The sequence below is a fragment of the Janthinobacterium sp. 1L-D-8-B-C4 genome, from assembly GCF_057291295.1.
The window spans coordinates 170070-227740 of record NZ_JBXAVX010000006.1 but is presented as its reverse complement, the minus strand read 5'-3'; the positions used below and the strand labels follow the sequence as shown (position 1 = coordinate 227740).

The 57671-nt window shown below is 60.4% G+C and carries 44 protein-coding genes (2 of these 44 cut by a window edge); 20 read left to right on the top strand and 24 right to left on the bottom strand.

All coding sequences use genetic code 11. From position 1 onward, the window contains the following. From AC0Z42_RS13130 to tssF, 7 genes are all read right to left on the bottom strand, one after another. Positions 1 to 687, bottom strand: the 5' portion of a protein-coding gene (locus tag AC0Z42_RS13130) for a hypothetical protein (RefSeq protein ID WP_485468656.1). It extends 588 nt beyond the left edge of the window; the window shows 687 of its 1275 coding nt (coding positions 1–687); its start codon is at positions 685 to 687; the stop codon falls past the left edge of the window. 20 nt (positions 688 to 707) lie between these two features. Next, positions 708 to 2006, bottom strand: coding sequence for a hypothetical protein (locus tag AC0Z42_RS13125; protein ID WP_485468655.1), 1299 nt, complete (start codon positions 2004 to 2006; stop codon positions 708 to 710). Further along, positions 2003 to 3346 (bottom strand): hypothetical protein, encoded by a 1344-nt coding sequence (locus tag AC0Z42_RS13120; RefSeq protein ID WP_485468654.1) that lies wholly within the window; start codon positions 3344 to 3346, stop codon positions 2003 to 2005. The genes AC0Z42_RS13125 and AC0Z42_RS13120 overlap by 4 nt, the downstream gene beginning before the upstream one ends. A 69-nt stretch (positions 3347 to 3415) precedes the next feature. After that, positions 3416 to 5635 carry a T6SS effector phospholipase Tle3 domain-containing protein gene (locus AC0Z42_RS13115; protein ID WP_485468653.1) on the bottom strand — a complete coding sequence of 740 codons (2220 nt, stop codon included), beginning with the start codon at positions 5633 to 5635 and terminating at the stop codon, positions 3416 to 3418. Between the two features lie 24 nt (positions 5636 to 5659). After that, entirely contained in the window at positions 5660 to 8413 is a 2754-nt protein-coding gene (locus AC0Z42_RS13110) for a type VI secretion system Vgr family protein (protein ID WP_485468652.1), read from the bottom strand. 35 nt (positions 8414 to 8448) lie between these two features. Next, positions 8449 to 9483 carry a type VI secretion system baseplate subunit TssG gene (tssG, locus tag AC0Z42_RS13105; protein ID WP_485468651.1) on the bottom strand — a complete coding sequence of 345 codons (1035 nt, stop codon included), beginning with the start codon at positions 9481 to 9483 and terminating at the stop codon, positions 8449 to 8451. Further along, positions 9444 to 11291, bottom strand: a complete 1848-nt coding sequence (gene tssF, locus AC0Z42_RS13100; protein WP_485468650.1) for a type VI secretion system baseplate subunit TssF — start codon at positions 11289 to 11291, stop codon at positions 9444 to 9446. Before tssF ends, tssG begins: the two co-directional genes overlap by 40 nt. 206 nt (positions 11292 to 11497) lie before the next feature. Here tssF and AC0Z42_RS13095 point away from each other — a divergent pair, with 206 nt between their 5' ends. From AC0Z42_RS13095 to AC0Z42_RS13075, 5 genes are all read left to right on the top strand, one after another. Continuing rightward, complete coding sequence (locus tag AC0Z42_RS13095) at positions 11498 to 13735, top strand: protein kinase domain-containing protein (protein WP_485468649.1); 2238 nt, start codon at positions 11498 to 11500, stop codon at positions 13733 to 13735. Continuing rightward, the gene (locus tag AC0Z42_RS13090) at positions 13732 to 14289 is read left to right on the top strand and encodes a hypothetical protein (protein ID WP_485468648.1); all 558 of its coding nucleotides are present in this window, start codon (positions 13732 to 13734) and stop codon (positions 14287 to 14289) included. The genes AC0Z42_RS13095 and AC0Z42_RS13090 overlap by 4 nt, the downstream gene beginning before the upstream one ends. 1258 nt (positions 14290 to 15547) lie before the next feature. Beyond that, positions 15548 to 16855 (top strand): HlyD family secretion protein, encoded by a 1308-nt coding sequence (locus AC0Z42_RS13085; protein ID WP_485468647.1) that lies wholly within the window; start codon positions 15548 to 15550, stop codon positions 16853 to 16855. 30 nt (positions 16856 to 16885) lie between these two features. Then, on the top strand, positions 16886 to 19021 hold the full coding sequence (locus AC0Z42_RS13080; RefSeq protein WP_485468646.1) for a peptidase domain-containing ABC transporter: 2136 nt from the start codon (positions 16886 to 16888) through the stop codon (positions 19019 to 19021). A gap of 398 nt (positions 19022 to 19419) precedes the next feature. Next, positions 19420 to 20190, top strand: coding sequence for a transporter (locus AC0Z42_RS13075; RefSeq protein ID WP_485468645.1), 771 nt, complete (start codon positions 19420 to 19422; stop codon positions 20188 to 20190). Between the two features lie 15 nt (positions 20191 to 20205). Here the strand turns inward: AC0Z42_RS13075 and AC0Z42_RS13070 are convergent, their stop codons facing one another. Then, complete coding sequence (locus AC0Z42_RS13070) at positions 20206 to 22038, bottom strand: sensor domain-containing phosphodiesterase (RefSeq protein ID WP_485468644.1); 1833 nt, start codon at positions 22036 to 22038, stop codon at positions 20206 to 20208. A 271-nt stretch (positions 22039 to 22309) separates the two neighbouring features. Here AC0Z42_RS13070 and AC0Z42_RS13065 point away from each other — a divergent pair, with 271 nt between their 5' ends. From AC0Z42_RS13065 to AC0Z42_RS13055, 3 genes are all read left to right on the top strand, one after another. Next, positions 22310 to 22837, top strand: coding sequence for a hypothetical protein (locus AC0Z42_RS13065; protein ID WP_485468643.1), 528 nt, complete (start codon positions 22310 to 22312; stop codon positions 22835 to 22837). Positions 22838 to 23002: 165 nt separating this feature from the next. Continuing rightward, the gene (gene mutS, locus AC0Z42_RS13060; RefSeq protein WP_485468642.1) at positions 23003 to 25669 is read left to right on the top strand and encodes a DNA mismatch repair protein MutS; all 2667 of its coding nucleotides are present in this window, start codon (positions 23003 to 23005) and stop codon (positions 25667 to 25669) included. After that, positions 25666 to 26658: a hypothetical protein gene (locus AC0Z42_RS13055; RefSeq protein ID WP_485468641.1), complete on the top strand. Its 993-nt coding sequence runs from the start codon at positions 25666 to 25668 to the stop codon at positions 26656 to 26658. The genes mutS and AC0Z42_RS13055 overlap by 4 nt, the downstream gene beginning before the upstream one ends. Before the next feature lie 149 nt (positions 26659 to 26807). Here AC0Z42_RS13055 and AC0Z42_RS13050 read toward each other — a convergent pair whose 3' ends face one another. Beyond that, positions 26808 to 27359, bottom strand: coding sequence for an FKBP-type peptidyl-prolyl cis-trans isomerase (locus AC0Z42_RS13050; protein WP_485468640.1), 552 nt, complete (start codon positions 27357 to 27359; stop codon positions 26808 to 26810). Between the two features lie 93 nt (positions 27360 to 27452). Here AC0Z42_RS13050 and AC0Z42_RS13045 point away from each other — a divergent pair, with 93 nt between their 5' ends. Both AC0Z42_RS13045 and AC0Z42_RS13040 read left to right on the top strand, forming a co-directional pair. Beyond that, positions 27453 to 28574, top strand: a complete 1122-nt coding sequence (locus AC0Z42_RS13045) for a JmjC domain-containing protein (RefSeq protein ID WP_485468639.1) — start codon at positions 27453 to 27455, stop codon at positions 28572 to 28574. Positions 28575 to 28928: 354 nt separating this feature from the next. Continuing rightward, positions 28929 to 29183 carry a hypothetical protein gene (locus tag AC0Z42_RS13040; RefSeq protein WP_308925056.1) on the top strand — a complete coding sequence of 85 codons (255 nt, stop codon included), beginning with the start codon at positions 28929 to 28931 and terminating at the stop codon, positions 29181 to 29183. A gap of 153 nt (positions 29184 to 29336) precedes the next feature. Here AC0Z42_RS13040 and bamC read toward each other — a convergent pair whose 3' ends face one another. From bamC to AC0Z42_RS13000, 8 genes are all read right to left on the bottom strand, one after another. Then, positions 29337 to 30539 (bottom strand): outer membrane protein assembly factor BamC, encoded by a 1203-nt coding sequence (gene bamC, locus AC0Z42_RS13035; RefSeq protein ID WP_485468638.1) that lies wholly within the window; start codon positions 30537 to 30539, stop codon positions 29337 to 29339. Between the two features lie 68 nt (positions 30540 to 30607). Continuing rightward, positions 30608 to 31486 carry a 4-hydroxy-tetrahydrodipicolinate synthase gene (gene dapA / locus AC0Z42_RS13030; protein WP_485468637.1) on the bottom strand — a complete coding sequence of 293 codons (879 nt, stop codon included), beginning with the start codon at positions 31484 to 31486 and terminating at the stop codon, positions 30608 to 30610. 84 nt (positions 31487 to 31570) lie between these two features. Then, entirely contained in the window at positions 31571 to 32143 is a 573-nt protein-coding gene (locus AC0Z42_RS13025) for a class I SAM-dependent methyltransferase (RefSeq protein WP_485468636.1), read from the bottom strand. A 35-nt stretch (positions 32144 to 32178) separates the two neighbouring features. Next, positions 32179 to 32856, bottom strand: a complete 678-nt coding sequence (locus AC0Z42_RS13020) for a site-2 protease family protein (RefSeq protein ID WP_485468635.1) — start codon at positions 32854 to 32856, stop codon at positions 32179 to 32181. Between the two features lie 70 nt (positions 32857 to 32926). Next, complete coding sequence (locus tag AC0Z42_RS13015; RefSeq protein WP_485468634.1) at positions 32927 to 33550, bottom strand: L-threonylcarbamoyladenylate synthase; 624 nt, start codon at positions 33548 to 33550, stop codon at positions 32927 to 32929. Between the two features lie 37 nt (positions 33551 to 33587). Continuing rightward, on the bottom strand, positions 33588 to 34472 hold the full coding sequence (gene htpX, locus AC0Z42_RS13010) for a protease HtpX (protein ID WP_485468633.1): 885 nt from the start codon (positions 34470 to 34472) through the stop codon (positions 33588 to 33590). Positions 34473 to 34558: 86 nt separating this feature from the next. Beyond that, on the bottom strand, positions 34559 to 35392 hold the full coding sequence (locus AC0Z42_RS13005) for a 3',5'-nucleoside bisphosphate phosphatase (RefSeq protein ID WP_485468632.1): 834 nt from the start codon (positions 35390 to 35392) through the stop codon (positions 34559 to 34561). Positions 35393 to 35471: 79 nt separating this feature from the next. After that, complete coding sequence (locus AC0Z42_RS13000) at positions 35472 to 36365, bottom strand: alpha/beta fold hydrolase (RefSeq protein WP_485468631.1); 894 nt, start codon at positions 36363 to 36365, stop codon at positions 35472 to 35474. Between the two features lie 178 nt (positions 36366 to 36543). Between AC0Z42_RS13000 and AC0Z42_RS12995 the strand changes: the two genes are divergently transcribed. The 5 genes from AC0Z42_RS12995 to AC0Z42_RS12975 all read left to right on the top strand — a co-directional run bounded on the left by AC0Z42_RS12995 (position 36544) and on the right by AC0Z42_RS12975 (position 42138). Continuing rightward, positions 36544 to 37068 (top strand): gamma carbonic anhydrase family protein, encoded by a 525-nt coding sequence (locus AC0Z42_RS12995; RefSeq protein WP_485468630.1) that lies wholly within the window; start codon positions 36544 to 36546, stop codon positions 37066 to 37068. Positions 37069 to 37073: 5 nt separating this feature from the next. Continuing rightward, a complete protein-coding gene (hslO, locus tag AC0Z42_RS12990) occupies positions 37074 to 38054 on the top strand; it encodes an Hsp33 family molecular chaperone HslO (protein WP_485468629.1) in 981 nt (326 codons plus the stop codon). A gap of 150 nt (positions 38055 to 38204) precedes the next feature. Beyond that, positions 38205 to 40595: a TonB-dependent receptor gene (locus AC0Z42_RS12985; protein WP_485468628.1), complete on the top strand. Its 2391-nt coding sequence runs from the start codon at positions 38205 to 38207 to the stop codon at positions 40593 to 40595. Next, on the top strand, positions 40595 to 41728 hold the full coding sequence (locus AC0Z42_RS12980; RefSeq protein ID WP_485468627.1) for a glycerophosphodiester phosphodiesterase family protein: 1134 nt from the start codon (positions 40595 to 40597) through the stop codon (positions 41726 to 41728). Before AC0Z42_RS12985 ends, AC0Z42_RS12980 begins: the two co-directional genes overlap by 1 nt. A 152-nt stretch (positions 41729 to 41880) precedes the next feature. Further along, positions 41881 to 42138, top strand: a complete 258-nt coding sequence (locus tag AC0Z42_RS12975) for a hypothetical protein (protein ID WP_485468626.1) — start codon at positions 41881 to 41883, stop codon at positions 42136 to 42138. A 249-nt stretch (positions 42139 to 42387) separates the two neighbouring features. Here the strand turns inward: AC0Z42_RS12975 and AC0Z42_RS12970 are convergent, their stop codons facing one another. From AC0Z42_RS12970 to pyrG, 4 genes are all read right to left on the bottom strand, one after another. After that, positions 42388 to 43746 (bottom strand): glycerophosphodiester phosphodiesterase family protein, encoded by a 1359-nt coding sequence (locus AC0Z42_RS12970; RefSeq protein WP_485468625.1) that lies wholly within the window; start codon positions 43744 to 43746, stop codon positions 42388 to 42390. A 183-nt stretch (positions 43747 to 43929) separates the two neighbouring features. Further along, entirely contained in the window at positions 43930 to 44253 is a 324-nt protein-coding gene (gene ftsB, locus AC0Z42_RS12965) for a cell division protein FtsB (RefSeq protein WP_485468624.1), read from the bottom strand. 61 nt (positions 44254 to 44314) lie between these two features. Then, the gene (gene eno, locus AC0Z42_RS12960) at positions 44315 to 45598 is read right to left on the bottom strand and encodes a phosphopyruvate hydratase (RefSeq protein WP_485468623.1); all 1284 of its coding nucleotides are present in this window, start codon (positions 45596 to 45598) and stop codon (positions 44315 to 44317) included. A 136-nt stretch (positions 45599 to 45734) separates the two neighbouring features. Further along, positions 45735 to 47387: a CTP synthase gene (gene pyrG / locus AC0Z42_RS12955; RefSeq protein ID WP_485468622.1), complete on the bottom strand. Its 1653-nt coding sequence runs from the start codon at positions 47385 to 47387 to the stop codon at positions 45735 to 45737. 245 nt (positions 47388 to 47632) lie between these two features. Between pyrG and AC0Z42_RS12950 the strand changes: the two genes are divergently transcribed. Both AC0Z42_RS12950 and AC0Z42_RS12945 read left to right on the top strand, forming a co-directional pair. Continuing rightward, positions 47633 to 48040 carry a PRC-barrel domain-containing protein gene (locus AC0Z42_RS12950; RefSeq protein ID WP_308925040.1) on the top strand — a complete coding sequence of 136 codons (408 nt, stop codon included), beginning with the start codon at positions 47633 to 47635 and terminating at the stop codon, positions 48038 to 48040. Between the two features lie 101 nt (positions 48041 to 48141). After that, positions 48142 to 49551 carry an FAD-binding oxidoreductase gene (locus AC0Z42_RS12945; RefSeq protein ID WP_485468621.1) on the top strand — a complete coding sequence of 470 codons (1410 nt, stop codon included), beginning with the start codon at positions 48142 to 48144 and terminating at the stop codon, positions 49549 to 49551. A 69-nt stretch (positions 49552 to 49620) separates the two neighbouring features. Here the strand turns inward: AC0Z42_RS12945 and AC0Z42_RS12940 are convergent, their stop codons facing one another. Further along, positions 49621 to 50100: a GNAT family N-acetyltransferase gene (locus AC0Z42_RS12940; RefSeq protein WP_485468620.1), complete on the bottom strand. Its 480-nt coding sequence runs from the start codon at positions 50098 to 50100 to the stop codon at positions 49621 to 49623. Between the two features lie 21 nt (positions 50101 to 50121). Further along, on the bottom strand, positions 50122 to 53283 hold the full coding sequence (locus AC0Z42_RS12935; RefSeq protein ID WP_485468619.1) for an error-prone DNA polymerase: 3162 nt from the start codon (positions 53281 to 53283) through the stop codon (positions 50122 to 50124). 286 nt (positions 53284 to 53569) lie between these two features. Here AC0Z42_RS12935 and AC0Z42_RS12930 point away from each other — a divergent pair, with 286 nt between their 5' ends. Next, the gene (locus AC0Z42_RS12930) at positions 53570 to 54910 is read left to right on the top strand and encodes an MFS transporter (RefSeq protein ID WP_485468618.1); all 1341 of its coding nucleotides are present in this window, start codon (positions 53570 to 53572) and stop codon (positions 54908 to 54910) included. Here the strand turns inward: AC0Z42_RS12930 and AC0Z42_RS12925 are convergent. Next, positions 54879 to 55802 carry a LysR family transcriptional regulator gene (locus AC0Z42_RS12925; RefSeq protein ID WP_485468617.1) on the bottom strand — a complete coding sequence of 308 codons (924 nt, stop codon included), beginning with the start codon at positions 55800 to 55802 and terminating at the stop codon, positions 54879 to 54881. The genes AC0Z42_RS12930 and AC0Z42_RS12925 overlap by 32 nt on opposite strands. 94 nt (positions 55803 to 55896) lie before the next feature. On the opposite strand from AC0Z42_RS12925, the gene AC0Z42_RS12920 reads away from it, so the two are divergent. Together AC0Z42_RS12920 and AC0Z42_RS12915 are read left to right on the top strand one after the other, a co-directional pair. Next, positions 55897 to 56859, top strand: coding sequence for an MBL fold metallo-hydrolase (locus tag AC0Z42_RS12920; RefSeq protein WP_485468616.1), 963 nt, complete (start codon positions 55897 to 55899; stop codon positions 56857 to 56859). A gap of 73 nt (positions 56860 to 56932) precedes the next feature. Then, positions 56933 to 57671, top strand: the beginning of a protein-coding gene (locus AC0Z42_RS12915) for an FAD-dependent oxidoreductase (protein ID WP_485468615.1). It continues 953 nt past the right edge of the window; the window shows 739 of its 1692 coding nt (coding positions 1–739); its start codon is at positions 56933 to 56935; its stop codon lies beyond the right edge, outside the window.

The window sequence follows — 57671 nt, the reverse complement described above, 5'->3', positions numbered from 1 at the left end:
GTTCTCGTTGATCTGCCGGTCCTTGGGCCGGCTGGGCGCATCCCAGTTCATGACCCAGGCAGTTTCTTTTGGGTGGGTTTGCAGATAGTCGAGAGCGGCGGAAAGGGAGGTAAAACCGGCGTTGGGGCCGCCTGTGGTCAGGCGAACGGCTGGCGGTGTGGGACGTGTCCAAAGTGTAGGAAAGTTGGGATTGCCGATATCAAAAGTACCTGCAATGTAATCGCCCACAAAATCCGTCGCGTCTTTTATATCAAGCTTTCCTTCAGGAATGGCATATTCCACGTGGATGCCAGCCAATTCGCGCCAGCGCGACCTGTCCTTGGCTGAATGAACGTTATAAAAATACTCGGGATCTGAAAAATACGGGCTACGAAACAGATTCATCACCTTGCGAAGATACTTCTGATGATAGCCTCGAAACGTCTCTTCACCTTCATTTCCAGCGGCGACAGGCGAGATTGCCTGCAAGCTGGAATATTTCCCGGGATTTGCCTTGACCATCTCATCAGCAGGATTTGGCTTTACAAGTCCCAACACCCATAGCAATTGCCATTGCGTCGGGTAATCTCGCCGCTGCAAGGGATTAAGCCATTGCACGGCAATCACTTGTGCCATATACGGCCCGGCACGTTTCGATTCGACTTCCTGTACCGGTGGCGTCGCGCACCCGCCAAGCAAGAACAGCATCAAAACACTGATTAGTGCCCTCATTGTGAAAATCCCTGAAGATACTCAGGAGCATCACGCCGCAGCCCCCACCAAGGCAGATAAGCATGATTGCCGCCGCGCGCGCGGAACCAAGGCTTGTCATATTGAATCGGCCGCACCACTGCCGGCGGCGCCACCACCAGCGCCACCGGTGAGGTCAAATCGCTGGTACCGGCGATCAAAACCGGCTTGCCGAAGTGATGCGCGTAAGCGATACCCAGCGCCACATTCGTCAACGCCGTGCCGGCGCCTGTCTCTCCCAGCACGGCGGTCAGGTTGAAACCTTGTTTCAGAAAATCGAATTCCGGTAATTCCAGTGTCAAGGTCTGCGCCAGCGCGCCGATGCGGTCGGACGAGTCCTTGTGCACATTGCCCGCATCGTGAATCACATAGCCGATATCGGTATCGACCTTGCCCGCTTTTTCTGCGGCGTCCGCAATGGCGGCAGTCCAGGCCCGCACCAGGCGCGGAGGCTCGCCCTTCTTCGCTTCAAAATCGGCCGCCTGTTTCGTGCTTGGATAGCCAAGCCACGCCAGCGGTGCGCGCTCGGTCTTGAAGTCGGGGCCGGCCAAGATCAGCAGTACCAGGTTTTCATTGATCTGCCTGTCCTTGGGCCGACTGGGGGCGTCCCAGTTCATGACCCAGACGGTTTCTTTCGGGTGGGCTTGCAGATAGTCGAGGGCGGCGGTCAGCGAGGTGAAGCCGGCGTTGGGGCCGCCTGTGGTGACACGGACATCAGGTAACGTGGCGCGCGTCCAAAGGGTAGGCGAATAGACGTTGCCGATGCTAAAAACATCTGCGACGTATTCGCGAACGAAATCTCTTGATTCGGTAACATCGAGCTTTCCTTCAGGCAAAGCAACTTCGATATGAATACCGGCAAGCTCACGCCAACGTGATCTATTTTCATTCGAGTGAACGTTATAGAAATACTCAGGGTCTGAATAATAAACACCGTGAAAACGGTCAAACATATCTTCTATATATTTATGATAGTAGCCCCGAAAAGTTTCAGAACCATTATTTCCAATTGCTATGGATGCGATGCTTTGAAGCTTGGTATATTTTTCAGGCTTGGCTTTGACCATCTCATCGCCTGTATTCGGCTGCACCAATTCCAAGGTCCACAGCAATTGCCACTGCGTCGGATAATCTTTCCGCTGCAACGGGTTCAGCCACTGCAAGCCGACCACCTGCGCCATATACGGACCACTGCGCTGTACTGGTACTTCCTGAAATGGCGAAGTCGCGCAAGCACAAAGCAATAGCGAAACCAGCACCGCTGTCAATTTCTTCATTGTGAAAACCCCTGGATATACTCGGGCGCATCATGCCGCAGCCCCCACCACGGCAAATACGCATGGTTGCCGCCGCGTGCGCGAAACCATGGCTGGTCATATTTGATCGGCCGCACCACGGCTGGCGGCGCCACCACCAGCGCCACCGGCGCGGCCAGATCGCTGGTGCCGGCGATCAATACGGGCTTGCCGAAGTGATGCGAGTAAGCGATACCCAGCGCCACATTCGTCAAGGCCGTGCCGGCGCCCGTCTCGCCCAGCACGGCGGTCAGATTAAAACTTTGTTTCAGAAAATCGAATTCAGGCAGCTCCATCGTCAGCGTCTGCGCCAGCGCGCCGATACGGTCCGATGAGTCCTTGTTGGTATTGCCGGCATCGTGGATCACATAACCGATGTCGGTATCGACTTTGCCTGCCTTGCTGGCGGCGTCTGCAATGGCGGCCGTCCAGGCCTGCACCAGGCGCGGCGGCTCGCCCTTCTTCGCTTCAAAATCGGCCGTCTGTCTCGTGCTGGGATAGCCAAGCCAAGCCAGCGGTGCCCGTTCGGTCTTGAAATCGGGACCAGCCAGTATCAGCAACACCAGGTTTTCGTTGATCTGCCTGTCCTTGGGCCGGCTGGGCGCATCCCAGTTCATGACCCAGACGGTTTCTTTCGGGTGGGCTTGAAGGTAGTCGAGGGCGGCGGTCAGCGAGGTGAAGCCGGCGTTGGGGCCGTCCATGGTGACACGGACATCAGGCAACGTGGCGCGGGTCCACAACGTAGGAAAATTTGGGTTGCCGATGGTGAAGGTACGCCGTACATAGTCTTGTACGAAGGCGCCAGCATCTGTCGAATCAAGTTTTCCTTCAGGTATCGCGTATTCGATATGGATACCAGCCAGTTCACGCCAGCGTGAGCGATTCTCGGCTGAATGAACGTTATAAAAATATTCGGGGTCAGAATAATAAATATCATGAAATAAGTTGAAGACCTTCCGAATGTATTTACGATGATATCCAACAAACGTTTCTTCACCTTCATTTCCCCCGGCGACAGGCGAAATTGCCTGCAAGCTGGAATACTTTGCAGGATTCGCCTTGACCATGTCATCGCCGGGATTCGGCTGTACCAGACCTAACGTCCAAAGCAACTGCCATTGCGTCGGGTAATCACGACGCTGCAGTGGATTCAGCCATTGCACAGCGACCACTTGTGACATATAAGGTCGTTTCACTGCGTCCGGTACTGCTATGACTGTACTGGATGCTGTAGTAGAGGTTGAACGCAGTCGGACGCAGGCAGTTAGGAAAATCAATGCCAGAAAAATCATCAATGCGTACAAAAAAAAAGACTTCGCCATATCGAACTCTCCATTTCTATTTTAACTAACAGTTGCTGTACATGCTCAGGAAATACAGTCAAATCAATGTCATCCGTGGGCGAGTTCACCTGATGCTGGCCTTTCAGAAAATGGAAGATTTTCGCGTTTGTCGATTATTGAACTTGGCATGCTGACCGGTCCGCTCTCGCGACCGCCCCATTTGGCTATCGTTAATTCGTCAATAGTGGCACTAGTAAAATATTCTTCAAATTTCTTTGCAGAATTAGTGTCATCTACCCACTCCAACAACCTCCAATCCGCCGCCACCCTCAACTTTCTCAGCGCATCCGCCTTGATATTGCACACCCCCACCGGCACGTCATATGCCAGCGCACGTTCGGCGTGCATGGGGTTGGTCATGATGGTGGAATGGTCGGTCGCAAAAGCCCCGGCCTGGTTGGACATCATTTCCTCGACCCGGGCGCTGCGCCAGGTCATGTAGTCGGCGCTGGGGGTGGCGCGCGGCATTTCCTGTTCTACCTTTCCGGCGACGCTTTTCTTTTCCCGTATCGCCTGGGTGCGCAATACCGCACGCTGCTCGTAGCGCAGGCGCGCCTCGTCGTCGGCCGTGCCCCTGGCGATGTCCATTCTTTGCGCTTCCAGCCTCCTTTCCTCGCCTTGCAGGCCGCCGCGTGGAATTTCATGGTTGGCAGAATAGTCGTCGTTGGGCGTGCGCTGCTTGCCGGCCTGGCGCGATTCGCCTGCGGCGTCATAGCCTTCGTCGAATTTGTCGCTCAGTTCGCCGAAACGCAAGGACTGGGGCATGAATGGCGACTCCAGGTCGGGTGCGTTCAGTTCAATTTTCCAATCCTTGTCGGGCGACGCATTAGTGGGTTTTTTGAACAGTTTCGTCAGCATGATGAACAGGGGCGCAAAGCCCACCGTCAGGATGGCGGCGAAATCGTCATTGCTCGCTTCCCTGCCTCGTTTGATGGAGTAGGACGCGTACTTCTGATCCGGAAACCAGAAATCCTTGCCCCCTGGTTTGGGTTTGCGCCAATGGTCGGCCCAGTAGTGATAGCTGCCCTGCCTGCCCACTTCAAAACCCTGCGCAAACACGCGCTGCACATACACGCCTTCGGCCTTGGTGGCGGCCAGCTCGCCGCGATTCAGGCCGCGCCAGCCGATGCCCTGGATGGCGATCGAAGACACCACGATATCGTGCGGGTTGCAATACACGGTGACACGGCCATATGACGATTTCTTGCCGCCGCGCGCGGCGCCGGCGATGCCGTATGTTTCGCGATCGGCGGCGGCGGAAAATCCATGCTGCACATTGGCCGCCCAGTCGTCGACGCGCTGGTCGGTCTGCACCTCGCCCAGGCTGGCGCGCTGGCCGATGATCTCGAAGAAGTTCTTCAGTGTTTCGATCCGCGCTTCGACGGTCACCCGGCCCGTGCTGCCATCGGCGGCGCGCAGATTGCTGCCGATCCAGTTTTCCGAAGCATTGCTTTTCGCCAGGCTGTACGGCGAATTGCAGATCACATAGTTATCGGCCACGCAGGGAAACTTGCCCTCGACCGCCGGCAGGTTCTTGCCCAGGAAGGCGGCCGCCATCGCCACCATCGTGCCCTGGCTATGGCAGACGATGGTGATTGGTACGTCAGCCTGCTGCTGGCGGATCGCCTCGACCAGTTTGGCCAGGCGATATGCGGCCAGCACGAAATAAGGGCGCGGCGGGCAGCTGAACACCTGCCGTTCCGGGAACGGGTTCATGTGCTCGATGGTGGTCCACAGGAACAGGTTTTCGCTCAGGCCGTCTTTCCACAAGTCGGCCAGCGCACTGCAGCCATTGGCAAACGGGCCGCCGCCCCAGTAATCCTGTTCATTGAGATAGATGCCCTTGCCAAATTTTTGCAATTCCTCGCCGGAGGCCTTGTAGCCCCAGCGAAAGCGGATCACGGGCGAAAAGGTGGCGGCGTCCAGGATCAGGGTATCGGCCGACATCTCGGGATTGAGAAAGCCTTCGTCCGTGATCTCCTTGCCATAATTCACCGGCGTCAGTTCCCCGCCTTCCACGCCGTGATGCATGAGGTGATCGCAACTTCGCTTGAGGCGCTGGTTCAAGCCCCGGCACAAGCCCTCCTCGGCCCCCTGGTACCACTCGCCATCGGAATTGACGCCGTGCACGAAAATAATGATGCCCGGCAGCGGCACCTGTTGTACGGTCACCTTGTAACTGTGCAGATAATCGGCGCTGCAGGCAAACTCGCCGCGCAGGTTGACTTTCGGGTCGTCGCACAGCGGCGGGCGTGGATCAAAGGTCATGGCGTGCTCTCCCGGGTAGGCACTTCAGGAACGGCGGCTGAAGAAAAAGCCTTTCAGCCGTTGCAAGTGATCGGTCAGCACCCTGGGGCCTAGCCCATTGGCGTCGCTCTTGCCGGTCAGGGCGCTGTCGTTTTCGCGCTCGACATGCACTTCGACACCTTCGACCGGCATGCCGTCGCTGGCGCGCACCAGTTGCGGCACGCGGCCCAAGTCGCCTTCGCTGAAAGCGGGCAATTCGGCCTTCATGCTGCCCGGGCCGTTCCAGTGGTGGCCGTCGGTCTTGATCGTCAGGGCGCCCGGCCCGCCCAGCTCGACCGTGCCGCCCGACAGCTTCAAATACGCGCCGCCGGTCGTCATGAAGGTGATTTCATCCTGCGCCATGCCGACCAGGCGCGTGCCGGCCGACAGGCGGATTTCCTTGGCGGCATCAGCCTGCAGCAGGTCATGCTGGCTTTGCAGCAGGAATTTTCCGTAGTGCGCCACCTGCACGATGCCGTCCTGGTGCGCGAACAGCGAAATACCCTTGCCGGCGTTGATATTGCAGCGCTGCGCCGCCCCCAGTTGCAGCTGCTGCAGGGCCAGCAGGTCGATATTGCCGCCGGCATGGCTGGCGATGGTTTTGGGCGTCGACAGCGCCACGCCCTCGGGCGCGGTAATGCTGATCACCGGTTTGTCGGCCGCGATCGCGCTGGCCAGCGCCTCGCTGCCAGCCGGCTCCAGCGGCAGCGCCCGGTGCTGCGCGGCGTATTCGCCCATCGACTTGAACAGTTCCAGGCACTCTTTCATCAGCGCCGCGTGTTCGCTGCTGTCAAGCTGCTTGCCGCCGGCGGCCAGCTGTTTCCAGCTTGAAATCAAGAGCGAGCGGGCGGTGCGCAGGCTGCCGCTGGCGTCGCTGCGCAATTCAAAACCGTCGCCACGCTGCTGGCCGGCGCCACCGCTGCGCGGTTCGCTCAAATGACCGAGGTTCAATTGCGTGGCGGCATGATCACTGGCCAGCTGTGCGCCGATCTGGCCCGGCGTATCGTCAAGGCACAACTGATTGCCGCGCGCACCGTGTATTTCGCGGCTGCGCAGGCCCGACAGATAGCGGTTGCCAGGCAAGCCGCCGCGCTCGCTCAGGGCGGGCGGCATGGCCACCGCGTTATACAGCTGGCCGACGACGATCGGCCGGTCCGGGTCGCCACCAAGAAAATCGACCAGCACTTCGCTGCCGATGCGCGGCAGGCTCAAAGCGCCGCATTGCCGGCCGCTGCCCGGGCCATTGCCTGCCCAGCTCGACGCCACGCGCACCCAGGCCGAATCGCGCTCGCTGTCCGAGGCGCCAGAACCGTTGGCATGGGCATGGTCCTGTGCGCGGGTGGCAACAAAACGCAACCTGACCCTGCCCTGCGCGTCGCAATGCACCTCTTCGTTGCCTGGGCCTACCACCAGCGCGCTTTGCAGGCGCACCACCGGCAAGTCGCTGCGCGGATCGAAACCGGGCACGATGGCGACGCCGCGCCGCACGCAGCTGAAACGGTTGCGGTAACGCAAGACCGTGCCATCGGCTGGCGGCGCCAGGCCTGCATCGACAGGCCAGTGGTTTTGCGCGAACAAACGGTCGATCCGCGCATCGAGTCCCTTCGGCAAATTATTGCTGGCCAAGACCGTCAGGGAGGTAATCACGAAACTGCGCTCGTCAGCTGCGTGGCTGTCGATCTCGGCATGGCCTTGCAGGCTGAACCACTGCCCGGCGCAAAAATCGCGCACGCAGCCTTCGCCCTCGAAACACTTGGTAGCCAGATCGTGGCGCGCCATCGCCAGTTCGCCCAACCGGCCGTGGTCGTCACTGCCGGCACCGGCCTGCGGCATCTGCACGATGTAATCGTCCAGGGTGGCCGCCAGTTGCTGGCCATTGATGCCCTGCTCTGCCATGCCAAGCGCGCGCGTATGCATGAATTGCGGATTGAGCGGATGGGCCTGGTCCCAGCTATGGCGCCCGGACGTTCCCGGCTGCAAGCGGCGCACCGCGTTCCAGGCCGTGACGGTGTCGCGCTGTTCGGTGGCGTTGTCGCGGTGATAGCGCACGGTGCCTGCCGCGTTTTCAGGCAGGCGCAGCGCGTCGTCGAACAGCAGCACGGTGTGCGCCGGAAAGTTGTCACCGCCTTGCGCAGCCGGGGTAGCGGGCAAACCCGGATAAATACACCAGGCGATGCCGCGCCGCCCGAGCAGGCGACGTATGAATGCCGCGTCCGATTCATTGTGCTGCATCGTGAAGTCGCGCAGCGGATGCTGGCGCGCCGCCAGCGCCGGTTCGATCTCGAGCGCCAGGCTGGCCGCCAGGATGCCGTTGCCCTGGCGCCATTCCTCGAACAGCAGTTGCACGATCTGCAATTCATTTTTATCGAGAAACACGCGTGTATTGATGCGTTTTTCCATCAGCGCCAGCGCGTCGCGCAGCACCAGCTGATACGTGGCCAGGCCGCCGTCGCTCTGGCCGGCGCTGGCTTCGGCGATGATGCCGCAGACGCTGCGCAGCGCGCCCCGGTCGGTCACGATCTGCAACTCGGCCGGCACGCCGATGAACTGCTTGAGCGGCAATTGCGCATCGGTTGCCACGCACAGGATGCGGTACTCGAGCCCGCCGCAGAGGGTTTCCGTGCCGTTGATGCGCTGCGGCAGCAACACATCGTCATTGATGCCTTGCGCGTAAGCCAGGCGCAGGCGCAGCGGCCGATTGGCGGTAATCAGGTTTTTTTCCAGCGCCATCCATTGCGCAAAATCGTCGTCACTGTCCACGGCATGCCCTCCCATCATGGTCAAAAGTTGCTATTTCAGGCGGAACCATCGAAGCGCAGCTCGTAATGCATGTCGTCGCGGTCGGTTTGCGACGGCGCGCCCAGCACGAAGGCATGCTGGCCCAGGCAGGCGCCCTGCACGCCGCCCAAGGTGCAACCGTGCACGTCGTCGCGGCGCAGCACCAGCCGCACTTCGAAGCTGACGGACGGCAAGCCGAACAGCGCCAGCATCTGCCGCAGGGCAATCGCACCCGGCCGGCCCGGCAGGAAGTCGTCATATTGCACGCGCGACAAAGGCCCCAGCAGCAGGCGCAGGCGCAGGTCAGCGCGCCGGCAGCGCTCGCCCAGCATGGCGCCGCCGCCCAGCACCGCATTGTTGCCCGACAACTGCGTATGCTCATGCGGCGCGCGGGTGACCCAGGCGCCGATAAATCGATGCACCTGCACCGGCACGTCGAAATACTCCGCCAGCACTGCCTGCATCACCTCGGCCGTGGCGGGCCGGTGGCGCAGCAAGGCGGCATAATGGGCGATCACGTGCGCCGGCAAACTATCTGGCGCTGGCTCCAGCGCACCGGGAGCGACGCCGGCCAGCGCCAGTTGCAGCGGCAGGAAGTCGCCGCCATCGGCACCGCCCTGGCACTCGATGCGGTAGCGCGCCCAGGCCTGGTAAAACAAGCTCAGCGCGCGCTGCGACAGGCCATCGAGCCAGGCGCGCGGGCCAGTGTCCATGGTGTCGCGTTCATGGCGGGCGATGGTGTCGGTGTAATGCAGCGGCAAGTTGCCATGCAGGCCCAGGAAACCGATCATTGCCGCGCGCACGTGAAACCGGCCCTCGTCATCGGCCCAGCAGTTTTCGATCTGGCCAGGCGCAAACGCCAGGCTGGCGCTGCCGTGCAACTGCAGGCCCTGTTCGAACACCTGTTCCGGCTCGACACCCTGCTGCACCAGCCACGCCGACAACAGGCGCAGCGCCTGGAAGAAATCAAAGCGGGACGGATGGACCAGCAGTTGTTCGATCAACTCGGGGATCACATCAACGTCTGGCTTCCATTGCGGGGCAGGCAACATAACAACTCCTTTCCAGTCTGCTGCGACAGCACGATCAAGCGGGTATAGCTGGCAAGATGGACGTATAACCCAAGAAAATGTTCGATCACTTGCGCGAACGCATGCAGGCCGCTACCGGCATAGGCGTCCTCGTCCACCGTCAGCAGCACCTCGATGCCGAACACCAGGCTGCCGCCGGCCTCGTCGGCCAGCCAGGTGCTGGCAGAGCGCTGGCGCAAACCCGTGATGCCGGCGATCTGGCGCGCCGCACTGGCTGAACCGCGCAGGTTGTACAGCTCGAGGATTTGCTTGAAAACCGGCAAGCCCTGCTGGCCCAGCGACTGGTGATTCAGCGACAGCTGGGCAATCAGCCGCCAGTGGGCAGGCGCGCCCGAGGCAAAGCGGCAAGGCGCGCCCGGCTTGCGCAGCAGGCGCACCGGCAGGCTGCCGGCGGGCCCCTCGTGGCGCAGGTCGCCGCCCGACGCGCCATACGTCATGTGGCTCGGCAAGTCGCGGTTGCTGCAGGTAAGATTGATCGACACGGTTTGCGCCGTGTCGTGCAGCGGCGCCATGGCGCTGTCGACAAAGGCGATGCGCATTTCATAGCCGGGATGGCTCAGCGCCATCGCCTCGTCGCGCCGCGTTACCCAATACTTGCCCAGCCGCCCGCCGGCCTCGCCGTGGCGCATCGAATACAAAGGCGAATAGGCATCCAGCGTGGCGTCCTGGCCATTGCTGCCGAGCACGCGCACGCTGTCGACGCTGTAGATATCGTAGCCATGCGCCTGCCGCACCGACGGCAGCAGCGGATAGTCGGCGCTGGTGTGCGTCAGGCGCAGCGGATTGGCCGCCTGGGCAAACAGATTGACGACCGGCGTGCAGCCAGTCAGCAGGTTGCGTTTCGATAAGGGCCGCAGGATGCGCGCGATGGAAGAGTCGGCATGCACGTCGGCCAGCAGCAGGTGCACGGTGCAGCGGCGGCAATCGTCGGGCAGCAGCGCCTGGATGCTCGCCAGGTCCAGATCGATGAAGTTGAATTTGTCGGCAAAGGCAAAGTATTCGGTCAGCAGGCGGTAGGCCGGGTGTGAAGTAGCCGGGAACGGGATCAGGGCCTCGCCAGGCACAAAACCGGCCGGCGCGACCGGAATCTGCTCCAGCGCCAGCCAGCGTCCTGCGCCACCACCATCGACGATCTCGACACACGCACCGCGCACGCGCAGGAACAGGGCGTCACGCAAGGTGGCGGACAAGGCCGGTTCGCCGTCGATAAACAGTCGCAGCGACGGCACGGCCAGCTTGCGCAACGCCTGCACCGCGCCGATGGCTTCGATGCCGAGGCTGATGGCGGAACCAAGCTCGTTCGCCAGGCGCAAGCCGGGCGGCGCCGCCAGCACGGCCTGGTAGCGCACATCGAACAGGCGCAGCGGCGCCACCGTCACGTCATGGGCGGTGGTGAACTTGCAGGCCACGCCCTGCTGTTCCTGCGCATGCATGACGGTGCCGCGGGGAATCACGACCGGGCCGACCTCGTCATGGCCATCGCTGTCGATGCGGGCAATCGAGCACGACGGAAACGGCCGCAGATAATGCGGAAAATTCACGTCCAGCAGGGTGTCGCTGAATTGGCCGAAGGCATCGTCGAGCCGCTTGGCCGTGCGCGCGTTGAACATCGCATAAGCCTGCAGCATGCGCGCCACATGCGGGTCGCCCGGCTCGCCGCCAGCCATGCCCAGCGCACCGGCCAGCGCCGGATAACGGCGCGCGAACGCCTGGTTATGCGCGCCCAGGGTGCCCAGTTCGCGTTCGTAATACTGCAGCAGCTTGTCCATGACCACCCTTCCCCATGCCAGGTTCCCCTTGCATTATTGGTGCAGCGGCCGCCGTCAAAGTTGCGTTTAAACAAGTTTCTGGTGCGCACGTCATCATCTTGTACGGCAATCCATCTTCATTTTTTATCAATAGGAATTGACTTATTCGAAACAATCGTTTTAAATCAGGAAGTTACTTAAAATCAATTTACTGCACATCACGCCCTATGGAATTGCTCGATCCGGTGCAGCAAGCTGCACCACACGGCGACACGCTCAGCGCGCACTACGAAGTGCGCCGGTTGCTGGGCGAAGGCGGTTTCGGCCATGTGTACGAAGCATGGGACGCCAAACTGTGCCGCAGCGTGGCGCTCAAGCGCCTCAAGCCGCAGGCTGACATGCTGCATCCGGAAAAGCTGCTCAACGAAGCGCGCCTGGCGGCGTCCCTGCGCCACCCCGCCTTCGTGCGAATTTTCTCGATCGATGGCGACGGCAAGAGCCAATCCATCGTGATGGAACTGGTCGAAGGCCAGACCCTGGGCCAGGTCATGCACGCAGCGACGATGCCGCTCGACGCCGCGCTCGACATCGCCCAGCAGATCGCCGACGCGATGGACGAAGCGCACGCCATGGATCTGGTGCATGGCGACTTGAAACCATCGAATTTGATGCTGGAAGCAAACGGCAAGGTGCGCATCCTGGATTTTGGCCTGGCGCGCCAACTGGACCCGCAAGCGACCCAAACCACCGCCTTGTGCGACCTGCAGGGCACCATCGCCTACATGGCCCCCGAGCGCCTGATGGGCCGCCTGCCCGACATGCGCGGCGACATCTACGCGCTGGGCGCCATGCTGTACGAAATGCTCGCCGGCCAGCGCCCGTTCTCGCACCTGAACGGCCTGGCCCTGGCCGCCGCCCACATGCAATCGAACGCCGTCTGGCCCGCCATGCCGGCCTCGGTGCCGCCTGCCATCGACGCCCTGGTGCGCTCGATGACGGCGCATGATCCGCTGGAGCGGCCGAGGACCATGCGCGATGTGCGTGAGGGGATTGCAGGGCATCGCAACGCATCAGGCACGGCTCCTTTGCCGTTAGCGGAGACTGCGTTGCCGCCGGAAGCACCCTCCAGCGTCGCCATTCGCCTGCCGATTCCGCGCAAACGGACCTTGCAAATCTGTGCAGGCGTGACACTGGTAGCTATGGTGGCGGCATGGCAATGGTCCAATGTCGCACCCACGGTGAAAGCTTTTGTCACGGGTGAAAAATTACCAGCGCCGTATTCAGAAATGGCCAGCATGGCGGCTGGCATGGCGGCGTTGCATGTGTTGGATAGTGATAGCAGCAAAACGCAAGCGATTGAACATTTCAGCACTGTTCTTAAACATATACCAGAGCATGCTGCGGCAAATGCAGGACTTTCTCTAGCTTTCACATTACGCTATGTGGGTAGTGGCCGTGACGAAACTTGGTTGCAACGCGCGGATATCGCAGCGAAGCAGGCATTGGTGGCGGACGATCAACTGGCTCTCGCCCATGTGGCCCAAGGCTGGGTTTTGGAACACCAAGGCAAACGTCCACTCGCACTGCAAGAAATCACTACTGCGCTGAACTTGGAGCCCACTAATTTGTTGGGCATGTATGGCAAGGCGCGACTGCTCATTCATGCCCAAAATTTTGATCAAGCACGAAAAGTACTCAGCAAAGCCACCGCTATGTACCCGCATTATCGACCGTTCATTTCAATGCTGGGCAGAATGCATTACAACCAGGGCAATTATAAAGACGCCGAAGTACTTTTTCGGAAGGCCATACAAATGGATCCGCAAGTATCCAATTCATACGCTCAGCTCAGCGCGACGCTTGAGCGCATGAATCGTAGCGATGAAGCTCTGCAAGTGCTTCAACAAGGATTGCAGGTCTATCCTGACTGGGAGCTATATACTAATCTGGGCACTATTCTGTTTAACAAAGCGGATTACCTTGGATCGGTGCAGGCATTCAAAAACGCAGTCTCAGAAAAAAAAGGCAACCCAGGCAACTACCTTCTATGGGCAAACTTGGCTGATGCCCAACGCTGGGTTCCAAGCCAAGTCGAGTTGTCGCGCAATTCATACCGTCGTGCAATAACGTTGATTAAAGTTATGATTAATCACTCGCCGGACGATTCCAAGATTAACTCTCGACTGGCCTTGTACTCAGCTTATGCTGGGCTGCGAAACGATGCGATAAAGTACGTTACAAAGGCCGTCCGCCTTGCACCCACTTTGCCAGATATCCATTTCAGGGCAACACTAACCTATGAACTATTAGGCAAGCGCGACGAAGCAATGGCTGCATTGAGGCAGGCACTAGCGTATGGCTACCCAATCAACCTGATCGAGTCAGCACCCGATCTGTTAGCGCTACGGCGAGATTCTCGCTATCAGAAGTTACTCATTAACATAGAAAGAAATCAAAAAAAATGACGTACGAAAAACCTTGGATGAAATTAGCTGTTCATTTTGACGCAGATCAAATCACCAACCAACTCGACTATGCGTTTACATCGTGCGACGGTAGCGCCGATCCGCGCCATGGTCCCTATATGGGCGGCGTGCATTTTCAGCAAGGACAACACGTCTATCTGGAAGTCAATTGCTGTGGTTCAAAGACGACTGGTTTCACTTCTTTTCAAATCATCGATTGCTGCCTCGTCAGTGTTCCCCAACTGACGCAAATAGGTCCCGACCTCCCCACCCGCTATTCCATACCGTCGCCATTCCTCCAGTCCGTCGGCGCTACATATCAATTTCCATTGGATTTCGAGTCACATTTATTGCCTCCAGACCCAGCAATGCCCGACGTGCGCTGCATCCGCCAAGAATGGAAACACAATTTGGACGTCGGGCAAAGCAAAGGGCGCTGGGAACTTGCATTCATACTGACTGTACGGATTCTTCGAGGAGAACAAGATCTTCCGGAATTGCGCGTATTCAGTTTTGATCCTGAAGCATCAGTAGGTGGCCATGTTGAGACATAATGTGCGTACTGAGAATATATGCCTCCTGCACACCTTTCACCTTTACTAGAATGTTCGACTAACACAAAACCGGTAAAAATTTAATTAATCTCCAACTTAACCATAAGAAAAATAGTGTACAGATAGTACACAAAAATTATAATTCAATGGAATTAAAGACGTAGTTGGCGAAAATAAGCCGGAAGCGTCAGTCGGTGGCCTTATGGAGATGTAATTTATTAATCAGCAAGAACCACAATAAAAATTTAACTCTTTTTCTTCAAAATCCAGGAAATCATAGACAAGAAAAAAACATGCAAACATTAAACCTCAATAAATCAAAGAAGGTTCTGGCGGAAATTACCCTGAGGCTTCAGTAGGTGGACGCTTGTAAAAATTATTGAACAGTCGAAGGAAATCATCATAAATTTTAATTCTTTGAGGAAAATATGCAAGAATTGAACTTTGACGAAATCGAAGAAGTATCTGGTGGAAATATGCCTGAGAGCTCAGTTGGTGGTGATACTGATCCGAGATGATAAATAAAAAATCAGATGAAATTATTATTTCAATAGAAAATAATAACGCAACCTGAAGCATATAGAGATAGTCAACGTGATTTTTATTTCACCAAATTTAAACGAAAGAAAAACAACATGAAAGAATTAGATATCAACGAAATAGAAGAAGTTTCAGGCGGAAACTATCCAGAGGCTTCAGTTGGTGGCAGATTAAAGCCGTGATTGCCTAGTCATCGAGAACCATCAATTTTTAAAGCGAATGGAAAATAACATGCAAGAATTAAAAATCAATGAAATCGATGAAGTTTCTGGTGGCAACATGCCTGAAGGCTCAGTCGGCGGCGATACTATTCCACCAGGCATTTCAGCAGCACCTGTAATAGACTTATAATGAAATTTTGGAAAAACCATGCGAGCATTAAGCGTCGAGGAAATTGAAGAGGTATCCGGCGGCAACATGCCTGAAGGCTCAGTCGATGGCAGTGCCAACTGGTAAGGCAGCTTCAGATAATCTTGCAATTAAAAGCAACTTACTGCTGCAAGAGGCACTATCCCCTCAACAAGCATGGCCAATTGCGTGTTGGTCAATGCGTTATCACGGGCAGGCATTTGCTTGTGTCAAATACGGGCTTTGCGACGCAGGCTTCAGTATGGCGTGCGCTCAACGAGCTTCGGCGATATTTTCTCCGAAGCTCGTTTTTTATCTGTTTCCGGCACATCGTGGCCAAGATCAATCCATTTATTGAAAAGCACTTATTTTGCGTGATCAACCCAGTGCTCCGGCGTCGCCAGCAACTCCCCCTCAAGCTACCCAACCGCTGTTTCGCCAGCAGGCCCTCGAGCACCTGAGCACCCGCCAATATGGCACGGTCATCCTGGCGCGTCCCGTCAGCCATCTGTTCCTGACCCTGCTGTTCCTAGGCATCGCGCTGGCCATCATCGCTTTTTTCATTTTCTTCAGCACCACCCGCAAGGCGCAGTCGCAAGGCGTGCTGTTGCCGACCAGCGGGGTGATTCGCGTCATGCCGGGTCAGTCAGGCGTGATTACCGAGGCCCGCGTGAAAGAAGGACAGAGCGTGCATGCCGGCCAAGTGCTGTTCGTATTGTCCGGCGAGCGCAGCAGCGTCAGTGCCGGCGCGCCACAGCAAGTGGTGTCGACCTTGCTGAAAAGCCGGCGCGACAGTTATGACGCGGAGCTGAAACAATCGAGCCTGCAATCGCGCCAGCGCATGGCGGCCGGGCAGCGCCGTGCCAGCGACCTGACGGCCGAGATCGCCCGCATGGAAGACCAGATCGTGCTGCAGCAGCGCCGCATCACGCTGGCCGAACAGTCCTATCAACGCTATGGCGACCTGCACGCCACCAATTACATCTCCTCTGCCCAGTTGCAGGACAAGCAGGCCGAGCTGCTGGACCAGCACCAGCGCCTGGCCGAACTGCAGCGCATCAAGTCGGCCAGCGGGCGCGACCTGGCCACCGCCGAAGCCGATGTGCGGGATCTGCAGGTGCAGGCGCAGCGCGATGCCGAAAACCTGCAGCGCAATGTGTCGGCCATCGAGCAGGACCTGACCGAAAACGAGGCGCGCCGCGAGATCCTGGTGCGCGCGGCGCAGGACGGCAAGGTCACCGCGATCACCACCGAAATCGGTCAGACGGTGGCCGCCAACAGCGTGCTGGCGTCGGTGCTGCCGATGGGCGCGGAACTGGAGGCGGAAATCTATGCACCATCGCGCTCGGTCGGCTTTATCAAGCCGGGCATGCAGGTGCTGCTGCGCTACCAGGCCTATCCGTACCAGAAATTCGGCCAGTATCCGGCGCAGGTGCGCGAAGTGGCCAGCACCTCGCTGCGCCCGGAAGACCTGGCCGTGCCGGGCGCCGTCAGCGGCACCAGTGGCGAACCCTTGTACCGCATCCGTTTGCGCCTGCAGCGCCAGAGCGTGCAGGCCTATGGCGAAACGCTGCCCCTGAAGTCCGGCATGCTGGTCGACGCCAGCGTGCTGCTGGAACAGCGTCGCCTGTATGAATGGGTGCTCGAACCGCTGTTCAGTATTTCCGGTCGTCTGTAAGCCTTCACATTCCCTTTTTGGTTGCGCCCGATGCATTTACCTTCTCTTGCCCATTTGTCCTTCTGGCGCAGCAATCGCCTGCCCGTGCTGCTGCAAACGGAAGCGGCCGAATGCGGCCTGGCCAGCTTGTGCATGGTGGCCAGTTACTGGGGCCACCAGATCGATATTTCCAGCATGCGCCGGCGCTTTTCGGTGTCGCTCAAAGGCGTCACGTTAAAAGGCCTGATGGCCATGGCGCAGGGCCTGGCGTTGCATACGCGGCCGCTGAAACTCGACATGCAGCACCTGCCCGAACTGAAACTGCCGGCGATTTTGCACTGGGACCTGAACCATTTCGTGGTGCTCAAATCGGTCTCCGGCAGCCATGCGGTGATCCACGATCCGGCCGTCGGCGAACGCCGCCTGCCGCTGGCGGAAGTGGCGAAGCACTTTACGGGCGTGGCGCTGGAACTGACACCGACCGCCGAATTCAAGAAGGTCGAGGAAAAGCAGCAGTTCTCGCTGCTGTCGCTGATGGGCAGGGTGGTGGGCCTCAAGCGCGGCCTGCTGCAACTGTTGGTGCTGGGCCTGGCATTGCAGGTGTGCGCGCTGGTGGCGCCGTTCTACATGCAGTGGCTGGTCGACGAAGCGCTGCTGGCGGCCGACCGTGACCTGATCACGGTGCTCGGTTGCGGCTTCCTGCTGCTGGTGCTGATACAGACGGCGATCGGTGCCGTGCGCTCGTGGATCACCACCGTGCTGGCGACAAATTTGAACTTGCAATGGCTGGGCAATGCGTTTGCGCACCTACTGAAACTGCCGCTGCCGTATTTCGAAAAGCGCCACACGGGCGACATCGTCTCGCGCTTCAATTCGATCCAGACCATGCAGCGCAGCCTGACGACACAATTTGTCGAAGGCGCGATCGACGGCGTACTGGTGCTGGCCACCCTGGGCATGATGCTGATCTACAGTCCGCTGCTTGCCGGCGTGGCCTGCATCGCGGTGGTGCTGTATGTGCTACTGCGCTGGGCCATCTTCAAGGCCCTGCGCGAGGCAACCGCCGAGCAGATCATCCACGCCGCCAAGCAGCAGACCCACTTCCTGGAATCGGTGCGCGGCATCCAGAGCATCCGGCTGTTCGGCCGCAATGAAGAGCGCCGCGCCAGCTGGATGAATGCGCTGGCCGACCAGTTCAACGCCGACCTGCGCATCGCGCGCTTGTCGGTGTCGTACCAGACCGCCAATACATTTTTATTCAGCGCCGAACGTGTCATCATTATCTGGATGGCCGCGCTGGCGGTGCTCGACAACCGTTTTTCGGTCGGCATGCTGTTCGCCTTTATCAGCTACAAGGACCAGTTCAGCCAGCGCATGGCCAGCCTGGTCGACAAGCTGTTTGAACTGCGCATGCTGCGCCTGCATGGCGAACGGGTGGCCGATATCGTGTTGACCCGCGCGGAAGAAGACAGCAACGATGTGGAAATCGACGTCGAGCATATTTCGCCATCGATCGAGATCCGTAACCTGGCATTCCGCTACGCCGACAGCGAACCCTATATATTGAGCGGCCTGAACCTGAGTATTCCTGCAGGCCAGTGCATCGCGGTGACCGGCCCGTCGGGTTGCGGCAAGACGACTCTGATGAAACTGCTGCTGGGCTTGCTGGAGCCGACCGAAGGCGAGATCCTGATCGGCGGCGTGACCTTGGCCAACCTGGGCATGAAGAATTACCGGCAACTGCTGGGCACCGTGATGCAGGAAGACAGCCTGTTTGCCGGTTCGATCGCCGACAACATCAGCTTCTTTGCGCCGTCGCCGAATCAGCAGCAGGTGCAGGCCTGTGCGCAACTGGCGGCCGTGCACGGAGAAATTGCCGCCATGCCGATGGGCTTCAATACCCTGGTGGGCGATATCGGCAGCGGCCTGTCGGGCGGCCAGAAGCAGCGCATCCTGCTGGCGCGCGCGCTGTACTGCAATCCGAAACTGCTGGTGCTGGACGAAGCGACCAGCCATCTGGACGTGTGGAACGAGCAGGCGGTGAATGCGGCGATTCAGAAGATCCAGCTGACGCGCGTGATTGTTGCGCATCGGCCGGAAACGATTGCCATGGCAGAGCGCCTAGTGGTACTGCAAAAGGGGAAAATAATGAAGGATGTGATGCAGGAGACGAGAGAATCTGCGTGATCAGTACCGACTGACATGGGAAACGCTTGCCTGTTTTTTGCAATTTGGAAATTTCTCGAGTCTTCATATACAAAATCAACTCAGCAAGTTAATATTATTCTTGGTAGGTGAGCAATACTTACCTATACAAATACCCAGGTTAAAAACCAGCGAGGAAAATATGCAAGAATTAAATTTTGATGAAGTAGAAGAAGTATCTGGTGGAAATATGCCGGAAAGCTCGGTGGGCGGCGACGGGGTTTTGTAAATCGTGTCGGCAGCGACGATGTAGCGCAACAGCGACTTAGCTTTACCACATCCTTGCCTTGCCATCGCTTCCCCTGTCAAGATGCCAGCTGTGCGACAATCGCCGCACAGCCACCTTGCCCCCCCTCCCCGAAAGCATGTGCATCTCTCTCTTGAAACCAATATCCCGTCTCACACTGGTTTGTCTGTACGCCGTCGCCAGCGCCGCGCACGCCCAGCAAGCTCCGGACGATGCGGTGACGCCCTACCGTCCTTCCGTATCCAGCCCGGCACAACTGCCGGTACCTGGGCAGCTGGAGCTGGAACTGGGTGGCCTGCACACCAGGCTCGACGATGACCGACGGGCCAGCCTGCCCTACACCGTCAAGCTGGCCTTTAACGAGACCTGGGGCGTGTTGCTGGGAGGAGAGGCGTTTGTTTCCGAGCGCGATGGCGGCGGCCAGCGCAACCAGGGACTGGGCGATACCACCATCGAACTCAAGCACGCTTTCCTGGTTAACGAGGCGACCGCCTTCGGGGTTGAACTGGGCGCCAAGGTGCCGACGGCGCGCAAGGTGATCGGCAGTGGCAAGGCGGACTACAGCGTCAATGGCATCTACAGCCAGGATATCGCCAGCGTGCATATGGACAGCAATCTGAACTTCACGCGCATGGGCGCGGTCGATGCCGGCGAGCGGCGCGTGCAGACGGGCGCTTCGGTGTCGTTGTCGCTGCCGCTGGACGAACATTGGGGCGCCACGGGCGAGCTGTCGGGCACGCGACGGGCAGGTGCCGACAGCACCGCCCAGGTTCTTTTCGCCACCACCTATAGCCCGACCAAACGGCTGGCAATCGACTTCGGCTTTGCGCGCGGACTCAATCGCGCCTCGCCATCCTGGTCATTTTTCAGCGGCTTTGTGATGCCGCTGGCGCGCCTCTGGTAGCGCCGGCGCCTGCGCTCAGGAAGCGGCGGGCTTCGTTGTGTTCGCCGGCATTGCCGCCATATTCAGGGACAACTGCTGCGCCCGCGCCACCATCCGGCTCACATGCCAGGCGCTGAAGTCGCACACTTCCAGTGGCCGCGCAAACCAGTAGCCCTGCGCCTCATCGCAACCGGCTTCGTGCAAGAAAGCCAGCACGGCCTCGTTTTCCACGCCTTCAGCCACCACCCGGTGGCCCAGGTCCTGCGACAGTGCAATCATGGCTTTTACCAGGCCCTGCTGGCGCGGGTCGCTTTCCAGTTCGCGGATAAAGGACTGGTCGATCTTGACCACATCGGCCGGCATGCGCTGCAGATAGGCCAGGCTGCTGTAGCCGGTGCCGAAGTCGTCGACCGCCAGGTGCACGCCGCTGGCGGCGATCGCCTCCAGCGTTGCATGCGCCCGGGCCGGCTGCTCCATGATCGCGCTTTCGGTGATTTCCAGTTCCAGGCAGTCGCGCGGCAGGCCGCGGCGGTCCAGCGCCCCGATCACGCGGGCGGCCAGGTCCGGCTCTAACAGGTTGGCGGCCGAGACATTGAGCGACAGCTGCAAGGCCATGCCCGCCTCGCGCCAGGCCAGTTGCTGCTCCAGCGCCGTCTCGAGTACCCAGGCAGTGGTCGCTTGCGCCAGGCGCGAGCGCTCGATGAAGGGGATGAATTCGGCCGGGCCGATGGCGCCCAGGGTGGGGTGATTCCAGCGCAGCAGCGCTTCGGCGCCCACGCACAGGCCGCTGGCGATATCGATGCGCGGCTGGTACACCAGGCGCAGCTGGTCGCTGCTGGCCAGCGCCAGGGCAAAGTCGCCCAGCAGGGTGAAGCGGCGGCGGTACAGCCGGTCTTCATGCGCTGAATATACGGCCACATGGCTGGACCCTTCGATGGCGTCCTGGACCGCGCTTTGCGCGCGGCGCAGCACACTCAGGCAGTCGGCCGTGCCCACTTCGAACGGCGCCACGCCGACCGCCGGGGTGGCCACGAAACTGCTCTTGATGGTCGCAATGGCGCCGGCCACTTTCGCTTCGATCACCGGCAGGCAAACGTCGAGCGTGATGCCGGGTGCCGCCAGCAGCGCAAACTGGGTGGTGGCCACATGATAGACCTTGCGGCCATCGCCGAGTTCGGCTTGTATCCAGGCGGCCGCGTCGTTGATCAGTTCGTCGAGGTAGACAGAATCCATGGCGCGCGCGGCGTGCGCCAGTTGCTCCGGCGTCGCCAGGTTGATCAGGATCGCCAATCGCCATTCGCCAGCGGGGCGGTCTTTTTGCAGGTCCTCGAAGTCTTCGATGAACTGGGTGCGGTTCGGCAAGCCGCTGACCGGATCGACGCGCCCGATCGCATGCATCATTTCGATCTGCGCCATCACCATGCCGGCCAGGTCCTGCAGGCTGGCCAGCTCGTCTGGCGTGGTGTCGCGCGGCTCGGTGCCCAGCACACACAGTGCGCCCAGACAATGGCCATCGACGGTAATCAGCGGCGCGCCCGCGTAATAACGGATACCACCGGCGGCCAGCGGGCTGTTGCAATAGCCTGCATCGGCCTGCAGGTCGGCGATCACCAGCACATCGGCGCTGTCGGCCACTTCGCCGCAAGGCGCCTGCATGCGCGGAATCGAAGTGTGCTCGACGCCGACGCGCGACTTGAACCATTGCCGATCGGTATCGGTCAGCGACACGGCGGCGATCGGCAAATTGAAAAAGCGCGCCGTCATGCGCGTGATGCGGTCGAAGGCCTCGCTCGGTGGCGTATCGAGCAAGTTGAGCTTGCGCAGCGCCTGCAGGCGACGCGCTTCGGTGAGATGGCAGGAGATGGTCATGGATCTGGCTGGGTTGTTTATTCAAGATTCACCAGTCCAACCCGGACGCTCGTGACGCCTGGCGGTTGGCAATATTTCCCTCAATACAATACAAGGTTGGGGTCTTGGAAAGAAAAATGCCTGGATGCTTCCATCTTACCCCAAAATTACATTGACGCAATTTACGTTATGTAAAAGCAACAATATTTGCAGCTATTTGTTGTAGTGGCATCAGCTCGGGAATCACTGCTACACTTTTAACAATCTTCAAAATTTGAGAACAAGGCGCAGCATGAGCAGTGATTACTTAAACCCGGATAATTATTTTGCACAACAGGCAAAACTGAATGAAGAGCGGGCCAGACTTGATGAGATTGCGGCGAGGCAAGAGCTCGAGGCCCAAAAATTTTCCAATCAGTCCAATGACAGCTTGATTGCTCAGCTCAGAGACAATGCAAGTGCACTTGCCGAAAAAAATCGTCAGTTACAGCAGGCAAATGAAAAACTTGAAAGTGACAACGCATTCCTTGAAAGTTTATTCACGCTGCCCATGCATCAGATGGCGGAAAAAAATCCGCGCTTCAAGGCAAGCTATGATGCGCAGCAACTGGCTCTGGCCAAGTGGATCCTGTCGCAAAAAGCGTATGCAGAAACAGCGTTTGCCATTGGCGTGGCGGCTGGCAAGAGCGAGGAAGACATCAATGCCATCTACAAGGACAGCATCTCTTCGGTACTGGCCAATGCTACCAAGCATAACAATAATGCAGTTGGCCATCCGGTGCTGAAGGCCCATGCCGATAGCATCATCAACAGAAAATAACATGAAGGTCATTGTGCCAGGCCAGCCGTCCGGCAAGTCTCGCCCCTACCCTGCCGGTAATGGTAAAGTGTGGCTTGCCGCAGGCAGCCTGGCCGCGCCATCGCGCGCCCGTCATGCCCGGCCGCCGACCACTCTACAGAACAACGCTTAACTTCAAAGACTTACATGAACATGCAGTCAAACCACGAGCTCGCCAATATCGCCCGCAGCAAGCTCACGCCGATGATGCAACAATATATGGGCATCAAGGACAATCACCCGACGATGCTGGTGTTTTACCGCATGGGCGACTTTTACGAGCTGTTTTTTGACGATGCGGAAAAAGCCGCGCGCTTGTTGGGCATTACCTTGACGGCGCGCGGCGCGGCCAGCGGCAATCCGATCAAGATGTGCGGCGTGCCGTTTCATTCGCTTGACGGCTACCTGGCCAAGCTGGTGAAACTGGGCGAGTCGGTGGCCATTTGCGAGCAGATCGGCGACCCGGCCACCAGCAAGGGGCCGGTCGAACGCAAGGTGATGCGCGTGGTCACGCCGGGCACGTTGACCGACGCCGACTTGCTGCCGGAAAAGGCCGAACGCCCGCTGTTGGCCCTGTGCAGCATCACGCAGCGCAAGACGGTGACCACCGGCTTGGCGTGGCTGTCGCTGGCCAGCGGCGCGCTCAAACTGATGGAGTTTTCGGGCAGCAGCGACACCGTCGCGCTGCGATTGCAGCAGGAACTGGAACGCATCGTGCCGGCAGAGATCCTCAGCGGCGACCATGGCACGCTATTTGACGACCATCCGACAACCCATGTGAACCGCGTGCCGGACTGGCATTTCGATGTGGCCGGCGGCCACAAGGCGCTGCTGGACCAATTAGGCGTGGCGACACTGACCGGTTTTGGCGCCGATGGCCTCGGCGCCGCGTTCGGCGCGGCCGGCGCGCTGCTGCGCTATGCGCAGTCGACGCAAGGGCGCGGCCTGCAGCACGTGCGCTCGTTGACGACCGAAACGGAGACGGAATTCATCGGCCTCGATGCGGCCACCCGGCGCAACTTGGAACTGACGGAAACCATCCGCGGGCAGGAATCGCCGACGCTGTTTTCGCTGCTGGACCATTGCCGCACCGCCATGGGCTCGCGCATGCTGCGCCACTGGCTGCACCATGCGCGGCGCGACCAGGGCGTGGCGCGCGCGCGCCATCAGGCGATCGCCGCGCTGATGCACAGCGAAGCGGCCGCGCCACTGGCGGCCACACTGGCGCAAGTACCCGATATTGAACGCATCACCACCCGCATCGCGCTGCTGTCGGCGCGTCCGCGCGACCTGGCCGCGCTGCGCGACGGCCTGCTGCAATTGCCGGCGCTGCGCGAGCGGGTCACGCACTGCTACGGCGGCGAGCCATGCGACGGTTTGCTGGCCGATATCCATGCGGCACTCGCTACGCCAGAAAGTTGCCTCGATCTGCTGGTGCGCGCCGTGGCGCCCGAGCCGGCCGCGATGGTGCGCGACGGCGGCGTGTTTGCGCGCGGCTTCGATGAAGAGCTCGATGAATTGCGCGCGCTGTCGGAAAACGCCGGCCAGTTCCTGGTCGACCTGGAAACGCGTGAGCGCGCCCGCACCGGGATTGCCAACCTGCGCGTAGAATACAACAAGGTGCATGGCTTTTACATTGAAGTGACGCACGGCCAGACCGACAAGGTGCCGGACGATTACCGCCGCCGCCAGACGCTGAAAAACGCCGAGCGCTACATTACGCCGGAACTGAAGGTGTTCGAGGACAAGGCGCTGTCGGCGCAGGATAAAGCCCTGGTGCGCGAAAAGCTGCTGTACGACATCTTGCTGGCCGACCTGGCGCCGCATATCGGCACCCTGCAAACCATTGCCCAGGGCCTGGCCCAGCTCGACACGCTGAATGCGCTGACGGAACATGCGCAGCAGCACAATTGGGCCGCACCGCAGTTGGTGGGCGAACCGTGCATCAATATCGTCGAAGGCCGCCACCCGGTGGTGGAAAAGCAGATCGAACGCTTTATCGCCAACGACTGCCGCTTCGTCAACGAACGCAGGTTATTGTTGATCACCGGCCCGAACATGGGCGGTAAATCGACCTTCATGCGCCAGGTGGCCCTGATCACCCTGCTCGCCTATGTCGGCAGCTATGTGCCGGCCGCCAGCGCCACCATCGGCCCGATCGACCGCATCTTTACCCGCATCGGCGCGACCGACGACCTGGCCGGCGGGCGCTCGACCTTCATGGTGGAAATGACGGAATCGGCGGCAATTTTGAACGGCGCCACCGAACACTCGCTGGTGCTGATGGACGAAGTGGGCCGTGGCACCTCGACCTTTGACGGCCTGGCGCTGGCCTGGGCGATTGCGCGCCATCTGATCGATACCAGCCGCAGCTTCACCCTGTTCGCCACCCACTATTTTGAACTGACGCAATTGCCCGACAGCCATCCAAGCGCTGCCAACGTGCATCTGTCGGCCGTCGAGCACAAGGACAGCATCGTCTTCCTGCATGCGGTGCAGGCCGGCCCGGCCTCGCAAAGCTATGGCTTGCAGGTGGCCCAGCTGGCCGGCGTGCCGCAGCCGGTGATCAAGGCCGCGCGCAAGCACCTGGCGCGGCTGGAAGCGCAGGCGCTCGACAGCACGCCGCAGCGCGACCTGTTTGCCGCGCCGCCATCCGATCCGTATGCCGAGCAAGAAGAGGCGCTGCCGGTGGCAGCCCTGAGCGAAGCGCAGCAAGCCTTGCTGGACGCGATCGCCGAGCTTGACCCCGATGCCTTGACCCCGCGCGACGCGCTTGAACAGCTGTATCAGTTGAAACGGCTGGCCGCCGCATGACGCTGACGCGTCGCCTCGCGCGCCTGGCACTGCTGGCGGCCGGCCTGCAGCTGGCACCGCTGCTGGCCAACGCTGGCAACCCCGGCAACCCCGGCTTTGAATTTGCCGTGCTGGGCCACTCTTTCCAGGCCGGCACCGACGACGGGCCGTTGAAAAAGGCGATTGCCGGCGCCAGCGCCTTCAATGCCTCGTTCGTGGTAGCGACCGGCATCAAGGCCGTCAGTGAAAGTTGCAGCGACAAGCTGTACGGACAGCGCAAGGATTTGTTTGAGGCAAGCACCTCGCCGCTGATCGTTTCGCTGTCGGCCAGTGACTGGGCAGGTTGCCGCAATTCGCGCGGCAGGGTCAACGCCATCGAACGGCTGAACCGCCTGCGCGACGTGTATTTTGCCGACAACCAGAGCTTGGGCCAGCGCAAGCTCAATGTGTCGCGCTTGTCGTCGACGGCCAAGTTTCGCAGTTATGCGGAAAATGCCCATTGGGAAGTGGGCGGCGTGCTGTTTGCCACCATCAACCTGCCCGCCAACAATAACCATTTCCTGCCCGAAGCGGGCCGCAACAGCGAATTCGAAGACCGGCTGGTGGCCAACCGCTCGTGGCTGCAGCGCCTGTTCGCCATGGCGCAAGGCAAGAAGCTCGATGGCATCGTGCTGTTTTCGGACGGCGACGTTGGCGTGCTCGATGAAGAGGAAAGTTCGCTGCTGCCCAGCTTCAGCTCGAAACAGGATGGCTTTGCAAGTCCGCGCAAGCAGATCCGCCTGCTCGCAAAAAAATTCGACGGCAAGGTGTTGATGGTCGATACGCAGAAAGAACGCGACAGCAAAGGCAAGGGAACACGCAAGGGCGACATGCCGGCGATCCACTGGAAAGGCAATGTGGGCCATGTCAGCATCGCCAGCGACTGGGCGGCGATTGCTGTGCGCACCGGCAAGACGCCACTGTTTGAAGTGCGCGAGCGCGCCGCCAGGCCATCGGTGCCGCGCCGTTAAATCAGAAGTACTGCTTTACAACCAGCGTCACGACGCCTGAGCAAACCGTAGCGAGCGGCAGTGATTTGTGGCCGAGAAGCGCAACCGTACTTCACTACGGTGAGCATCGCCGGCCGCAAAGCACGCCGCGCAGTAGGTTTGATCAGGTGTTAGTGGATAGGGTGGGTGCGGAAGTGATCGCCTTCGGCACCTTCGTCATCACCGTCTTCGTCGTCATGACCATGGCCATGCGCGCCGTGCACGTGGCCGTGGGCGATTTCTTCTTCGGTGGCTTCACGCACGTCGACCACGTTCAGTTCAAAGCGCAGCGCGATGCCGGCCAGTGGATGGTTGCCATCCAGCACGACCTTGTCGTCGGCGATATCGGTGACGGTAAAGATCATCGCTTCTTCGTCCGGCGAATCGCTTTCAGGCATTCCTTCGAACTGCATGCCCACTTCCAGCGGCTCAGGCAGGCGGTTGCGTGGCTCGACCTTGACCAGCGCCGGGTCGTATTCACCGAAAGCATCATCCGGCTCGATCTGGATCGTGTTGGAATAGCCGACTTCCTTGCCATCGAGCTCTTCTTCGATCTTCGGCAGGGTGTTTTCATAATCACCGTGCAGATAGACCATCGGCTGGCGGCCATCTTCGATCAGATTGTCTTGCGCGTCTGACAGTTTGTAGTTGACAGTCACGACCGTATTTTTGGCAATCTTCATTATGTTTCCTTTCATTGTATAAGCTGACAAATTATACCTTTCCGCCGCCAACGACAGGCGCATTACTGCATTTGCGGTTGTTATAATGGGCGCATGAAAAAATTAACTCTCCTCGGCGACATCACGCCGGCGCAATTCCTGCGCGACTACTGGCATAAAAAACCGCTGCTGATCCGCCAGGCCGTGCCTGGCTTCAAGCCCCTGCTGGACTTCAAGGCCCTGGCCGAACTGGCCAGGCTCGACCATGTCGAGTCGCGCCTGGTCAGCCAGGTCGATGGCCACTGGTCCATGCAGCAAGGTCCGCTGGCCAGCCTGCCCTCGTTGAAACAGAAACAATGGTCGCTGCTGGTGCAAGGCGCGAACTTGCATAGCGCCAAGGCCGACGAACTGCTGCGCCAGTTCCGCTTCCTGCCCGATGCGCGCCTGGACGACCTGATGGTCAGCTTCGCCACCGACGGCGGCGGCGTCGGCCCCCATTTCGATTCCTATGACGTGTTCCTTCTGCAAGGCCAGGGCAAGCGCCACTGGCGCATCGGCGCGCAGCAGGACCTGAGCCTGATCGACGGCCTGCCGCTGAAAATCCTCAGCAACTTCACGCCCGACGAAGAATTCACGCTCGAACCGGGCGACATGCTGTACCTGCCGCCGCACTACGCGCATGACGGCGTGGCCATCGGCGACTGCCAGACCTATTCGATCGGTTTCCGCTCGCCTTCGTTCCAGGAACTGGGCGAAGCGTTCCTGCAATTCATGGCCGATTCGATCGACCTGCCCGGCATCTATAGCGATCCCGACCTGAAGGCGTCGGCCAAGCCGGCGGAAATCCCGCGCGAGATGCTCAGCGTCATCACCGAAGAGTTGAACAAGGTGCGCTTCACGGAAGAGGACGTCACCATCTTCCTCGGCGAACACCTGTCCGAGCCGAAGCACAATGTGTTTTTCACGCCGCTGGCCAAGCCGCTGACTGTGGGCCGCTTCACACAAGCTGCACACAAGAACGGTGTCGTGTTGTCACGCAAGACGCTGATGCTGTATCGTGGCAAGAATGTCTTCATCAATGGCGAGTCGTTCGCAATTGGCCGGGCCGATAAAACGGCGCTGGAGACGCTGGCCAATGACCGTGCGCTCGAGGGCGCGGCCGTGGCCAAGGCATCCGATGACGTGATGGAAGCGCTGTACACCTGGTATCAGGACGGCTGGCTCGAACTGGCCTGAATGAGGCGCAACGCAGCAAATGTGGTGGAACACAGGCAAAGTAAAAGACTCTGCGCTGGCGCAAAGAAAGATGAGTTTTTAATATCGTTTTGACGCGCTTTCGCAAAACTCTTACACTTGCTTGCAATTTGCCTTGGCAAATATTGCGATATCACAAAATAGTTGCGAATTTGCCTCGTGCTCCTATTGCGACGCACCAAAAATCGCTATAATATTCGGTTAGGAAGTTTCCGTTGTCTGGCAGGCACCACCTGGTACGAAAAGCCTTCGAAGACGACCTAACGAGCGATAATTACCGGTAATTATTCATCGCAACAATATTGATTTATTTTTTGAAATAATTAAGGAAAACAAATGAAAAAATCCCTGCTGATCGCCTCCCTGATGGTTGTTGCTCTGGCTGCTTGCAGCAAAAAAGAAGAAGCTCCTGCACCAGCACCAGTAGTTGAAACCCCAGCACCAGCACCAGTAGTTGAAGCTGCTCCAGCACCAGCTGCTGACGCTGCTGCTTCGGCCGCTACCGACGCTGCTGCTGCTGCTTCGAGCGCTGCTTCGGCCGCTTCGGACGCTGCTGCTGCCGCTTCGTCGGCTGCATCGGCTGCTAAGTAATTAGCACCCCGCAGTGAAAAAGCCGGCCTTCGGGCCGGTTTTTTTTCGTCTGCCGCTTTGTATTGCAAGCGAGCGGCAGGCAATAAAAAAGCTGGCGCCGTTTCCGGGCCAGCTTTTTTCTGCATGGCAGGTTGGCACCCGCCACTACCTTCCTTACTTCAACTGATCGTTCAGCAAGCCCAGGATTTTCTCGGCCACTGGCGAGACGTCGGCCTGGCCTTCGTTCGACAGGATGCTGACGGTGCTGGCGGAACCCGTGGCGGCCGCCTTGACCAGCACGCGGTAGCGCTGCGCGCCCTTGTCCTTGTCCTTGTCGGCGGACGAACCCCAGCTGAACAGCTTCGAGAAGAAGCCATCTTTTTTGACTGCATCAGGGTCGACGTAGCGCACGAAATACGTGCCCTGCGTACGGTCGCGGTCTTCGACGGTAAAGCCGACGCGGTCGAGCGCCAGGCCGACACGGCGCCAGGCGCGGTCGAAACCTTCATCGACTTCGATTGCGCGCTCTGGCGTGGCAGGCGTACCGACCAGCTTGGCATGTTGCGGTTGCACAATCGCCGAGTCGATCGCAGTCTTCGCTTGCGCCTCGTCACCGGCCGCGCCCAGGCGCGTCATCAGGCGTGCCAGAAATTGTGCTTCCAGGCCCGGATCGTTGGGGCGTGCGGTCCAGGTGGTGCTTTCCTTGTCGCGGCCGGTAATGACCTCTTCCACGCCACGGTGACTGATATAGATTTCGGTCGAGCCATCGGCCAGGCGCTCGACGCGGGTGCGGTACTTGTCTTTCTCGCCGCTCGAATACAGGCCATCGAATACCTTGCCGATCGTGCTGCGAATGATGTCTTGCGGGATCTTGGCGCGGTTTTCATTCCATTCGGTTTCCATGATGCCAGCCGTTGGCTGGTCGATGGCGATGGTAAAGCCCGAGTCTTCCCAGAATTGTTTCAGTTGCGGCCACAGCACTTCAGGCGGCTGCTTGACCACCAGCCAACGCTGGTTGCCCGCGCGCTCGACCTTGACCGAACCGGCCGTGACCGGCACCACGCCGACCACGCCATCGGCGCCGACCACGGTCGGCATACCGGCTGTCGCGCTGCGCTGGGCGTTATAGCCTGAAGCCGTGGCTATGCCGTTCTTGGCATCAGGCAGGGAGTAGCGGTTGTCTTGCTGCAATTGCGTGAGGTCGGGCGGCACATCCAGGGAACTGGCTTTCTTGACCGACTTGTAGTCGACTTTGCCGGCGCCGACTACCGAGCTGATCATGCCGCAGCCGGCGAGACTGGCCGCAACGGCGCCGATGACGAGGCCACGCATGGCAATGGTGGCTGGCGCCGGGGTGGTTTTCTTGCTATTTGTCATGTCGTTACTGGATAAGAAGCTAAGTGGCAGCTGAAATCAGGGAAGGTCCGGACTATACCAGTCCGGGCTCAGGATAAGACGCCAGCGTCGCGCAAGGCATCGCGCACGGTGGCATGGTACTGATCGGCCAGCGGCACCAGCGGCAAGCGTATGCCGGCAGGCATCAGGCCCATTTCCGCCAGCGCCCACTTGACGGGCACCGGGTTCGGTTCGACAAACAATTTCTGGTGCAGCGGGAAGACCTTGTTGTTGATGGCAATTGCCGTGGCGCGGTCGCCGGCCATGGCGGCAACGCACAGTTCGTGCATGGCGCGCGGGGCAACATTGGCCGTCACGGAAATATTGCCGTGGCCACCGCACAGCATCAGCGCCATGGCGGTCGGATCATCGCCCGAGTAGACGGCAAAGTCGGCGGGCACCAGGCGCAGCAGGTCGATGCCACGGCCCAGATTGCCGGTCGCATCTTTTACGCCAACGATGTTGGCGATCGCGGCCAGGCGCACGATGGTCTCGTTGCTCATGTCGGCCACGGTACGGCCCGGCACGTTGTACAGGATCACGGGAATGTCGACGGCTTCGGCGATGGCCTTGAAGTGCTGGTACATGCCTTCCTGGGTAGGACGGTTGTAGTAAGGCACAACCTGCAAGACAGCATCCGCACCCGCATCTTTTGCGTAACGCGTCAGCTTGATGGCTTCTGCGGTGGAATTGCCGCCGGCGCCGGCGATGATTGGAATACGTCCCTTGGCATGCTCGACGGTCAGCTTGATCAGCTCGCAGTGTTCTTCGACGCTGACGGTTGCCGATTCGCCAGTGGTGCCGACGATGACGATGCTGTCTGTACCCTCGGCAATATGCCAGTCGATCAGCTTGCGCAGGCCTGGAATGTCCAGACTGCCGTCCGCGTGCATCGGGGTGACGATTGCTACAATGCTGCCCTTGATCATAGTAAGTTTATAGCGCCGATAAATAAAACAACGATTGTAGCGGATAGCCCGCGCCCGTGGTGCATTGTAAGGTAGAAACGCCGCTCAAAACGCTGGCAACAACGCCGCCAGCCGTGGAAAATCTGGCCGTACGGCGCAAATTCGTTGCACCAGAGCAGCTTTCGGCTGCTCCACCCGGCCCTCTTCAAACGCCACCACGCGCAAGCCGTGCTGCAGGGCCAACGCCAGCAGTTCGCCTTCCTTCAGCAGGAACTTCGGGTTCGACGGTTTGCCGAACTCTTCATTGCCTTCGGCAAAGGTCTCGTACAGCAGCACGCCATCGGGCGCCAGGCTGGCGATCATCGCTGCCAGCAATGGACGGTGCAGATAGTTGGTGACGACAATGCCGGCAAAGCGCCCGGCCGCGAAGGGCCAGGTGGCGCCAGCCGCCTCCAGGTCCACCAGCGAGGTGGTGATGCCGGCGCCGGCCGCCTTTTCCAGCATTTCCGGATCATGGTCGAGCGCGATCACCGGGTGGCCCAGGCTGACCAGGTGGCGCGCATGGCGGCCGCTGCCGCAAGCCAGGTCCAGCACTTCGCCGCCCGGCAGCAGCGGCGCCCAGCGGCGCACCCAACCGGAGATGGCCTCGGCATTATTGTGTTGTTCAGTTTCTTGCATCGAAATATCCATCGGTTAATTACCTTGCCTGCAGCCTAGCCCAGCAGAGCTGTCAACGGCGTGACCAGCGTGACGAAAATGCCGATGACAAATTCGATGGCCACGATCAGGAAGCGGTTCAGCACGCCCAGGTACATCAGCAATACCAGCGCGCCAAACACATACATGCTGTAGCGCTCGATGCTGGCATAGGGGCGCGCCAGCGACATCGGCAGGATGCCAGTCATGATGCGACCACCATCGAGCGGGGGCACGGGAATCATATTGAATACAAACATTGCTGCGTTGACGCTCACGCCCGCGCCGGCCATCTTGCGCAGGAAGGCGCCGATCTCGGTCGGGGGCAGCACGGTCAGCACGACAAACGCAATCATCCAGGCAAAGCCCATGACGAAGTTTGAACCGGGTCCGGCAAACGCCACCCAGGCCATTTGCTTCTTCGGATTGCGCAGGCGGCTGAAATCGACCGGCACCGGCTTGGCGTAGCCGAACGGCACCTGGATCGTGAAATACAGCAGCAGCGGCAGGATCACTGTGCCGAACGGGTCGATGTGACGAATCGGATTCAGGCTCAGCCGACCTTCATTGGACGCCGTAGGGTCGCCGAAATAGCGGGCAGCGTAGCCGTGGGCGGCTTCATGCAAAGAAATGGCAAAAAGAACGGGCACCAGGTACACCGCGACGGTTTGGACTATCGTATTGAAATCGCTCATGACCGCGATTCTACCAGAGCCGCCCTGGCCTCTTTCTTATGCATTGTTTAAAGGCAAGTAAAGCCCCCGCCTACAAGCCCAGCGCGGCCGGATCGCCACGGCCCACGCGCACCACTTCAGGCTCGGCGCAGGTCAGGTCGATCACGGTAGTGGGGCCATGCGCACAGACACCGCCGTCGACAATCAGGTCGACCAGCTTTTCAAGGCGTTCGCGAATGGTGTCGGCGTCGGTCAGGCTGTCTTCGTCGCCCGGCAGGGTCAAGGTGGTGCCGAGCAGCGGCTGGCCCAGCTCTTCCAGCAGGCATTGCACGATGCGGTGCTCGGGCACGCGCAGGCCGATGGTCTTGCGCGACGGGTGGCTGAGGCGGCGCGGCACTTCCTTGGTCGCTTCCAGGATAAAGGTATAGGCGCCCGGGGTGGCCGCCTTGAGCAGGCGGAACTGGCGGTTGTCGACGCGCGCATACACGCCCAGCTCGCTCAGGTCGCGGCACAGCAGGGTCAGGTGATGCTTTTCATCGATGCCGCGGATGCGGCGCAGGCGCTCGACGGCGCCCTTGTCGTCGAGCTGGCACACCAGCGCGTAGCAGGAATCGGTGGGCAAGGCCACCACGCCGCCGGACTGGATGATTTGCGCGGCCTGCTTGATCAGGCGCAATTGCGGATTTTCAGGGTGAATCTGGAAAAATTGACTCATGGCTCATCGCTGGCATGCCAGCTTGTTTATTGAAGTGTCATGATTGTACGCCGCGCAGCGCGGCGATGCGTTCCTCCAGCGGTGGGTGGGTGGCGAACAGCGCGCCCCAGCCCCCCTTGCCGCCGCTGATGCCCAGCGCCTGCATCGATTGCGGCAGCTCGCCCGGCGCCACGCCACCGAGGCGCGCCAGCGCATGCATCATCGGCGTCGGGCTGCCCAGCAATTTGGCCGAACCGGCGTCGGCGCGGAACTCACGCTGGCGCGAAAACCAGGCGACGATGATCGATGCCAGCAGGCCAAACAGTACTTCGCAGACCATCACGGTGACGAAATAGCCGATGCCGCGCCCGCCTTCGCGGTTGCTGTTTTTCAGCAGCATATTGTCGACAAAGAAGCCCACCACCCGCGCCATGAACACCACGAAGGTATTGACCACGCCCTGGATCAGGGTCAGAGTGACCATGTCGCCATTGGCGACGTGGGCGATTTCGTGGCCCAGCACGGCTTCGACTTCATCGCGGTTCATGCTTTCCAGCAAACCGGTCGAGACCGCCACCAGCGCCGAATTCTTGAACGCACCGGTGGCAAACGCATTGGCGTCGCCCTCATACACCGCCACCTCGGGCATGCCGATGCCGGCCCGCTCGGCCAGCGCGCGCACGGTATTGACCAGCCACAATTCGGTGGACGAACTGGGGTTGTCGATCACGCGCGCCCCGGTGCTCCACTTGGCCATCGGTTTACTGATCAACAGTGAAATAATCGAGCCCGTGAACCCGACCACCAGCGAAAACACCATCAGGCTGCCCAGGTTCAGGGTGCTGCCGCGCGCCGGATTGCCGACGCCCAGCAAACTCAGGACGAGTGTCAGCACCAGCATCACGGCCAGGTTGGTGACAATAAACAGGACGATACGTTTCATGGCGTTGACTCCGGCAGAAATTCAATAACAGCAAATAGCGATGATACAGCTGTTATCAAGCTTGCCAGAGCGGCCTTAGCGCCGGCTTAAAACCAGTCGTGCCAGACCGGTTTGACGTTACCCGGGAGAGGCGGCAGCAGCGCAAAATCCACGCGCGACTCGCCCGGTGCATGGAAATCGGTGCCGCGCGAGGCCAGGAAACCGTAGTCGTTGGCCAGGCGCGCATATTCGGGATATTGATCGGGGCTGTGGCTGCCCGTCACCACTTCGATGGCCACGCCACCCAATTGCTTGAATTCATCGAACAGCACGCCCTGCGCCATGTCGCTGAAACGGTAGCGGCCCGGATGGGCGATCACGGCCAGGCCGCCGGCGCCGCGGATCCAGCCCACCGCTTCGGCCAGGGTGGCCCAGCGGTGCTCGACATAGCCGGGCTTGCCTTCGGACAGGTATTTCTTGAATACCTCGGGAATATTCGCGCATTTGCCGGTGTCCACGATATGGCGGGCAAAATGGGTGCGCGACATCAGGTCGGGGTTGCCGACGAATTTCAGCGCGCCTTCATAGGCGCCGGGGATGCCGGCCAGGTCGAGCTGGCGGGCAATTTCGCGCCCGCGCGCGTCGCGCCCGGAACGGGTCTGGTTCAGGCCGCTGACCAGGCCCGGATTATTCTCATCAACCTGCAAGCCGACGATATGCACGGTCTGGCCGGCCCAGGTTATCGAAATTTCCACGCCTGCAATAAACTGCATGCCCAGCGCCACCGCCGCCGCACGCGCCTCGGCAATGCCGGACACTTCGTCGTGGTCGGTCAGCGCCCACACATCGACGCCGGCGCGGTGCGCGTGCGCAGCCACGGCGGCCGGTGCGAGGACGCCGTCGGAGATATTCGAATGGCAATGCAGGTCGACTTTGAGCATGGGAAACACTACCGTGCGGGGCGATGAATGGTTGAAGTTTTTATTGTACGCTGCCTGCCGGGGCGCGACAGCGTCGTCGTCACATAGTTACCATATTCGTGGCGAGAAACTCTTCCACCATGCGCGCCAGCGCCTGCGGCTGGTCGTGATGCAACATATGGCCGGCGTCCGGCATGAGCCTGCAGCGCACGTCTTTCAAAAACCCCAGGCGGCGGTCGATTTCGATGCGCGCCTCTTCTTTCGGCCCCATCCATTGCCACATATTCGTCTCTTCCGCCTCGACCCACAGCACCGGCGCCGTGATGCGCTGCCAGCAGGCCATCACCTCATCGACCTGGTACAGCATCGGGTTGACGCGCTTGTGGCGCGGATCGCCGGCGATATCCCACTCGCCCGCTTCATTCTGCACCGACCAGTGTTCGGCCAGGAAGGCGGCCCGTTCGCCGTTCAAACGCGGATTGGTCTTTTGCAGCCGTTCGGCCACCGCCTGCAGGCTCGGATAGCTGCGCATCAGCGCCGGCTCGCGCAATTCGTCCAGCCATTTGGCATAGCGGCCCGGCGCCTGCTCCGGTTTGGTCGCCATCATGCCGAAGCCTTCGAGGTTGATGAAGCTGGCGATGCGTTCGGGCCGCACGCCCGCATACAGGCCGGCCACATTGGCGCCCATGCTGTGGCCCAGCAGATGCACGGGCGAGTCGGGCGAGTAATGCAGCAGCATGGCGTCGAGGTCGGCCAGGTAGTCGGGGAACCAGTAGGTGTCGGACTGCGTGTAGTCGCTCTGCCCAAAGCCGCGCCAGTCGGGAGCGATCACATGCCAGTCGCCTGCCAGTTCGTCGACGACAAACTGGAACGAGGCGGCGACGTCCATCCAGCCATGCACCATGAACAAAATCGGTGCACCGTCGCGGCCCCAGTGGCGCACATGGACGCGCGCGCCTCGGATGTTGATGAATTCTGAACGAGAAAGTTTCATGAGTAGCTACCTTGAAAGTGGCGCAGGCGTCGCCACATGCTGTGTCTGAAGTAATGTACCGCCACAAAAGTACGACCGTTCTTTAATTATACCGGATCGCTTGCCGCCGTTCTGGCTTGTCTTGCAACAGCGTAAAATAGCGGTTCCCCGGCCTTTCCACCCTAGCCTCAGGCTCATCATGACACTCTACCAACTGGGCGCCGAAGCGCCGCAGATTGATGCTTCCGCATTTGTTGCCGACACCGCCAATGTCATCGGCAAGGTGACCTTGCATGAAAACACCTCGGTGTGGTTTGGCGCCACCCTGCGCGGCGACAATGAACGCATCACGGTGGGCGCCAACAGCAATGTCCAGGAAGGCGCCGTGCTGCATACCGACCCCGGCTACCCGCTCGACGTGGGGCAGAACGTCACCATCGGCCACCAGGCCATGCTGCATGGCTGCACCATCGGCGACGGCGCGCTGATCGGCATCCAGGCGGTGGTCCTGAATGGCGCGAAGATCGGCAAAAACTGCCTGGTCGGCGCCGGCGCGCTGATTACGGAAGGCAAGGAGTTTCCCGACAATATGCTGATCATCGGCACGCCGGCCAAGGCCGTGCGCACCCTGACGGCGGACGATATCACCAGGCTGCAAGGCAACGCCCTCAATTATGTACAGCGCGGCCAGCTATTTAACACGCAACTCAAGAAGATAGGATAAACCACATGACGACTGACACCAGCGGCGCGATCAGCGCCCCCATCGCAGGCCAGGATACGCTGCAAAAATTTATTTTCGATAACGCCGCCGTGCGCGGCCAGTTCATCGACGTGTCCGGCACCTGGCAAGAAGTGGTGACGCGCCACGCCTACCCGCTGGCCGTGAAAAAAGTCTTGGGCGAAATGGTGGCAGCGGCCGCCCTGCTGTCGGCCAACCTGAAATTCAACGGCTCCATCATCATGCAGATCCATGGCGACGGTCCGGTGCGCCTGATGGTGGTCGAGTGCGATTCCGACCTGCGCCTGCGCGCCACGGCCAAGCTCGATCCGGATGCGGACATCGCTGACGGTTCCACCGTGCCGCAACTGATGAACGCCAACGGCAAGGGCCGCTTTATCATCACGCTCGACCCGGCCGACAAGGTGCCGGGCCAGCAACCGTACCAGGGCATCGTGCCGCTCGACGGCGACGACATGGCAACCGTCATCGAAAACTACATGCTGCGCTCGGAACAGCTCGACACGCGCTTGTGGCTGGCCACCGACGACACCACCTCGCGCGGCCTGTTGCTGCAAAAGCTGCCGCACCACGGCGGCAAGGCCGAAGCGACGCCGGTCTCGGAAGAAGATGCGCTCGATACCTGGAACCGCGCCGTGATGCTGGCGTCGACCTTGAAAGAGGAAGAAATCCTGGCCACCGACATCGACACCCTGATGCAGCGATTGTTCTGGGAAGAAACGATCCGCGTGTTCGAGCCGCTGCATCCGAGTTTTCATTGCACTTGCACCCGCGAAAAAGTGGGCAATATGCTCAAGATGCTGGGTGAGCAGGAAGTCAACGACACGCTGGCGGAAATCGGCCATGTGGGGGTCAATTGCGACTTCTGCGGCCAGCACTACGATTTCGACAAGGTCGATTGCGCACAGCTGTTCATTACCGATGCGCCGGCCGAGGTGCTGATCCCGCCGGCAACCAGCATTAATTAATTTCTACGCAGTATTTCAGCGCCGCCGTCCTGGCGGCGCTTTTTTTCATCTGTCATCAACTCGTCACCAGTTCGTCATCAGCGCGTCACGCCCCACCGTTACGCTGCCCAGCTTGCATTGTTACCCCACTCCCAACAGGCCATGATGAACATGAATCTGACGCTGGCATTGCGCCGCCATTCCTTCCATTTACTGCTGGGCTGCGCCGCCGGCAGTGCCCTGCCCGCGCTGGCGCAAACGGCAGTGGCCGCCGCAGTCGCCTCCGCCACCACCGAAATGGCAGCCCCTGTCGAGGACAACGCACCGATGGCCATGGTGGAGATCTCCTCGCGCAAGACGCGCTCCTCGGTGGCGCTGAGCAAGAATGAAATCCAGAAAATCCTGCCCGGCACCAATCCGCTGAAGGCGCTGCAAACCTTGCCGGGTGTCAGCTTCCAGACCGCCGACCCCTGGGGCAACAACGAGCAAAACCTGTCGTTGTTCGTGCATGGTTTTTCGGGCCAGCAACTCGGCTACACGATGGACGGCGTGCCGCTCGGCGACCAGCAGTATGGCAACTACAACGGCCTGTCGCCACAGCGCGCCGTGATCAGCGAAAACGTGCGCAGCGTGGTGCTGTCGTCGGGTGCCGGCGACCTGGCCACTGCCTCGACCAGCAACCTGGGCGGCACGATTGAAACCTTTTCCAGCGACCCGCTGGGTGTGCAAGGCGCCAGCGTGCAGCAAACCGTGGGCAGCCACCGTACCTCGCGCACCTTTGCCCGCTACGATACGGGCGTCTTTGGCGAAGGCAACAGCGTCTATTTTTCCATCCTGCACCACGAAGCGCGCGCCTGGGACTTCGATGCACGCCAGGGCGGCGACCAGTTCAACGCCAAGTTCGTCAACCGCAGCGAGGCCGGCAAGCTGACCCTGTTCTTCAATTACTCGGACAAGATCGAGCCGAATGAAGACAGCACCGTGCATGTGGCTGGCGAAACCAGCGCGCCCTATACGCGTCCCTTCCTGTATCCGAACTTCGGCGCGGCCCTCAATTATCTGTCGCCCACCGGCGCCACGCCGGCGGCGGACGGCAACAACTACCGCAATTACTACAGCGACGCGCAGCGCACCGACTACTTGGCCTACGCCAAGTTCGACGCCAACCTGGCCGAGGGCGCGACCTGGTCGAACCAGCTCTATTTCCACAAGGATGACGGCGCCGGCGTGGTGGCCGGCCCGATCGGCGTGGCCGGCCTGCCGGCGCTGTTCGGCGTGTATTACCCGAACCAGAACCTCAGGCAGGTGTTCGGCAATTCAGGTTACGCCGTGCGCACCACCGAATACGACATCAAGCGCGGCGGTTTCATTTCCACTCTGCGCAAGGAAATCGGCGATCATCAACTGGAAGCGGGCCTGTGGCTGGAGCAGAACCGCTCCTCGGCCTATCGCCGCTGGTATGCGCTCGACGTCAACCACCCGACCTCGCCGTATGACCGTCCGAGCAATCCCCTGATCACGCAATACGGCAGCGAGATCGACAACAAGGTGGTGCAACTGCACCTGCAAGATGAATGGAAGGTCACGCCGGATATCGCACTGCAGGCCGGCTTCAAGTCCAGTCTGCAGTTTGCCGACGGCCAGTTTCCCGTGCAGCCGGCTCGGGGTGCGATTTCGGGCGGTTCGACAGCCCTGCCGGTCGGTTCGATCGACACCAAAAAATGGTTCTTGCCGCAGGTCGGTGGGCGCTGGGATGTCACGCCGCAAGACCAGCTGTATTTCAATATCCAGAAAAACATGCGCCAGTTCGTCACCTATGGCGGTGGCGGCGCCTCGCCGTGGAGCCTGGCCAGCCAGTCCGCCTTCGACCTGTTCATGCGCGACGCCAAGCCGGAAACAGCGCTGACGTATGAGCTGGGCCTGCGCGGCAATCATCCGCTGCAGCTGGGCGCCGTCACGGCCATCGACGGCCAGGTCAGCGTCTATCATGTGGACTTCAGCAACCGCCTGCTGCAGATCAGCCCGACACCGGTGATCTCGTCGATTATCGGCGGCAACCCGGTGCTGGCCAATGTCGGCAGCGTGCGCACGGACGGCATCGACCTGGCCGCCACCGTCCACTTCGGCAATAATTTTTCGTTCTACAATGCGCTGTCGTACAACCGCTCGCAATATGCGGACAATTACTTCAATGGCGCGACCCTGGTGCCGACGGCCGGCAAGAACGTGCCAGGTTCGCCCGAGTGGCTCAACAAATTCGTTGCCACCGCCAATCTGGGCGAAGTGGAATTCCAGCTGATCGGAGACTATGTGGGCAAGCGCTACGCCACCTATACCAATGACTTGTCGGTGCCCAGCTACTTCCTGATGAGCCTGGGCGTGTCGGGCAAGCTGCCGGCCTTGGCCAGCTGGCTGAAAAACCCGCGCTGGCGCGTCAACGTCAGCAACCTGGCCAACCGTACCGGCGCGCTGAATGTGGTGGTGGGCGCAGCCGACAAGACCTACAATACTTTCCCGATTGCGCCGCGCCAGGGCTTTTTGACCCTGACGGCGGATTTCTGATGCGTGCCCCCGTATTGCCACAACGCCATCTGTCGCGCCGCCGCTTCGTCCAGGCCGCCGCCGGTGGCCTGGCGCTGGCGGCAGCGGCGCCCACTGTTGCCGCCGCCATGCTGGCCACCGCCCCTGCCCGTCCGCTGGTATATGGCCACCGCGGCGCCAGCGCCCTGCGCCCGGAACATACACTTGCCTCGTATGCCAAGGCGATTGCCGACGGCGCCGACTATGTCGAGCCAGACCTGGTCGCCACGCACGATGGGGTGCTGGTGGCGCGCCACGAAAGCAACCTGATCGAGACTACCGACGTGGCGCGCCGGCCTGAATTTGCCAGCCGGCGCAGCAAGAAAATGGTCGACGGCAGCTGGCACGACGGCTGGCATGTTGACGACTTCACCCTGGTGGAGCTGAAAACCCTGCGCGCCATCGAACGCCTGCCGGCTATTCGTACCGGCAACACCATTTACGACGGCCAGTTCCAGGTGCCGACCTGGGAAGAAATCATCGAATTTGTTGCAGCGCAATCAGCCGCCAGCGGACGCGTAATCGGTTTGGTGCCCGAACTGAAAAGCTCGACTTATTTCACCGAGGCCGGCCTGGCGCTGGAAGACCGTTTCATCTCGACCATGCTGGCGCACGAATATACGCGCCGCGCGCCGGTCGAGATCCAGTCGTTTGAAACGGCCAACCTGAAGTATTTGCGCAACAAGCTGGGCAAGCGCGCCAATCTGCGCCTGACCCAGCTTGTGCTGGGCGGCGAGTTGCGTCCGGTCGACGTGGCCAAGGCCGGCGGCAAGCTGACCTTCGGGCAAATGCTGCAGCCGGCTGGCCTGCGCGATATTGCCGCCTATGCCGACGTGCTGGCGCCGCCCACTCGCGGCGTGATCCCGCTGGGCGCCGACCAGCGCCTGGCCAGTCCCACCGCCATCGTCGACGATGCGCACCAGGCGGGCTTGCGGCTGCACACCTGGACCTTCCGCCCCGAAAACCGTTTTTTGGCAGCCGACTTCCGCGATGGCAATGGCGAGAACGCGCGCAACGAAGCGGGGTCGGTGGCGGAAATGCGCCGCTATATCGCCACCGGCCTGGACGGTTTTTTCAGCGATGATCCCGGTTTGGGCCGTATTGCTGCAGGATAATAATTAGTTACAAATTTTTATTTCAGGGCGTCGCCGCTGGCGACGCCCTTATTATTCATGGCTTGAATTACTGAAATTGGAATTTGGAATTGGACGCATATCGCCAGAACCATTATTGTGCAATGCAACAACACACATTTCATGGAGGGCATATGTCCACATTGACCAGCACTTACAGCACCGACAGCCACGATGGCTACTTCAGCAACCTCGGCCGCGCCACGCGCGCTTTCCTGGGTGCCCTGTTGGCGTCGAAACCGTACGTCCAGGCAGCCGCCGCCACCGACGAGCCACGCTATACGCGCCCAAGCAAACACGATATCGCCCTGCTGAACTCGGAAGCGACCCGCTACGAGAAACTGATGCCGAATCTGGCCAGCGAACTGCGCTTCCTGGCCTCGCGCGGTTAAAAAGTGTCCATGGCGGCGTTGCTTCGCCTCGTCGTGCCAGCGTACTGCCTTCGGCTTTGCGCCTTGCCCTGAACACTCTTACATTAATAAATTACTTAAAACTCAAACTGAAAAATATGATGATCCTCGAAACCACCCTGATCGCCCTGGCCGTCGCCGTCACCGCCATCCGTTTTTACCTGATCTCGACCGGCAAGGGCGAGTTCTAAGCAACACCAGCAACACGATGGGCGGCGCCGGCCAAGGTGCTTAATGCCCGGTTTCTTTCAAGTAAGCATTACGCGTTACCACGGCCGTATTGCTGAAGTCGCTGAAAACGCCATCGATGCCAGCGCGGAAAAAGTCCCGCAATTCGCTGGCAGGATCACCTTTGTACACGCCAGCCAGATATTTCGCCTCGTTACGGAACGTAAAGCTGTGAACGAACAGGCCGGCCTTGTGAGCGTCGGCGATCAGGCTCGTTGGCGTAGCCTTGTTGACGTCGGCAGCCGAACCGGTGTACGGCGTGCCATCGGCATTGCTGGCTTTGAACGGTGAAATAGTCAAGGCCATCACTTGCGGTTTCCAGGGACCGATACCGTCGGCGTAGGTCTTGATTTCGGCCAGTCCGGCTGGCGTCAGCATGTCACCGAAGAAGCGGCCGTCGCCAGCCAGCGTCCAGCTATACGGACGGCCATCGACGAAGTTGTAGACATCGTTGGTGCGATAAATCATTTCACCTGTCTTGTAATTGACGTCATTGCCATCAACCAGTTGTACCATTTTGCTAGTCAAACCGGCAGCGCGCATGTATTTCAGGCTGGCGGGATCGAAGCTCTGGATATAAATCGCCGCTGTCTTGCTGTTCAGGTTGTTGTCCTTGACGATCTTCACAATCGCGTCTTCGAACGGATGGCTGCCGCTGCCGCAACCGTTGGCGATTGCCTGGGCATTATTCCATACCGGGTTTTTCGATTCCGGATACACCGAAATCGTACGGCCGCTCGATGTACTCTTGGCCTTGGCGATATCGATCACCTCCTGCATCGTCAGCACCGGATATTTGCCATTCAATTCACTGGGGCGCGATTCGCGCGCGTCGTAGGTCGTGCCACCGATCCATTGCTTCAGTTCGGCCGCCGTAAAGTCGCTGATCGACCAGTCGCCGGTATGATCTTCGCCATCGACGATCAACGATTTCAGTACCGATTTCTGATTCGCCGGATCGGTCAGGTCGGTCAGGTATTGCGCCGGGCCGCCATAGGTAGCCAGGGAATAGCCGACATTGACCAGACGGCCTGGCACCGTGCGTTTGCGTGCGGCGACCTGGGCATTGGTCAGTGCGACAGTGCTGATATTGGTGTTGTCGCTGAGCCAGGGATTATGGCGCGCAACGAGCACGCAGTCTTTCGACATATGCACATCGAGTTCCAGCGAATCGGCGCCGGCATCGGCCGCCGCCTCGTAGGCCGGGCGGGTTTCTTCAGGGTAAAGGCCCGGCAAGCCGCGGTGGGCAACCACCAGCGGCGCCTTGCCGTCCAGCGTCTGCAGCGACTCGGTACTGCTACCGCCGCAAGCGGACAAAGTCAGCGCCGACAGGCATAGCAAGGTGTGTTTGTTGATGGTCATGGCAAGCGCAATTCCTGGTTAATTATCATTATGGGAACAGGTAGCGGACAATGCACAGCACTTGCCCGAAAAACCGTGCTTCCTTATTGTAAAAACCAGTTATGACAGGGCCGTGACCGCCGGATGACAGGCTGATGACGCCAGCCTGCCCTGCCCCCCACACAGGAATGCAGAGGTGATCTCTCAGTGAGGCGCAGCCGTTGCGGCTGGCGTTTCTATCATCGGCGGCATCTGGCCCTTGCGCACGATCTGCACAAAAATCTCATTCTGCTTGACCATCCCCAGCTCAAAGCGGGCACGCTCCTCGACCGCGCCGGTGCCGTCCTTCAGGTCGCGCACTTCGGATTCGAGCTTGGCGTTGCGCGCTTTCAGTTCCACATTCTTTTGATTCGCCTGCGCAACTTGCGCTTCCATGTCGGCAACGCGCAGCCAGCCGCCTTTGCCCATCCAGAGGGGAAATTGTATCAGCAGCAGCAGGGCCGCCAGGGCAAGCGTAATCAGGCGCATGGGTCTCGGTTAAAAAACCGGCCGGAAAATTCCGGCCGGTCAGTTGGTGATATTACTTCAATTACTTCAGATTATAGAATGCATCGCGGCCCGGGTAGGAAGCGATGTCGCCCAGATCTTCTTCGATGCGCAGCAACTGATTGTACTTGGCCATGCGGTCCGAACGCGACATCGAGCCGGTCTTGATCTGCAGGGCGTTGGTACCGACAGCGATATCGGCGATGGTCGAATCTTCGGTTTCGCCCGAGCGGTGCGAAATGACGGCCGTGTAGCCGGCGCGCTTGGCCATTTCGATGGCGGCGAAAGTTTCGGTCAGGGTGCCGATCTGGTTGATCTTGATCAGGATCGAGTTGGCGATACCCTTCTGGATGCCTTCTTTCAGGATCTTGGTGTTGGTGACATACAGATCGTCGCCGACCAGTTGCACTTTCTTGCCCAGTTCGGCGGTCAGGATCGCCCAGCCATCCCAGTCGCCTTCATGCATCGCGTCTTCGATCGAGATGATCGGGTACTTGTCGCACCAGGTCGCCAGCAGGTTGGTAAATTCGGTGGCGGTGAGGCTCAGGCCTTCGCCGGCCAGCTCGTACTTGCCGTCCTTGAAAAACTCGGAAGCGGCGCAGTCCAGGCCGATGGCGATCTGCGTGCCTGGCTCGTAGCCGGCTTCTTCGATCGCCTGAATGATCAGCTTGATGGCTTCTTCGTGGTTGGCCAGCGATGGTGCGAAACCGCCTTCGTCGCCGACGTTGGTGTTCAGGCCCTTCTTGTGCAGGATCTTTTTCAGCGTGTGGAATACTTCCGCGCCGTAACGAACCGCTTCCTTGAACGACGGTGCGCCGACTGGAATGATCATGAATTCCTGGATATCCAGGTTGTTGTCGGCGTGCGCGCCGCCGTTGATGACGTTCATCATCGGCACTGGCAGTTGCATCGCGCCCGAACCGCCGAAATAGCGGTACAAAGGCAGGCCGGCTTCTTCGGCGGCAGCCTTGGCGACAGCCATCGATACGGCCAGGATGGCGTTGGCGCCCAGGCGCGATTTGTTTTCGGTGCCGTCCAGGTCGATCAGGGTACGATCCAGGAAAGCCTGTTCATTGGCGTCCAGGCCCATGATGGCTTCGGAGATTTCGGTGTTGATGTTCTCGCATGCCTGCAGCACGCCCTTGCCGAAGTAGCGCTTGGCGTCGCCGTCGCGCAGTTCCACCGCTTCGCGCGAACCGGTCGAGGCACCCGACGGCACGGCGGCACGGCCCATCACGCCCGATTCCAGCAGGACGTCGCATTCGACGGTCGGATTGCCGCGCGAGTCCAGGATTTCACGGCCGATAATGTCAACAATAGCACTCATATCATTCTCCAAAGTTAAGCGTAACAGGGCTGCACACTGCGTTCTGATGCGCAATTGCACAAAGAGGGGTAAGAAACTCCCGGCGTGACTTGCTTACCGGGAGCGGTGCTTCAAGGCTCAACGCCATTCATCCACTTTATTCAGCAGTGGCGTTCGCTTCCTTGTGGGCCAGCGCTGCCTTGATGAACGAGGTAAACAGCGGGTGGCCGTCACGCGGGGTCGATTTGAATTCCGGATGATACTGCACGCCCATATACCATGGGTGGGCATTGTCACCGGTGCGCGGCAACTCCATGATTTCGCACAGGTCTTCGGTCGGGGTACGGGCGGCAACCACCAGGCCGGCCGCTTCCACGCGCGGCAGGTAGTGATTGTTCGCTTCGTAGCGGTGGCGGTGACGCTCGGTGACGACAGCGCCGTAGATCTCGGCGGCCAGGGTGCCCGGCTTGATTTCGCAGGTTTGCGCGCCCAGGCGCATGGTGCCGCCCAGGTCCGAATTCTCGTCGCGCTTTTCAACCTTGCCGTCGGCGCCTTGCCACTGATCGATCAGGGCCACTACCGGTTGCGCGGTTTCGAGGTCGAATTCGGTCGAGTTGGCAGTCGTCAAGCCGGCCTTGTGGCGTGCGTATTCGATCAGCGCCACTTGCATGCCGAGGCAAATGCCCAGGTAAGGCACCTTGCTTTCACGGGCGAACTGGGCCGCCATGATCTTGCCTTCCACGCCGCGCTTGCCGAAGCCGCCCGGCACCAGGATGGCGTCGTACTTGGCCAGCCCGGCGCAGCCGGTGGTTTCGATTTCTTCCGAATCGATGTACTCGATATTGACCTTCGACTCGTTATGGATGCCGGCGTGGCGCAGTGCTTCGGTCAGCGATTTATACGATTCGGTCAGTTCCACGTACTTGCCGACCATGCCGATCGTCACTTCCGACTTCGGATGCTCGAGCGTGTAGATCAGCTTGCTCCAGACCGACAGGTCGGCCGGCGCAGGATCGAGGTCCAGCGCTTCGCAGATGATCTTGTCGAGGCCCTGGTCGTGCAGCATTTGCGGCACTTTGTAAATGGTGTCGACGTCCCACACGGAAATCACGGCATGCTCTTCGATGTTCGAGAACAGCGAGATTTTCGCGCGCTCGTCTTCGGGAATGGCGCGGTCTGCGCGGCACAGCAGCGCGTTCGGCATGATGCCGATTTCGCGCAGCTTTTGCACCGAGTGCTGGGTCGGCTTGGTTTTCAACTCACCGGCCGAGGCGATATACGGCACCAGGGTCAGGTGGACGAAGGCGGTGTTCTTGCGGCCGGCGCGCAGGCTCAGCTGGCGTGCCGCTTCCAGGAATGGCAGCGACTCGATATCGCCGACGGTGCCGCCGATTTCGCACAGGGCCACGTCGTAGCCTTCGGCGCCACGGCGGATGTAATCCTGGATTTCATTGGTGATATGCGGAATCACCTGCACCGTCTTGCCCAGGTATTCGCCGCGGCGTTCCTTGCGGATCACCGATTCATAGATCTGGCCAGTGGTGAAGTTATTCACCTTTTTCATGCGGGTGGAAATGAAACGCTCGTAGTGGCCGAGGTCGAGGTCGGTTTCGGCCCCGTCGTCGGTGACGAATACTTCACCGTGCTGCATCGGGCTCATCGTGCCAGGATCGACGTTGATATACGGGTCGAGCTTGAGCATGGTGACTTTAAGGCCGCGCGATTCGAGGATCGCGGCGAGAGAGGCGGCGGCAATCCCTTTTCCAAGGGAAGACACAACGCCACCGGTGACGAAGACAAATTTGGTCATTGCAGATGGTGCCGAACGGCACGTGCGGGAAATTGAAATTATACACTAAAGCCCGGCCTACGCACTGCTGCGGCATGGAAAATTGCGCCAATTGCCGCCAGTCTGCGCGTGGCGGCGGTGGCGGCACAAGCAGCCGGCGGCTTGGCAATAGTTGAAATATTTATACTCTTATATGTTATGTGGGTGAGCGAACAGACCCATGCTCGACCGTGGCGCAGACTGGAATTTTTCAACGGAGGTATATCATGAGCTATGAAGAACGCGACGCCTATGGCATGTATGTGGACCGTGGCCATAAAGGTCCTGGCCCCGAACTGATGGGTGCCGACACCCTGATTGGCGACCACGTGCACAACGCCAAGGATGAACATCTGGGTGAAATCAAGGAAATCATGATCGACATGCGCAGCGGCAAAATTGCCTACGCCGTCATGTCGCACGGCGGCGTCTTCACCATCGGCGAAAAACTGTTCGCCGTGCCCTGGGAAGCGCTGCTGCTCGACACCGTCAACAAGCGCTTTACCCTGAACATCGACAAGGAGCGCATCGAAAACGCCCCCGGCTTCGATACGGACAACTGGCCCAACATGGCCGACACCACCTGGTCCAACGAGATCCACAGCTACTACGGCACCACCGCGCGCGAATATTAATTCAGCCAGGCAGTGACCACAAAGGGCGGAACCACAGGTTCCGCCCTTTTCTTTTGGCCGCGGCATCCTCAAGTAGAATAAAGAAAAAACGGAGGATATGCGTGAATAGCCCTGACCGCCTGGCCGCACTGAAACAACCGCTACCCGAAGCGCTGGCTGCCGTACTTGCCCTGCTCTTTGCCGACCGCTTCAGCACCACGCAAGCGATGCGCGAGCACCATGGCCGCGACGAGTCGAGCTACGACGCCATGCTGCCCGATGCGGTGATCTTTGCCCATTCCACCGAGGAAGTCGCGGCCGCCGTCAAGCTGTGCGCCGCGCACGGGGTGCCAGTGATCGCCTGGGGCAGCGGCACCTCGCTCGAAGGCCATGTGCTGGCGCTGCATGGCGGCGTGACCATCGACCTGTCACAGATGAACGCGATGGTGGCCGTGCATGGCCAGGACCTGACGGCCACCGTGCAGGCCGGCGTGACGCGCAAGCAATTGAACGAAGAAATCCGCGACACCGGCCTGTTCTTCCCGATCGACCCGGGCGCCAACGCCTCGCTGGGCGGCATGGCGGCGACGCGCGCCTCGGGCACCAACGCCGTGCGCTACGGCACCATGCGCGAAAACGTGCTGGCACTGACCGTCGTCACGGCCGACGGGCGCATCATCAAGACGGGCACGCGGGCAAAAAAATCGTCGGCCGGCTACGACCTGACGCGGCTGTTTGTCGGCAGCGAAGGCACCCTGGGCATCATTACCGAAGTGACGGTGAAACTGTATCCGCTGCCGGAAGCGATTTCCGCCGCCGTGTGCTCGTTCCCGAGCACGGGCGAGGCCGTCAATGCCGTGATCCAGACCATCCAGATGGGCGTGCCAGTGGCGCGCGTGGAATTTCTTGACGAGAACGGCGTAAAAGCCATCAATGCCTACGACAAGCTGGCGCTGCCTGAAAAACCGCTGTTGCTGTTTGAATTCCACGGCACGCCGGCCAGCGTGGCCGAGCAGGCGCAAGTGGTGCAGGAGATCGCCGCCGAACACGGCGCCAGCGATTTTGAATGGGCCAGCCGGCCCGAAGAGCGCTCACGCCTGTGGGCGGCACGCCACAATGCCTATTTTGCGCTGCTGCAGCTGCGCCCGGGCAGCCGCGCCATTTCCACCGATTGCTGCGTGCCGATTTCACGGCTGGCCGAATGCATCCTGGCGACCAAAGATGACTGCGAACGCGCCGGCCTGGTTTACGCCATTATCGGCCACGTCGGCGACGGCAATTTCCATGTGCAGATGCTGGTCGACCCGGGCAATCCGCTGGACATCGCACGCGCCGAAAAAGTCAACAGCGACATGGTCACGCGCGCCATCGGCATGGACGGCACTTGCACCGGCGAGCACGGCGTGGGCATGCACAAGATGGACTTCCTGGTGGAAGAACATGGCGAGGCCGCGATCGACACCATGCGCGCCTTGAAACACGCGCTCGACCCGAAAAACATCCTGAATCCGGGCAAGATCGTCAGGTGGTGATGTAAAACCAACCCGTTGCAAATGCTGGGGTCGGACCCTGAGGGTCCGACCCCAGTCCTTGCCGTTGGGTTAAATTTCCAACTCCATCCGCATTGGCACATACGCAATCCCGCCCTCCTCCACCTTCGCCCCCGTCGCCACAAACCCCAATCCCGCATAAAACGGCAAGGCATATACAGAGGAATTGACGGTAAATGCCGTCACCTCGCCCTTGGCCAGCGATGCATCGCGCGCCGCCTGCCATAATTGCCGCGCCAGGCCGCGCCGGTGCAGCGTGCGCGGCACGAACATGTGGAACAGATGCGTGTTGTCGCGCATGGCCACCACGCCGGCCAGTTCGCCATCGAGATGGGCGATCTGGTAGCGGTATTTTTCCTGCGACAGATAATTTTCGATGGCCGGCAAGCGGCAGTGTTCGATGAATTTTTCCGCGCCGGCGCCGTCCGGATGCAAGGTCAAAAATGGCATCAGCTCGTCGATCAGGGCGACGATGGCAGGCGCGTCGGCGACCAAAGCCGGACGCAAGGTCAATGCAGGTAAATTCTTCATGAACAAATCATGCCACAAGCGTCAACAAAAATCACGGCTGCTGGTGCGCAAGCGTCCCAGCAGATGCGACATGTCGACCAGGCGCTTGGCTACCAGGTTGCGCACGATGCCTTCCTGCTGCCACACGCCATACACGCCCAGCAAGGGCGCACCGAGCACCTCCTTGCGCTGTTCTTCCACCAGCGACGGCCAGACGATCACGTTGACCGTGCCGGTCTCGTCCTCCAGCGTCAGGAACAGCACGCCCTTGGCCGTGCCCGGGCGCTGGCGCACGGTGACGATGCCGCAGGCGCGCGCCAGTTGGCCGTTGGTGTAACAACTGAGTGTGGAGGCCGGCATGAAGCGCTGGGCCAGCAATTGCTTGCGCAGCAGCGCCAGCGGATGGCGGCCCAGGGTCAGGCCTTGCGCGTGGTAGTCGCTGACGATGCCGGCGCCTTCGCTCGGCGTTGACAGCTGCGGCAAGTCTTCCTCGACCGTGGTGGCGCGCAGCAAGTCGCGCTCGGGCACGGCGCCGGCCGCCTGCCACAGGGCCTGGTGGCGGTTGCCGGCCAGCGCCTGCAAGGCATTGCCGGCGGCCAGTATCTGCAGGTCATGGCGGTCCAGCCCGGCGCGCCGCGCCAGGTCGGCCACGTCAACAAACATCGACATGGCGCGTGCGTCCTCAATGCGCTGGGCGGCCTCGGCCCGCATGCCGAACAGGGCATTGAAGCCGAGGCGCACTGCAGGCGCCGCCGCATCGCCTGCCAGCGCCGCCTCCCAGCCGCTGACGGCCACATCGACCGGGTAGACTTGCACGCCATGCCGGCGCGCATCCTGCACCAGTTGCGAGGGGCTGTAAAAGCCCATCGGCTGGCTGTTGAGCAAGGCGCACAGAAAGGCCGCCGGTTCATGGCATTTCAGCCAGGAACTGGCATAGGTCAAGAGCGCAAAGCTGGCCGCATGCGACTCGGGAAAACCATATTCGCCAAAGCCTTCGATCTGGCTGAAGATGGCTTCCGCAAATTCCCGTTCATACTTATTTTTGACCATCTTTTCGACGATACGTTCTTTGTAATTATTCAAGCCACCCTTGCGTTTCCAGGCCGCCATGGCGCGCCGTAACTGGTCCGCTTCGCCGGGCGTGAAATCGGCGGCGATAATTGCCACCTGCATTACCTGCTCCTGGAAAATCGGTATGCCCAGGGTGCGGCCCAGCGCCTTTTCCAGGCCCTTGGGATATACCACCGCCTCTTTTTTCTGGCGCCGCTGCAAATAAGGGTGGACCATGCCGCCCTGGATCGGGCCGGGGCGCACCAGCGCCACTTCGATCACCAAGTCATAGAATGTACGCGGGCGCAGCCGGGGCAGCATGCTCATCTGCGCGCGCGATTCGATCTGGAACACGCCGATGGTATCGGCCTCGCAGATCATGTCGTAGGTGGCCTTGTCTTCGGGCGGAATATCCTGCATCACGAACGGCTCGCCACGGCGTACGCTCACGATATCGAAGGCGCGGCGCAGCGCCGACAGCATGCCCAGCGCCAGCACGTCGACCTTCATCAGGCCCAGCTCTTCCAGGTCGTCCTTGTCCCACTCGATCACGCTGCGCTCTGCCATGGTGGCGTTTTCAATCGGCACCAGGCGCGACAGCTTGCCCTGCGCGATCACGAAGCCGCCCGGGTGCTGCGATAAATGGCGCGGAAAACCCAGCAGTTGCTGCGCCAGCGTGGCCCATTGCCGCGACAGCGGCGCCTCCGGGTCCAGCCCGCTTTCGGCCAGGCGGTTCAGCAGGTCGCGCTTGCCATCGAACCAGCGGTGCGCCTTGGCCACTTTCTCCACGATGGCCAGGTCCACGCCCAGCGCGCGGCCGCTGTCGCGCAAGGCGCTTTTCGGCCGGTAGCAAATCACCACGGCCGCCAGCGCGGCACGCCGCCGGCCATATTTGGCGTAGATATATTGAATCACTTCCTCGCGCCGCTGGTGCTCGAAGTCGACGTCGATATCGGGCGGCTCGTTGCGTTCGCGCGACATGAAACGCTCGACCAGCGAATTGCCGCGCGCCGGGTCCACTTCCGTGATGTGCAGGCAATAGCAGACGGCCGAGTTGGCAGCCGAGCCGCGGCCCTGGCACAGGATGGCTTGCGAACGGGCAAAGCGCACGATGTCGTAGACGGTCAGGAAATACGGCTCGTATGCCAGGTCGGCGATCAGTTCCAGCTCATGCTCGATCTGTTCTTGCACATGGGCCGGTATGCCCAGCGGAAAACGCGTGCGCGCGCCATGGTAGGTTTCTTCGCGCAAGTAAGTGGCCGGCGTATGGCCGGGCGGCACCAGTTCATCGGGGTATTCATAGCGCAAGGTGTCGAGGGAAAAATCACACTGGCTGGCGATGCCCACAGTTTCGGCCAGCGCCTGCGGCGGATACACATTGCCCAGGCGCAGCCGCGTACGCAGATGCTGTTCCGCGTTTTGCGCCAGCGCATAACCGCACTCGGCCACCGGCTTGCCCACGCGCACCGCGCACAGGGTGTCGAGCAAGGGCTTGCGCGAACGCACATGCATGCATACATGGCCAACCGCCGCCACCGGCAAGCCCTGCGCCCTTGCCGCCGCTTGCACGGCCAGGCGGTGCGCATCGTCCTGCGCGCGCAGCAGCAGGTTCAGGCCAAGCCAGTTGCGCTCTTTTTGTTCTCCTCCGTCTTCCTCCATGGCAAAGGTGGCCCGCATCCACGCGCCCTGCTCTTGCAAGGCGTCGGCATCGGCCGGATAGCTGGGCAGCAAGATCATCAGGCAGCCGGGCAAGCCTTTCAAATGCGCAAACTCGGCCGACGGCGCGGCGAAATCGTCGGGCGTGAGCAGATAGCGCCCCTTGGCCGCGCGCGTGCGCGCCATGGTGATCAGCTCGGACAAGTTGCCATAGCCTTCGCGGTTTTTCGCCAGCGCCAGCAGCGACCAGGCGGCGCTGCCGTCGGCATGCGTCAAATGAAAATGGGCGCCGATAATCAAGGGGAATTTCGCCCGTTTGGCCACGCCATGGGCGCGCACCACGCCGGCCAGCGAACACTCGTCAGTGATGGCCAGCGCACGGTAGCCCAGCTCGATGGCGCGCGCCACCAGCTCCTGCGCATGCGAAGCGCCATGCAGAAAGCTGAAGTTGGTCAGGCAGAACAACTCAGCGTAATCGGGCAAGCTCGCGACCGCCATGATGTACCTCAACACTGTATATAAACACAGTAATTATACTCAAGTCAAAACAGGCACCCGCTTTTGCCAGAGCTTGCCCTTGAGATGGGCTTGCCGGTTCTTGTCGCCTCATCGGCAAAGACCAGAATGCGCACCATTCATAACTGGTATGACCGAAATGCGATTTACATATATCCCCGCCAATTCTAGGATGCCTGACGTGCACCAGCCATCCGGCTGCACAGCGGCGCCAGCCGGCAAGCCCATGCCATCAGGCAGGGCTCAACGAAGATCAAGGGGACTATCCATGTATAACGCCATTACCGGGGCCAGCGCGGCGGCGCCGGCCACCGCTGCGGATGCGGACAATGCGCTCTACCGCAAGGTATCGGGCCACATTATTCCGTTTCTGTTCGTCTGCTACGTTATTTCCTTCCTCGACCGCATCAACATCGGGTTTGCCCAGTTGCAGATGAAGCAGGATCTTGGTTTCAGCGACGCGATGTACGGACTGGGCGCGGCGGCTTTCTACGTTGGCTATGTCTTGTTCGAGGTGCCGAGCAATCTGCTGCTGGCGAAATATGGCGCGCGCAAGACCTTCGTGCGCATCATGCTGCTATGGGGCGCCGCCTCCGTCTCGATGGCGTGGGTATCGACGCCGACACAGTTTTATCTCCTGCGCTTTACCTTGGGCGTGTTCGAGGCCGGCTTCTTCCCCGGCATCGTGCTCTACCTTACCTACTGGTACCCGCCGCTGCGGCGCGCCTCGGTGCTGTCCTTTTTCTTTGCCGGCGTGGCGGTGGCGGGCGTCATCGGTGGCCTGGTGTCGGGCTGGATCATGCGTGACATGGCCGGCGTGCTGGGGTTCAGGGGCTGGCAATGGATGTTCGCGCTGGAAGGCGCGCCTGCGCTGGTGCTGGCGGTGATCGCCTTCTTTTATCTCGATGATTTCCCGCACGATGCCAAGTGGCTCAGCAGGCAGGAAAAAGCCCGCCTGGCGGACAACCTCGCCGACGATGCGCCGGCCACCGGCAGCGGCGCGGCCCGCGGCGCTGCCTGGTTCAGCAACCCGCGCGTTTATCTGTATGCCTTCATCTACTTTGCGCTGACCTGCGGTTCGCTGACGCTGAGTTTCTGGATGCCGCTGATGATCCGCGATTTCGGCGTGCAAGACGTGGTGATGGTCAGCCTGTACTCGGTCATTCCGAACGCGATCGGCGCCGTCGGCGTAATCCTGATCGCCCGCCTTGCCGACCGCAGGGCGCAGCACGGCAAGTTCTTCGCGGTCTGCACCGTCGGTGGTGCGCTGGCCCTGGCGGCCCTGACCACACATCCGTCCAGCCTGGCGCTGGCACTGCTGCTGCTGTCGCTGGCAACCACGCTGATCTTCTCGGCATTGCCGATATTCTGGGCCATGCCGACAGCGCTGCTGCCGCGCGAAGGGCGCGCGGGAGGCATCGCGATGATCAGCAGTTGCGGCATCACCAGCGGCATCGTTGCACCATGGGCGATTGGCCAGATCAAGACGGCCACCGGCAGCATGGACATCGCGCTCTATATCCTGGCGGTGCTGCTGGCCGTGAGCGCTGCGGTGCTGCTGGCGAGCCTGGCCAGGCCTATTCCGGATGCTGATCGAACGCCTCCTTGACCTGCTTGCGCAGCCAGTTGTTGGCGGCGTCGTGCTGGAAGCGCGGATGCCAGTACTGGCGGATGCCGAAGGCCGGCACCACCACTGGCGTCTCGACCACCTTGATGCTGCGATAGCCGGCAAAGCGGCTGGCCAGCTCGCGCGGCACGGTGGCGATCAGGTCGGCATTGGCCTCGATGATCATCGGCACGGTCAGGAAATGGGGCGTGGTGAGATAGATCCGGCGCGGCCCGGCAAGCTGGTCGACGATGCCGTCGTAGGCATCTTCCACCCTGCCCGACAGCGAAACGACAATATGCTCCATGGCAAAATACTGTTCCCGCGACAGCGCCTCGCCGATCTGGCGATTGCGGCGATTGACGATGGTCACGAACGAGCGGGTAAACAGCTGCTGCTGGAACAGCCCGTCGGGCATGGAATGCAGCGAGCCCATCGCCAGATCGGCTTCGCCGCGCTCGAGCATGTCCTCGATCTGCTGCATCGGCACTTGCAGGGTGCGCAAGGTGCAGCCAGGCGCGGCGCTGCGCAGGCGCTCGATCAGCTTGGGCAGGAAAATCAGCTCGCCCATGTCGGTCAGGCAGAGGCTGAAGACGCGCCTTGCCGTCGAGGCATCGAAACCTTCGCGCACCAGCAGTTCGCCGCGCACCGTTCCCATCACCGCCAGCACCGGCTCGAGCAGCTCGAGTGCGCGCGGCGTCGGCTGCATGCCGCTGCCGGTCTTTAAAAACAGCTGGTCGCCAAAGAACAGCCGCAGCCGTTTCAGGGCGTGGCTGACCGCACTTTGCGACATGCCCAGCTCGTCGGCAGCACGGCTGACGTTGCGTATGCGTATCAATGCGTCGAAGACCGGCAAGAGGTTGAGGTCGAAATCTGCGTTATGTATGCTATTCATAGTTCTGATCGATGTACGCTGATTTACAAATAATACGGCAACTCGCATGATCTGCCTACCGACATTGAGTGCGGCATTACGAGGAGAGTGCATCATGGCAGAGAAAAAATTTGCGTCACAAGCCGATCTGGAAGTGAAGAAAACCAGCTTCATCAAGCTGTCCGACAACGCGTATGCCTACACGGCCGAAGGCGATCCGAATTCCGGCGTCATCATCGGCGACGACAGCGTGATGGTGATTGATACCACCGCGACCCCGGTGATGGCGCAGGCACTCATCAAGCATATCCGCAGTGTCACCGACCTGCCGATCAAATACGTGGTGCTGTCGCATTACCACGCAGTACGCGTGCTCGGTGCATCGGCCTACTTCGAGGAAGGCGCCGAGCAGATCATCGCCTCGCGTGGCACCTACGAACTGATCGTCGAGCGCGGCGCGCAGGACATGCAGTCGGAGATCGAGCGTTTCCCGCGCCTGTTCGCCGGTGTCGAATCGGTGCCCGGGCTGAGCTGGCCGACCATGGTCTTCGAGAAAGAGATGACGATCTTCATGGGCAAGCTCGAAGTCAGGCTGGCGCATATCGGCATGGGGCACACCAAAGGCGATACCGTGGCCTGGATCCCGTCGCAGAAGATCTGTTTCTCGGGCGACCTGGTCGAATTCGACGCCGCCGCGTACACCGGTGACGCCCAGCTCGAAGAGTGGCCCGCCACGCTCGAAGCGCTGCGCGCCCTGGGCGCCGAGAAGCTGGTACCGGGACGCGGCCCTGCCCTGCTCAATCCGCAGCAAGTCAATGCCGGCATCGACTACACCAAGGACTTTGTCACGACACTGCTGGGCAGCGCCAGGGAGGCGGTGGCAAACAGCATGAGCTTGAAAGAAGCGATGGCGCACGTGCGCAGCAAGATGGATCCGAAATTTGGCCACGTCTTCATTTACGAGCATTGTTTGCCGTTCGACGTCACGCGCGCCTACGACGAAGCGAAGGGCATCAAGCATCCGCGCATCTGGACTGCACAGCGCGACAAGGAAATGTGGCATTCGTTGCAGAACTGATCCCCATCGACGGCCTGCGCGCCATGGTTCGCGCAGGCCATCTTCACCATGCTGACGTATTTCTGGAACTGATATGGATATCGATTATCAACGCCGCGTATTCAACTACGCGCCCCACAAGCGCCAGCCGGTGCGCCATCCGGTGGTGGTGGTCGGCGCCGGCCCGGTGGGCCTGGCGACCGCCATCGACCTGGCCCAGCAAGGCGTGCCCGTGGTCCTGCTGGACGACGACGACAAGCTGTCGGCGGGCTCGCGCGCCATCTGCTTTTCCAAGCGCACGCTCGAAATCTTCGACCGCCTGCGCTGCGGCGAGCGCATGGCGAACAAGGGCGTCAGCTGGAACCTCGGGCGCATCTTCATGCGCGACGAAGAAGTTTACGGCTTCGACCTGCTGCCCGAAGACGGCCACCAGCGGCCAGCCTTCGTCAATCTGCAGCAATACTATGTAGAAGGCTATTTGCATGAACGCGCGCAGGAACTGCCAGCGCTCGACCTGCGCTGGTGCAGCCGCGTCACCGCGCTGGAGCAGCATGCCGGCCATGCAACGCTGACGGTCGATACACCCGATGGACCCTACACGCTGGAGGCGGCCTATGTGGTAGCGGCCGACGGCGGCAAAAGCACCATCCGCAAGCTGATGGGCCTGGAGAGCAAGGGCCGGGTCTTCCGCGACCGTTTCCTGATCGCCGACGTGAAAATGACGGCCGACTTCCCGGCCGAGCGCTGGTTCTGGTTCGATCCGCCGTTCCACCCCGGCCAGTCGGTCCTGCTGCACCGGCAGCCCGACAATATCTGGCGCATCGACTTCCAGC

Bases quoted from the DNA above. Each gene is read 5' to 3' on its own strand.
- AC0Z42_RS13125 (WP_485468655.1), bottom strand. From the start codon at position 2,006: ATGAAGAAATTGACAGCGGTGCTGGTTTCGCTATTGCTTTGTGCTTGC.
- AC0Z42_RS13120 (WP_485468654.1), bottom strand. From the start codon at position 3,346: ATGGCGAAGTCTTTTTTTTTGTACGCATTGATGATTTTTCTGGCATTG.
- AC0Z42_RS13115 (WP_485468653.1), bottom strand. From the start codon at position 5,635: ATGACCTTTGATCCACGCCCGCCGCTGTGCGACGACCCGAAAGTCAAC.
- tssG (WP_485468651.1), bottom strand. From the start codon at position 9,483: ATGTTGCCTGCCCCGCAATGGAAGCCAGACGTTGATGTGATCCCCGAG.
- tssF (WP_485468650.1), bottom strand. From the start codon at position 11,291: ATGGACAAGCTGCTGCAGTATTACGAACGCGAACTGGGCACCCTGGGC.
- AC0Z42_RS13095 (WP_485468649.1), top strand. From the start codon at position 11,498: ATGGAATTGCTCGATCCGGTGCAGCAAGCTGCACCACACGGCGACACG.
- AC0Z42_RS13090 (WP_485468648.1), top strand. From the start codon at position 13,732: ATGACGTACGAAAAACCTTGGATGAAATTAGCTGTTCATTTTGACGCA.
- AC0Z42_RS13080 (WP_485468646.1), top strand. From the start codon at position 16,886: ATGCATTTACCTTCTCTTGCCCATTTGTCCTTCTGGCGCAGCAATCGC.
- AC0Z42_RS13070 (WP_485468644.1), bottom strand. From the start codon at position 22,038: ATGACCATCTCCTGCCATCTCACCGAAGCGCGTCGCCTGCAGGCGCTG.
- AC0Z42_RS13065 (WP_485468643.1), top strand. From the start codon at position 22,310: ATGAGCAGTGATTACTTAAACCCGGATAATTATTTTGCACAACAGGCA.
- mutS (WP_485468642.1), top strand. From the start codon at position 23,003: ATGAACATGCAGTCAAACCACGAGCTCGCCAATATCGCCCGCAGCAAG.
- AC0Z42_RS13055 (WP_485468641.1), top strand. From the start codon at position 25,666: ATGACGCTGACGCGTCGCCTCGCGCGCCTGGCACTGCTGGCGGCCGGC.
- AC0Z42_RS13050 (WP_485468640.1), bottom strand. From the start codon at position 27,359: ATGAAGATTGCCAAAAATACGGTCGTGACTGTCAACTACAAACTGTCA.
- AC0Z42_RS13045 (WP_485468639.1), top strand. From the start codon at position 27,453: ATGAAAAAATTAACTCTCCTCGGCGACATCACGCCGGCGCAATTCCTG.
- AC0Z42_RS13040 (WP_308925056.1), top strand. From the start codon at position 28,929: ATGAAAAAATCCCTGCTGATCGCCTCCCTGATGGTTGTTGCTCTGGCT.
- bamC (WP_485468638.1), bottom strand. From the start codon at position 30,539: ATGACAAATAGCAAGAAAACCACCCCGGCGCCAGCCACCATTGCCATG.
- dapA (WP_485468637.1), bottom strand. From the start codon at position 31,486: ATGATCAAGGGCAGCATTGTAGCAATCGTCACCCCGATGCACGCGGAC.
- AC0Z42_RS13025 (WP_485468636.1), bottom strand. From the start codon at position 32,143: ATGCAAGAAACTGAACAACACAATAATGCCGAGGCCATCTCCGGTTGG.
- AC0Z42_RS13020 (WP_485468635.1), bottom strand. From the start codon at position 32,856: ATGAGCGATTTCAATACGATAGTCCAAACCGTCGCGGTGTACCTGGTG.
- AC0Z42_RS13015 (WP_485468634.1), bottom strand. From the start codon at position 33,550: ATGAGTCAATTTTTCCAGATTCACCCTGAAAATCCGCAATTGCGCCTG.
- htpX (WP_485468633.1), bottom strand. From the start codon at position 34,472: ATGAAACGTATCGTCCTGTTTATTGTCACCAACCTGGCCGTGATGCTG.
- AC0Z42_RS13005 (WP_485468632.1), bottom strand. From the start codon at position 35,392: ATGCTCAAAGTCGACCTGCATTGCCATTCGAATATCTCCGACGGCGTC.
- AC0Z42_RS13000 (WP_485468631.1), bottom strand. From the start codon at position 36,365: ATGAAACTTTCTCGTTCAGAATTCATCAACATCCGAGGCGCGCGCGTC.
- AC0Z42_RS12995 (WP_485468630.1), top strand. From the start codon at position 36,544: ATGACACTCTACCAACTGGGCGCCGAAGCGCCGCAGATTGATGCTTCC.
- hslO (WP_485468629.1), top strand. From the start codon at position 37,074: ATGACGACTGACACCAGCGGCGCGATCAGCGCCCCCATCGCAGGCCAG.
- AC0Z42_RS12985 (WP_485468628.1), top strand. From the start codon at position 38,205: ATGAATCTGACGCTGGCATTGCGCCGCCATTCCTTCCATTTACTGCTG.
- AC0Z42_RS12980 (WP_485468627.1), top strand. From the start codon at position 40,595: ATGCGTGCCCCCGTATTGCCACAACGCCATCTGTCGCGCCGCCGCTTC.
- AC0Z42_RS12975 (WP_485468626.1), top strand. From the start codon at position 41,881: ATGTCCACATTGACCAGCACTTACAGCACCGACAGCCACGATGGCTAC.
- AC0Z42_RS12970 (WP_485468625.1), bottom strand. From the start codon at position 43,746: ATGACCATCAACAAACACACCTTGCTATGCCTGTCGGCGCTGACTTTG.
- ftsB (WP_485468624.1), bottom strand. From the start codon at position 44,253: ATGCGCCTGATTACGCTTGCCCTGGCGGCCCTGCTGCTGCTGATACAA.
- eno (WP_485468623.1), bottom strand. From the start codon at position 45,598: ATGAGTGCTATTGTTGACATTATCGGCCGTGAAATCCTGGACTCGCGC.
- pyrG (WP_485468622.1), bottom strand. From the start codon at position 47,387: ATGACCAAATTTGTCTTCGTCACCGGTGGCGTTGTGTCTTCCCTTGGA.
- AC0Z42_RS12950 (WP_308925040.1), top strand. From the start codon at position 47,633: ATGAGCTATGAAGAACGCGACGCCTATGGCATGTATGTGGACCGTGGC.
- AC0Z42_RS12940 (WP_485468620.1), bottom strand. From the start codon at position 50,100: ATGAAGAATTTACCTGCATTGACCTTGCGTCCGGCTTTGGTCGCCGAC.
- AC0Z42_RS12935 (WP_485468619.1), bottom strand. From the start codon at position 53,283: ATGGCGGTCGCGAGCTTGCCCGATTACGCTGAGTTGTTCTGCCTGACC.
- AC0Z42_RS12930 (WP_485468618.1), top strand. From the start codon at position 53,570: ATGTATAACGCCATTACCGGGGCCAGCGCGGCGGCGCCGGCCACCGCT.
- AC0Z42_RS12925 (WP_485468617.1), bottom strand. From the start codon at position 55,802: ATGAATAGCATACATAACGCAGATTTCGACCTCAACCTCTTGCCGGTC.
- AC0Z42_RS12920 (WP_485468616.1), top strand. From the start codon at position 55,897: ATGGCAGAGAAAAAATTTGCGTCACAAGCCGATCTGGAAGTGAAGAAA.